At 53.0% G+C, this 57,671-nt stretch carries 50 protein-coding genes and 1 riboswitch (2 of these 51 only partly in view); of the genes, 27 read left to right on the forward strand and 23 right to left on the reverse strand.

Translation table 11 applies throughout. The features are described from left to right. Both polA and EI42_RS02100 read right to left on the reverse strand, forming a co-directional pair. On the reverse strand, nt 1-2,317 hold the 5' portion of the coding sequence (gene polA, locus EI42_RS02095) for a DNA polymerase I (protein WP_111318335.1). Its footprint begins 767 nt before the window's first position; 2,317 of the gene's 3,084 nt are visible here — the first part of the coding sequence; the start codon lies at nt 2,315-2,317; its stop codon lies beyond the left edge, outside the window. A 157-nt stretch (nt 2,318-2,474) separates the two neighbouring features. Beyond that, entirely contained in the window at nt 2,475-3,806 is a 1,332-nt protein-coding gene (locus EI42_RS02100) for a metallophosphoesterase family protein (RefSeq protein WP_111318337.1), read from the reverse strand. Nucleotides 3,807-4,311: 505 nt separating this feature from the next. Here EI42_RS02100 and EI42_RS02105 point away from each other — a divergent pair. Further along, nucleotides 4,312-4,515, forward strand: a complete 204-nt coding sequence (locus EI42_RS02105) for a helix-turn-helix domain-containing protein (protein WP_111318339.1) — start codon at nt 4,312-4,314, stop codon at nt 4,513-4,515. Nucleotides 4,516-4,849: 334 nt separating this feature from the next. Beyond that, nucleotides 4,850-5,818: an NAD-dependent epimerase/dehydratase family protein gene (locus tag EI42_RS02110; protein WP_111318341.1), complete on the forward strand. Its 969-nt coding sequence runs from the start codon at nt 4,850-4,852 to the stop codon at nt 5,816-5,818. A 113-nt stretch (nt 5,819-5,931) separates the two neighbouring features. On the opposite strand, the gene EI42_RS02115 is transcribed toward EI42_RS02110, so the two are convergent. The 4 genes from EI42_RS02115 to EI42_RS02130 form a co-directional block, all read right to left on the reverse strand. After that, a complete protein-coding gene (locus EI42_RS02115; RefSeq protein ID WP_111318343.1) occupies nt 5,932-7,731 on the reverse strand; it encodes a serine/threonine protein kinase in 1,800 nt (599 codons plus the stop codon). Between the two features lie 176 nt (nt 7,732-7,907). Then, complete coding sequence (locus EI42_RS02120) at nt 7,908-10,406, reverse strand: mannose-1-phosphate guanyltransferase (protein WP_111318345.1); 2,499 nt, start codon at nt 10,404-10,406, stop codon at nt 7,908-7,910. A 187-nt stretch (nt 10,407-10,593) separates the two neighbouring features. Beyond that, on the reverse strand, nt 10,594-10,776 hold the full coding sequence (locus tag EI42_RS02125) for a hypothetical protein (RefSeq protein ID WP_111318347.1): 183 nt from the start codon (nt 10,774-10,776) through the stop codon (nt 10,594-10,596). 441 nt (nt 10,777-11,217) lie between these two features. After that, nucleotides 11,218-11,457, reverse strand: a complete 240-nt coding sequence (locus EI42_RS02130) for a DUF433 domain-containing protein (protein ID WP_111318349.1) — start codon at nt 11,455-11,457, stop codon at nt 11,218-11,220. A gap of 588 nt (nt 11,458-12,045) precedes the next feature. On the opposite strand from EI42_RS02130, the gene EI42_RS02135 reads away from it, so the two are divergent. From EI42_RS02135 to EI42_RS02170, 9 genes are all read left to right on the forward strand, one after another. Beyond that, nucleotides 12,046-12,960 (forward strand): biotin--[acetyl-CoA-carboxylase] ligase, encoded by a 915-nt coding sequence (locus EI42_RS02135; protein ID WP_111318351.1) that lies wholly within the window; start codon nt 12,046-12,048, stop codon nt 12,958-12,960. Between the two features lie 62 nt (nt 12,961-13,022). After that, the gene (greA, locus tag EI42_RS02140; protein WP_111318353.1) at nt 13,023-13,487 is read left to right on the forward strand and encodes a transcription elongation factor GreA; all 465 of its coding nucleotides are present in this window, start codon (nt 13,023-13,025) and stop codon (nt 13,485-13,487) included. 294 nt (nt 13,488-13,781) lie between these two features. Next, nucleotides 13,782-15,257, forward strand: coding sequence for a lysine--tRNA ligase (gene lysS, locus EI42_RS02145; RefSeq protein ID WP_170142288.1), 1,476 nt, complete (start codon nt 13,782-13,784; stop codon nt 15,255-15,257). Nucleotides 15,258-15,392: 135 nt separating this feature from the next. Next, nucleotides 15,393-16,151 (forward strand): ComF family protein, encoded by a 759-nt coding sequence (locus EI42_RS02150; RefSeq protein ID WP_170142289.1) that lies wholly within the window; start codon nt 15,393-15,395, stop codon nt 16,149-16,151. 148 nt (nt 16,152-16,299) lie between these two features. After that, a complete protein-coding gene (ftsH, locus tag EI42_RS02155; RefSeq protein ID WP_111318357.1) occupies nt 16,300-18,264 on the forward strand; it encodes an ATP-dependent zinc metalloprotease FtsH in 1,965 nt (654 codons plus the stop codon). Nucleotides 18,265-18,353: 89 nt separating this feature from the next. Next, nucleotides 18,354-18,500 carry a hypothetical protein gene (locus tag EI42_RS33050; protein ID WP_211325993.1) on the forward strand — a complete coding sequence of 49 codons (147 nt, stop codon included), beginning with the start codon at nt 18,354-18,356 and terminating at the stop codon, nt 18,498-18,500. Further along, on the forward strand, nt 18,478-19,692 hold the full coding sequence (gene argJ, locus EI42_RS02160; protein ID WP_111318359.1) for a bifunctional glutamate N-acetyltransferase/amino-acid acetyltransferase ArgJ: 1,215 nt from the start codon (nt 18,478-18,480) through the stop codon (nt 19,690-19,692). The genes EI42_RS33050 and argJ overlap by 23 nt, the downstream gene beginning before the upstream one ends. Before the next feature lie 37 nt (nt 19,693-19,729). Continuing rightward, nucleotides 19,730-20,938, forward strand: a complete 1,209-nt coding sequence (locus EI42_RS02165; protein WP_111318361.1) for an acetylornithine transaminase — start codon at nt 19,730-19,732, stop codon at nt 20,936-20,938. Between the two features lie 102 nt (nt 20,939-21,040). Beyond that, on the forward strand, nt 21,041-21,439 hold the full coding sequence (locus EI42_RS02170; RefSeq protein WP_111318363.1) for a thiol-disulfide oxidoreductase DCC family protein: 399 nt from the start codon (nt 21,041-21,043) through the stop codon (nt 21,437-21,439). On the opposite strand, the gene EI42_RS02175 is transcribed toward EI42_RS02170, so the two are convergent. Further along, the gene (locus EI42_RS02175) at nt 21,409-22,356 is read right to left on the reverse strand and encodes a zinc-dependent alcohol dehydrogenase (RefSeq protein ID WP_111318365.1); all 948 of its coding nucleotides are present in this window, start codon (nt 22,354-22,356) and stop codon (nt 21,409-21,411) included. The two genes, EI42_RS02170 and EI42_RS02175, sit on opposite strands and share 31 nt — an antisense overlap. A 158-nt stretch (nt 22,357-22,514) precedes the next feature. On the opposite strand from EI42_RS02175, the gene EI42_RS02180 reads away from it, so the two are divergent. The 5 genes from EI42_RS02180 to EI42_RS02195 all read left to right on the forward strand — a co-directional run bounded on the left by EI42_RS02180 (nt 22,515) and on the right by EI42_RS02195 (nt 25,776). Next, nucleotides 22,515-23,792 (forward strand): glycosyltransferase, encoded by a 1,278-nt coding sequence (locus tag EI42_RS02180; RefSeq protein ID WP_170142290.1) that lies wholly within the window; start codon nt 22,515-22,517, stop codon nt 23,790-23,792. A gap of 108 nt (nt 23,793-23,900) precedes the next feature. Further along, nucleotides 23,901-24,533: a TetR/AcrR family transcriptional regulator gene (locus tag EI42_RS02185; RefSeq protein ID WP_111318369.1), complete on the forward strand. Its 633-nt coding sequence runs from the start codon at nt 23,901-23,903 to the stop codon at nt 24,531-24,533. 63 nt (nt 24,534-24,596) lie between these two features. Then, entirely contained in the window at nt 24,597-25,052 is a 456-nt protein-coding gene (locus EI42_RS02190) for a DoxX family protein (RefSeq protein ID WP_111318371.1), read from the forward strand. 138 nt (nt 25,053-25,190) lie between these two features. Then, the gene (locus tag EI42_RS32250) at nt 25,191-25,346 is read left to right on the forward strand and encodes a hypothetical protein (RefSeq protein WP_170142291.1); all 156 of its coding nucleotides are present in this window, start codon (nt 25,191-25,193) and stop codon (nt 25,344-25,346) included. A gap of 226 nt (nt 25,347-25,572) precedes the next feature. After that, nucleotides 25,573-25,776, forward strand: a complete 204-nt coding sequence (locus tag EI42_RS02195; RefSeq protein ID WP_111318373.1) for a hypothetical protein — start codon at nt 25,573-25,575, stop codon at nt 25,774-25,776. 51 nt (nt 25,777-25,827) lie between these two features. Here the strand turns inward: EI42_RS02195 and alaS are convergent, their stop codons facing one another. From alaS to holB, 5 genes are all read right to left on the reverse strand, one after another. Continuing rightward, complete coding sequence (gene alaS / locus EI42_RS02200; RefSeq protein ID WP_170142292.1) at nt 25,828-27,144, reverse strand: alanine--tRNA ligase; 1,317 nt, start codon at nt 27,142-27,144, stop codon at nt 25,828-25,830. Nucleotides 27,145-27,697: 553 nt separating this feature from the next. Further along, complete coding sequence (locus EI42_RS02205) at nt 27,698-28,621, reverse strand: hypothetical protein (RefSeq protein WP_111318377.1); 924 nt, start codon at nt 28,619-28,621, stop codon at nt 27,698-27,700. A 93-nt stretch (nt 28,622-28,714) separates the two neighbouring features. Beyond that, nucleotides 28,715-29,707 carry an NAD-dependent epimerase/dehydratase family protein gene (locus EI42_RS02210; RefSeq protein ID WP_111318379.1) on the reverse strand — a complete coding sequence of 331 codons (993 nt, stop codon included), beginning with the start codon at nt 29,705-29,707 and terminating at the stop codon, nt 28,715-28,717. A gap of 151 nt (nt 29,708-29,858) precedes the next feature. Next, on the reverse strand, nt 29,859-30,656 hold the full coding sequence (locus tag EI42_RS02215; protein ID WP_111318381.1) for an enoyl-CoA hydratase/isomerase family protein: 798 nt from the start codon (nt 30,654-30,656) through the stop codon (nt 29,859-29,861). Nucleotides 30,657-30,684: 28 nt separating this feature from the next. Next, nucleotides 30,685-31,719, reverse strand: coding sequence for a DNA polymerase III subunit delta' (gene holB, locus EI42_RS02220; protein WP_111318383.1), 1,035 nt, complete (start codon nt 31,717-31,719; stop codon nt 30,685-30,687). A 518-nt stretch (nt 31,720-32,237) separates the two neighbouring features. Here holB and EI42_RS02225 point away from each other — a divergent pair. Then, nucleotides 32,238-33,071, forward strand: coding sequence for an RNA polymerase sigma factor (locus EI42_RS02225; protein ID WP_111318385.1), 834 nt, complete (start codon nt 32,238-32,240; stop codon nt 33,069-33,071). Beyond that, entirely contained in the window at nt 33,068-34,975 is a 1,908-nt protein-coding gene (locus EI42_RS02230) for an anti-sigma factor family protein (protein ID WP_111318387.1), read from the forward strand. The genes EI42_RS02225 and EI42_RS02230 overlap by 4 nt, the downstream gene beginning before the upstream one ends. Before the next feature lie 52 nt (nt 34,976-35,027). On the opposite strand, the gene EI42_RS02235 is transcribed toward EI42_RS02230, so the two are convergent. The 7 genes from EI42_RS02235 to mtnA form a co-directional block, all read right to left on the reverse strand. Beyond that, nucleotides 35,028-36,176: an acyl-CoA dehydrogenase family protein gene (locus EI42_RS02235; RefSeq protein ID WP_111318389.1), complete on the reverse strand. Its 1,149-nt coding sequence runs from the start codon at nt 36,174-36,176 to the stop codon at nt 35,028-35,030. A 387-nt stretch (nt 36,177-36,563) separates the two neighbouring features. Beyond that, complete coding sequence (locus tag EI42_RS33055) at nt 36,564-36,830, reverse strand: hypothetical protein (protein WP_211325994.1); 267 nt, start codon at nt 36,828-36,830, stop codon at nt 36,564-36,566. Between the two features lie 534 nt (nt 36,831-37,364). Beyond that, nucleotides 37,365-38,591: a methionine adenosyltransferase gene (gene metK / locus EI42_RS02245; protein WP_111318393.1), complete on the reverse strand. Its 1,227-nt coding sequence runs from the start codon at nt 38,589-38,591 to the stop codon at nt 37,365-37,367. 192 nt (nt 38,592-38,783) lie between these two features. Further along, nucleotides 38,784-38,899, reverse strand: a riboswitch (SAM riboswitch). A 500-nt stretch (nt 38,900-39,399) separates the two neighbouring features. Continuing rightward, nucleotides 39,400-40,668, reverse strand: coding sequence for an adenosylhomocysteinase (gene ahcY, locus EI42_RS02250; RefSeq protein WP_111318395.1), 1,269 nt, complete (start codon nt 40,666-40,668; stop codon nt 39,400-39,402). A gap of 181 nt (nt 40,669-40,849) precedes the next feature. Then, nucleotides 40,850-41,821 (reverse strand): PfkB family carbohydrate kinase, encoded by a 972-nt coding sequence (locus EI42_RS02255; RefSeq protein ID WP_111318397.1) that lies wholly within the window; start codon nt 41,819-41,821, stop codon nt 40,850-40,852. A gap of 73 nt (nt 41,822-41,894) precedes the next feature. Further along, nucleotides 41,895-42,527: an HD domain-containing protein gene (locus tag EI42_RS02260; protein ID WP_111318399.1), complete on the reverse strand. Its 633-nt coding sequence runs from the start codon at nt 42,525-42,527 to the stop codon at nt 41,895-41,897. A gap of 33 nt (nt 42,528-42,560) precedes the next feature. Then, nucleotides 42,561-43,658: an S-methyl-5-thioribose-1-phosphate isomerase gene (gene mtnA, locus EI42_RS02265; RefSeq protein WP_111318401.1), complete on the reverse strand. Its 1,098-nt coding sequence runs from the start codon at nt 43,656-43,658 to the stop codon at nt 42,561-42,563. A 414-nt stretch (nt 43,659-44,072) separates the two neighbouring features. On the opposite strand from mtnA, the gene EI42_RS02270 reads away from it, so the two are divergent. The 6 genes from EI42_RS02270 to EI42_RS02295 all read left to right on the forward strand — a co-directional run bounded on the left by EI42_RS02270 (nt 44,073) and on the right by EI42_RS02295 (nt 51,808). Further along, nucleotides 44,073-44,609 (forward strand): RNA polymerase sigma factor, encoded by a 537-nt coding sequence (locus tag EI42_RS02270; RefSeq protein WP_111318403.1) that lies wholly within the window; start codon nt 44,073-44,075, stop codon nt 44,607-44,609. After that, nucleotides 44,606-44,878 (forward strand): anti-sigma factor family protein, encoded by a 273-nt coding sequence (locus EI42_RS02275; protein ID WP_111318404.1) that lies wholly within the window; start codon nt 44,606-44,608, stop codon nt 44,876-44,878. Before EI42_RS02270 ends, EI42_RS02275 begins: the two co-directional genes overlap by 4 nt. Before the next feature lie 467 nt (nt 44,879-45,345). After that, entirely contained in the window at nt 45,346-47,838 is a 2,493-nt protein-coding gene (locus tag EI42_RS02280; RefSeq protein ID WP_111318406.1) for a sensor histidine kinase, read from the forward strand. 43 nt (nt 47,839-47,881) lie between these two features. After that, entirely contained in the window at nt 47,882-48,253 is a 372-nt protein-coding gene (locus EI42_RS02285) for a response regulator (RefSeq protein WP_111318408.1), read from the forward strand. Nucleotides 48,254-48,442: 189 nt separating this feature from the next. Continuing rightward, nucleotides 48,443-49,951: a leucyl aminopeptidase gene (locus tag EI42_RS02290; RefSeq protein WP_111318410.1), complete on the forward strand. Its 1,509-nt coding sequence runs from the start codon at nt 48,443-48,445 to the stop codon at nt 49,949-49,951. A 474-nt stretch (nt 49,952-50,425) separates the two neighbouring features. Continuing rightward, nucleotides 50,426-51,808: an Nramp family divalent metal transporter gene (locus tag EI42_RS02295; RefSeq protein WP_111318412.1), complete on the forward strand. Its 1,383-nt coding sequence runs from the start codon at nt 50,426-50,428 to the stop codon at nt 51,806-51,808. Nucleotides 51,809-51,855: 47 nt separating this feature from the next. Here the strand turns inward: EI42_RS02295 and EI42_RS02300 are convergent, their stop codons facing one another. From EI42_RS02300 to EI42_RS02310, 3 genes are all read right to left on the reverse strand, one after another. Continuing rightward, entirely contained in the window at nt 51,856-53,082 is a 1,227-nt protein-coding gene (locus EI42_RS02300; RefSeq protein ID WP_170142294.1) for an MFS transporter, read from the reverse strand. A gap of 331 nt (nt 53,083-53,413) precedes the next feature. Continuing rightward, on the reverse strand, nt 53,414-54,097 hold the full coding sequence (locus EI42_RS02305) for a TIGR00266 family protein (RefSeq protein WP_111318416.1): 684 nt from the start codon (nt 54,095-54,097) through the stop codon (nt 53,414-53,416). A gap of 408 nt (nt 54,098-54,505) precedes the next feature. Then, complete coding sequence (locus tag EI42_RS02310; protein WP_111318418.1) at nt 54,506-55,246, reverse strand: class I SAM-dependent methyltransferase; 741 nt, start codon at nt 55,244-55,246, stop codon at nt 54,506-54,508. Nucleotides 55,247-55,360: 114 nt separating this feature from the next. Between EI42_RS02310 and moaD the strand changes: the two genes are divergently transcribed. From moaD to mntA, 3 genes are all read left to right on the forward strand, one after another. Further along, nucleotides 55,361-55,627, forward strand: a complete 267-nt coding sequence (gene moaD / locus EI42_RS02315; protein ID WP_111318420.1) for a molybdopterin converting factor subunit 1 — start codon at nt 55,361-55,363, stop codon at nt 55,625-55,627. Next, the gene (locus EI42_RS02320) at nt 55,624-56,037 is read left to right on the forward strand and encodes a molybdenum cofactor biosynthesis protein MoaE (RefSeq protein ID WP_111318422.1); all 414 of its coding nucleotides are present in this window, start codon (nt 55,624-55,626) and stop codon (nt 56,035-56,037) included. Before moaD ends, EI42_RS02320 begins: the two co-directional genes overlap by 4 nt. Nucleotides 56,038-56,219: 182 nt before the next feature. Next, complete coding sequence (mntA, locus tag EI42_RS02325) at nt 56,220-57,059, forward strand: type VII toxin-antitoxin system MntA family adenylyltransferase antitoxin (protein WP_111318424.1); 840 nt, start codon at nt 56,220-56,222, stop codon at nt 57,057-57,059. 76 nt (nt 57,060-57,135) lie between these two features. Here mntA and EI42_RS02330 read toward each other — a convergent pair whose 3' ends face one another. After that, nucleotides 57,136-57,671, reverse strand: the 3' end of a protein-coding gene (locus tag EI42_RS02330) for a tetratricopeptide repeat protein (RefSeq protein WP_111318426.1). It continues 880 nt past the right edge of the window; only the last 536 of its 1,416 coding nucleotides appear in the window; the start codon falls outside the window, past its right edge; its stop codon occupies nt 57,136-57,138.

Below are 57,671 nucleotides of genomic sequence, written 5' to 3' on the forward strand. Positions count from 1 at the left end.
GCAAATTCGGATTGCTGGACGAGAGACGCCCGCTGGACGCAATCGTCTGGTTAAACGAGGTATAGACGCGCCCGGTCGTCTTATCCATCAGATTCAGCAGTCCATCAACATAGGTTGACTTCAGCTTGCTCAACTGCCGATAGGCCAGCAGATAATCAATGATGGGATGTTTTCCCTGCAAGCTCTCAATCACGTCAGCGCTCACCGAATATCCCGTTTTTGTCTTGCGCCCGGCTGGAAGCTTCAGTTCAGTAAACAGCACCTCACCCAGTTGTCGAGTTGAATTGATATTAAAGGTGTGACCGACCGCGTCATAGATCGCCTGCTCACAATCGTGTATCTGCTCGTTCAGCTTCTCGCCAAAGACATGCAGAAAGTTTTCATCCAGCGCCACGCCATAGAGCTCCATCTGCATCAGTACCGAGATCAGTGGTAACTCGACGCGCTGATAGAGCGTCATCAGACCATTACGCTCAAGATCTTCCTGTAACGGTCCGGCCAGGCGCAGCGTCATATCGGCGTCTGCTCCTGCATAGTCAGCGGCCTTACGGATGGGCACACGATCCATCGTAATTGCTTTGCTGCCCGTCCCGATCAGTTCGCTGATCGGTGTCATCAGATGCCCGAGCCGCTGAAATACCTGATCCTTCAAGCCCAGAGCCCGCCTGCCCGGCTCAATCAGATAGGCAGCGACCATCGTATCGAATGCCAGTCCGCGGACCTCAATTCCATGCAGCGACAGCACAGCCATATCATACTTCGCGTTATGCATGATTTTCTGGACAGCGGTATCCTCAAAGACAGGGCGCAGTGTTTCCAGCACATACTCAAGCGGAAGCTGCTGGCCTGGTTCCTGATTATCAATGGTGTGCGTATGACCAACCGGGATATAGTACGCCTCACCCGGAGCCATTGCCAGCGAGATACCCACCAGTTTCGCTTTACGCTGATCCTCAGAGGTAGTCTCGGTATCAAGGGCAAAGCGACCAGCAGAAGCAAGACTTTGCACCAGCACGTTTAGTGCTTCCTTCGTATCGACGATCATGGTACTGGTCTGCATTGTCGCATTTTCTGGCAGGAATAGAGGGGTTTCCATAGCCTGCGAGGTTGGTAAGCGCAATCGGCGCGTCGTCTCTACTCGCGGCTCTTCCTCGCCAAACAGACTGAGTTGTGTTGGCCGCTCGATCTCTTCGACATCGTTTGCGGCTGGTGTTGCGATGTTTTCAGCCTCGGGATGAGAGAGCAGAAGCGGAACAGTTGTCCCATCCGGTGGTGGCGGAGGCGTGAGAATCGGCACCACACCCACAGGAGGTGCATAGTGGAGTTTTTCCGCTTCCACAGCCTGCGCGTTCGCAACGGTTGCCTCATCGGATAGCTCGTCAAGGCTCTGTGCCCCGATCTCGTCCGGCTTAAAGGTAATTCCCAGTTGCCGGAACAGGGCAAACGCACGCTCAACCTGCGACCGAAACTCAAGCTGACGAAATAGCGTCAGGATCCTTTCGCTATCCACATGCTGTAAGCGGCAATCCTCAAGCTTGAGTTGAATGGGAACATCCAGCACTATAGTTGCCAGATATTTACTCTCTTTTGCCATCTCTGAGCCTTCACGCAACAGCTTCTGCTCTTTCGGCTTGAGCTCTGACAGGTGGCTCAGGATATTTTCCAGTGTTCCATACTGCTCGATCAAGCGGGTAGCCGTCTTCTCACCGATGCCGGCCACGCCCGGAATGTTGTCCGATTTATCGCCCACCAGTCCCTTGAAATCAGGCAAGCGCTCCGGCGGGAAACCGTAACGGGTCTTAACCTCTGCGGTATTATAGTCAACCACCTCGGAGATACCACGCTTGGCAACCTTGACACGCACATGATCATTGACCAGTTGCAGCGTATCCATATCACCGGTATAGATAATCGTATCAACGCCCTGCTGTGTGGCCTGCACAGCCAGTGTGCCAAGCACATCATCAGCCTCGAAGCCATCCTTCTCGTAGATCTGGATGCCAAATGCCGACACCACCTCACGAATACGGCCAAATTGTGGCTTCATATTCTCGGGAAGGGTCGGGCGATGCGCTTTATAGGGCGCATAATGCTCATGGCGAAACGTGGGCACCGGGCGGTCAAACGTGACGGCGATATAGTCAGGACGCTCCTCTAAAAGCGCCTTCATTAACATAGATGTAAAGCCAAAGGTCGCATTGACCGGCTCTCCGCTGCTGGTAGATAAGTCCTCTGGAACGGCATGAAAGGCACGATGGATAATTGCGTGTCCATCGACCAGTACAAGCTTTTTTCGTTTATTCTCTGATGCAGCCATAAAGAAACCCCTCAACTCTTCTTATTCCCAGGAATTCTTTTTGCGCGGTATAGAAACGGCAATGCTCCCGGCAAAATAGCACAAACGGATTCATACATCACTCTTGTCAGCAGACATTGTACTGTTTTCTGCGTCTCAGGGAAAGCCCTTGTTGCGATCATTCAAGCACCTCATAGCGATTATGTTCCATATCCCAGGCATAGAGGTACGCCTGCGACGGTGTTCCTGGATCGGTCGCTACCAGCACAAACGAGAACAACGTCAGATCGCGTAAAGGAATGCGTCGCCAGTCGGTTTGGCGAAGCCATGCAATCAGTTCCGGCGTTATCTCTTCGGGCGAGGGCATCGCATAGCGATCAACCCAGGTGCCGGTATTCAGATAGGTCTGAGTGTCGCTTAATCGCTCACTGCGCCAGCTATGGGTATGGCCTGCAATCGCATAGCGTAGCTCTGGCCGGGAACGCAGCCCCTCATGCATCCCCTGCGAGACCGCCGCGCTGGTCTCATCACGAGAAGAGGTAAAGAGGCGGGCGAGCGCCTGTTCTACCGGCAGAGACAGCGCCTCACGAACCTGCATGTATTCCAGCATTTCAGCCTGCGAAACTCGCTGCTCCTCTCTCTGTGCCCCCATCTCACTACGGAAGGCCAGAAATTCAAAAATAACCGCGTCAAAGAGCTTTTGTGGGTCAGGACTAGCCTCCATCGTCATAGACCGTTCTGGCGCAAAGAGACGCACAGTGCGCTGGACCATATCATGCAATAGCTCAGGATCAATGAGGCAGAGGAGCGCAATTTCACGAATATTGCTGATTGGAGGCTCAAGATGCTCGATATAGGGATGTTTGAGCGCGATATACCGCAGCACCTGTTGATGAAAGATCGTACCTGGAGGCAATTCCAGGTGTGCCGGGAATGGCGCACGGAGCCGTCCTGCATCGTCCCAGAGCTCAGGGGGGCAGTTCCAGGCATCAAATGCATGACCATGTTCAATCACCACATCAGGAGCAGGGGAATAGAAGCGATCGGGCACAAAGCGCACACGCTCATCGCTGGGCTTCCCTGTAATCGCCTCACAGATGCGCCGCTGCACTTCAGGAAAACAGAGCTCGATGTCATGATTTCCAGCGAGGAACGTCAGACTGTGATGCGAGAAAGCAAGGAACCGCCGCAGTTCCGTAAAGAATGATGGATGTGCGTTTCTTATTTTTTCCAGCTTTTGCTGTGCAAAAGTTGCATCCGTACTACGTATAGTAGAGTAAGGAGAAGTTGGAGTATCCGCCGATAAGGAAGGAGAAACCATCAGAAAATCAAAACAGTCACCGTTGATGATAAGTTCCAATGAGGCAGTGTCCTCAAGAATGGAGGGCTCAGCCGCAAACGCGCTCAGAAAACGCATAAAGGCTTCCTGCTGGCGCTGTCCAAACCCATCGAGAGGAAAGGTGTTATCCGCAAGGTGAAGGTCACTTATGATGAGCTTATAGTGTGTCATGAAGAATCCTTTCTGTAAGTCGCATAGTCGATCTGAAAACCTGTTTCGCAGCAGACCGTATGGGCAAGCTTGAAATACAGGAGCAAGACACCGCACAAGAATACTATTCCCTCCCTGGCGAGATGAATAGTGAATCGCGTCTGACGCCGATCAGACCGCAAAAGAGCAGGCGCGAAAACAACACGAAGCCCGGGTAAGGCCTTTTGCGGGTGACAAGTCTATTACTACAGTGTTTGCACCGACATGTATAGTATAGTTAACTGGCAACCAAAGTTGTATGTAGTTTCGTTGCATCGCCAGTTACCCAACGGGACAGACGGACAACTCAGGACGGTAGAATAGCCTGTGCCTTTACTGTCAGACTAACGTCAACCGAATGTCCAGAAGGCATTTACGTATCAGTCTCCTCAATAGGAGATTGAAAAACAGCGATATATCTCTGTTGATCAAGAAGTCGTCCAATTTAGTGCACATGAGCACCAATCGGTGCAGGAGTGGTAGAAGCATGGTAGAAGAGACCCATGATGAACTGTTAACTGTTCGGGAAGTAGCACGTCGTCTGCGCGTGGATGATACGACCGTACGACGCTGGATCAAGAGTGGCGCGCTTGAGGCGATCACGCTCCCCCACCGGGGCAAACGTCAGGCGTATCGTATCAAGAAGTCAACGCTCGATAAGCTGCTGAGTGGAGGCACACCGCCAGCATAAGAACAGTTCAGACGCAACTCACACGGCATAATGGGGTATCTGTTCTGGTACCCCATTTCTTTTTGCTGCAGAGCAGCGAGCATTTCGAGCCTCAGTAAGTAAAAAGTCAGTATAATAGACAGTAGAATATTTTTGCTCTTTTCCCAAAAATCTACTCAATTCATTTTAAGAATATGGATCTACCCATGTCTATACATAATGGGGGTACACTAGAAACAAAGGGGAGCAAAAAAAGCAGAACAACATGTGACGTTTCGCAACACAAACCCATACACACAATCCGGTATCGGACAAAGGCCAGTCCCTAGAAGAACGAAGGAGAGAAGGAAGTTCTATGAAAATAGCACTCTTGGGAGGAGCAGGCTTTATCGGCACCCATCTCACACAAGCGTATCTGGAAGCAAACCACGATGTTGTGGTCATCGACAATCTCAGTCATAGCACTCAGCACACTATCGACCCACGCGCCCGGTTTTATCACATCGATATCCGTAGCCCAAAGTTGCACACGATTCTGAGCAACGAACGCCCGGATATCGTCAGCTACCACGTGGCGTATACTACAGACGAACTGCCACAGGATCACCTGCTACTGGACGCCGACACCAGCATTCGGGGTCTGTTGAACGTCCTTGAGAGCTGTGCTGATGCTGCAATTAAGAAGTTTATTTTCGCTTCCGGTGGAAATACGCTCTACGGCACCGTTGATCCCTCCCAGCTTCCACTCAAAGAAGAGACTCCTCTTCAGCCCAAACAACCCGTCGATATCAGCCGTATGACAGGCGAATGGTATGTGCGCTATTATGCCAGACAATATGGCTTTCAACATACGATCCTGCGCTATGCCAATGTGTATGGAGAACAGGCAACCAACCACCCCCTGAGCTACTGTATGGCGATGCTGCTGGAACAGCGAGCCCCCATCATTCGCGGCTCCGGCGATAGCATGCACGACCATATTTATATTGATGACGTGGTTCGGGCAAACCTGCTCGCCCTCGTTCGCGGCGACAACCAGACCTTCCATATCAGTAGCGGCGAAGGCTACACCATCAAACACCTGTATCGCCTGATGGCGCAGGCGCTTGGCAGTACCATTGAGCCGGTCACGCTTTCTGGCTCACTCGCCGAGACCGAGCAGATCGTCCTTGATAACAGTCTGGCCCGTAGCATGCTTGGATGGTACCCTGAAGTGTCACTGTATGAGGGCATTCAGCGCATGCTTCAACGTCTCGACGGGCACCCGCACACCACACAAAGCCAGCAGAAACCCACACTTACCCATATCCCCTCGCTGGTGTAAAGCGGCCAGAAGGCGCTCGCAAACCAGCAGATATACTCATTTGCGATAGCGCCTAAACACCGTGGCTACCCTTTGGGACCCCTCGCCAGTATGCGGGGGGTTCTTATTATCCCCTAAATCCTGAAATTCTCAATCTGGTAGACCTTATTACTACCAAAGGAAAAACAAGTATCCTCAAAATGAACCTGATAGACTGTGTTCTTCTCAGACCCCAGTTTCACAGAAGCCCAGCGCTCCATCGTCTGATCTCCATTCAACAAGATGGCCTCAGTAAACGGCCCGGACGAACTATATGACTTACCACTTTCATCAGTTAAATAGAGTTTGTACGCTCGCATATACTCACAAGCCTGATGAGAACCATTAGTGATCGTGAAATGCCAGGTAGAAGTACGCTCCTCGTCATTTACGGTAATCGAGTCCAAAACGATATCAAGCGCGTTGTAATCGCAGCTCAAGGCACAGGTAAAGCGGAACTTCTTGATATCAGCGACATTGTATATAATAATCTGGCCGCCCGTTGGTGTGACTTCGGGAGTCGTTGTTACCGTTGCCGCAGCACTGCCAGAAGTTTCATTGGTTGGTGAAGGCGTCGCGGTCGGGGCCGTGACGATCGGTTGGGTACTCTGGGGTTGAGTCGGCTGCGTGTTGGCGGCCCGATCCTTGCTTAACGCGACGATCTGGTTGTTCATCTGCCAGAGCAGATAGCCACCGCCGCCAAGCGTGCCAAGCAGTAGCAGAATCAAGATAACGATAGTCAGGATCAGCCCGGCACGAGACTTCTGCTTCGGAGCTGGAGGAGCCGAAGCTGCAGCCGGAGGCACCGGATAATAGCCCGAGAGCTGACTTCCAGAAGGCGTGGGAGTCATCAGCGGTCGCGAGGTTGGAATCTGCGATAGATTGGGGTTGGTCATCACATGCGACGCACCAGATGTCACCCCCACTGGTGGCTGCTCAGGCGAGGAAGGCGTAAATTGCGCCCGGGCGGTTGGGATCTGCGACTCGCTTAACTGCGGCGTCTTGTTCGCATCCTGGGGCATATGGGTTGTCTCGCCGCTCACATCCTTCGGCGGCGGAGGCAATGGAGCCGATTGGCTCTCCTGATAGGCCTTCTCAAAAGCGCTTACAAAGGCCTGGATGCTTGGATAACGATCCTCAGGCTTCTTGCTCAGCGCCTTCAGCACGACGGCCTCGATCTGTGGCGTGATTTCGGGCACCTTCTCCCGTATCGAGGGTGGGGCAGTAAAGAGATGCTGACTCCCGATCTCAGCAAAAGAGCCGGTAAAGGGGCGCTGTCCCACCAGCCACTCATAGACCACAATCGCAAGCGCATATTGATCGCTGGCAGCTACAGCTTTCCCCTGAATCTGTTCCGGGGCCATATAGGCAACTGTGCCGCCAACCTCCTGCTTGCCCTGATAGCGCGAGCTCTGAGTTGCGACCGCGATCCCGAAATCTCCCAACAAAATAGAGCCATCTGCACCTATCAACATATTTTCGGGTTTGATATCGCGGTGAATAAGCTTGCGCTCATGTGCGTATTGAAGTGCCGGACCAAGCTGCCGGAGATACGAGAGGACCTCTGTTGGAGAGAGGCGCGTTCCATGGGGATGACGTTGCCGCAGGGTCCCATTCGGGGCATAGGTCATCACCAGATAGGGATATTTACTCTCGGTATCAATACCGAAATCCAGCACTTTGACGATATGCGGGTGAGAGAGGTTCGCGACCGTGCGCGCCTCATTCAAGAAAGGCTGAACCTGCTCACTTGCCAGGCGCGTCTGAAGCATCTTGATCGCCGCCTGCGTATTCAGATAACTATGTTCTCCTAAATACACATCGGCGAAGCCACCACTTCCAAGCATACGAATAATCTTATAATTTCCGATCTGCTTTCCAATAAACGCGTTCATCCTTTGCTCCTACAAACGAAGCTAATCGATACGTCCTCTTTCGCTATTGTAAAGCAGGGCCTCTCATATTACAAGTTTATTTTTCTCTTCCGTTATAAACACAGAAATTCATTTCTACTCAAACCAAAAGAAGAAGGGCTCTTCCTGTACAGGAAGAGCCCTTCTGCAAAAGATGTCTACTGTTGCAGGCCACTTACCACACGTGCATATTTTTCCGCAAGTGCTTGAGCCTGCTCATTTGACGTAGACTCGGCCACAACATGGAACAGCGGATTATCGGCGTCGGGCAACACCAGAACCCACTCACTGCCCAGATCGATCTTAATGCCGTCAATCGGCTTGGCACGCCGCTCACGATACTGCTCGCTGAGGATGCGCATCACCTTCCCTTTGTGCTCCCAGGGGCAGGTCACGCGGGTCATGCTCATATAGTATGCCGGAAGATCGTCGACCACCTCAGATAGCCGCATTTCAAAGGTTGCCAGCAGTTCCAGTAGCTTCGCGATCGCCAGCATGCTATCAAAAGCAGGTTGCAGCGACGGGAAGACAAAACCACCGCGTCCATCGCCAACCAGCACCACACCTTCACGCATGGCTGCCGTCATCAGCGCATGTGGCAGAACCTTCGTATGCTGAATATAGCCATCATAGCGCTTCGCGATGTGCTGCAAGACACTGGGAGCTGTTACCGGAGCGGCCACTGTGCCCCCGCGATTCTCGCGCAAGAACAGGCTGGTCATTACCGCCAGCAGCTTCATCCCGTCCAGAATACGCCCGCGATCGTCAACAATCCAGATGCGCTCACCGCCCGGGTCAATCCGAATGCCCATATCCATATTCAGAGCAGAGGTCACAGCCGCGAGGCGCTGCATTGCCCGTCCCTCATCGTCGGGCGAGCTTGGTGCCCCTTCGTCCCGACTGGTATTGAGCACAATGACCTCGCAGCCCAGATCATCAAAAATCTGAGGCAACATCAGGATCGTGCTGCTATGGGCATAATCAACGACGAGCTGGTACTTGCGCTCACGAATCACTTCGTGCTTGATGGTACGATTAAAGCCCTGCATATAGCGGCCACACACATCGGAATCGCTGAGCACATTAATCGCGCCGATCTCATCCATATAGACGCGGCGATAATCTTCACGGAAAAAGAGGTTCTCAATCTTCCGCTCGGTCGTCTTGTTAATATCAAGGCCGTTATGGTCGAAAATCTTGATATCGACGACTCTGGGATCATAGGGAGACACGCGTACATGCACACCACCGACCGCATCTGTATTGCGAATAAAGTAGCGTGCCACAGGAATCGGCACCTGATTGATATCCCAGACATTGACTCCGGCAGAAGGCAGGCCCGCATTAATACCACGCTTAATCATGCGTGACGTGCGGTGTTCATCGCGGTTCAGGCAGACAGTCGCCCCGCGCGCCAGAATCGCGCCATAGGCAGCCCCGATCTTGGTGGCGAACTCGGGTGTGATATCCACATTCACCAGCCCGGTCACACCGTGACGGCTGAAGAGGCTGCGCCGTCCCTGTGATCCCCAGATAATACTGGTATTGACAACGGCCCCGGCCTCAATTTCCTTATCGGGCCAGATCTTGACGTTAGGCTGAATGATCGCGCCATCCTGGATCGTGGAATTATCACCAATGACTGAGCCCTCAAACATCACCGCCTTTCCCTTGACGCTGGTTGAGGTGCCGACGATCGCACCGCGCAGCTCTGCTCGCTCGCCAATATAGGAGTTATTCCAGACAATACTGCGATCAATCTGCGCTCGCTCGTCAATAATGGCGTAGCCACCGATGATGCTCGGGCCATGAATAATCGCGCCCTGTCTCACCTTACAGTCATGTGCAAGATAGACGGGGCCATACAACTGAGCTGAGCCATCGATCTCGACGCCCTCTTCACACCAGATATTGTTGCCGATATTTTTCGCCGGAATCTCAATATCCACGCGTCCCTGTAGAGCGTCAGCATTGGCACGCATATACTCACTTAAATTGCCAACATCACACCAGTACCCCTTTGGCGCAATATAGCCATATATCGGGTCACCCTGCTTCAACATCATCGGGAAGAGTTCCTGACTGAAGTCGAAGGGCTTGTCTTTCTCAAAGTAGGTAAAAATCTTCGGATCCAGCACGTAAATGCCGGTATTGATGGTATCACTGAAAACTTCGCCCCAGCTTGGCTTCTCAAGGAACTGGGTGATATGCCCATCCTCATTGGTGATAATAACTCCATATTCCAGAGGATTATGCACATGCGCCAGCAAAAGCGTTGCCAGGGACTTCTTTTCGTTGTGATACTTGATTAAATCGGTAAGGTCATAATCGGTCAGAGCATCACCACTGATCACCAGAAATGGCTCTGTCAGATGCTCTTCCGCATTTTTGACACTGCCGGCGGTCCCCAGTGGCACATCTTCCCGCGAGTAGGTGATATGCATGCCAAACTGAGAGCCATTGCCAAAGTAATCTTCAATGCTGCTCGCCAGATACTGAACGGTAACTACCACTTCAGTAATTCCGTGTCGTTTCAGCAGATTCAGAATATGTTCCATAACCGGCTTGCCGGCAATGGGGACCATCGGTTTAGGGCGCCGAATCGTTAAGGGGCGTAGCCGTGAGCCTTCACCTCCGGCCATAACAACTGCCTTCATGAGAGCCTCCCTTATCCCAGCTAACTTCCTGAGAGCCAAACTTCACACACTCAACACCGTCAAAAGAAGCACGTAAAGCAAGGAATGAGTAAAATAGATGAAGGACGGCGTAGCTACAGCCACGCCGTCCGAACAACTCCGCTAACATTATTGTACAACAAGAGAAAAACGCGTCGCAAGGCATTTACTACCAGTCACTCAACCTTCCCTGTTCTACCAACCAGCGCACAAAAAGATGACGATAGGTAATTTCAGACGCTTTTTTCTCTTCGTACTCTTCCTGTAATTTGATGAGCTTACGAGCCTCCTCTAAGGAGAATCCCTCGTCAAGGAGGGCATCAATAAGCAAATCCACATACTGGTGTTGCATATACTTGTCCCCCTTACGCATCTAGCTACACATCGTGACGTAGGCCACCATACTCAGAGAGATCCAGGTAAGAACAAAACCAGAGCAATCGTGGATACCACAAGAGGAGACCACCACGGGCAATAAACGATGAGAACAGGTAGAAAAAGGGCATCCCAACAACAAGACAAGAACAGCACAAAGCCCGATGGGTCTGCCTTCTTCCCGCATGCCAAAGACCGAAGATCGCACACAAAGTCCTTGCAAAGCGGGCCAGACTCTTTTTTCAGACAGAGAAAACGTGGAGCATGAACAACGGCCAGATAGATAATGCTATCTGTACCCCTTACCGTCATCACTACTACACAGTATAGCGTATTAACGGGGAATTTGCCACACTGATAGCACTCTTGATTACAAGCCGATTCACGGCAATCAGATGGTTAAAAACGCCGCTGCACACTACCCACCTCGCATATAACGCTTTATTTCTTCTTCATTGTCGTAATAGTAGCTAATCGCGTCATACACCTGAGCGAGAGTGAGATGCTGTTCAGCCGCTATCACTTCGGGGTCAAGGCCGCTCTGGAACAGAAGCATGACATGCCGAACTCCGGTTCGCGTCCCGGCAATAATTGGCTCACCATCATAAATGGTTGAATCACGAATAATATGCGGATGTGCTGTTTGTTCAATACCCATAGCCCCTCCCTTTACACAATATATACCTCTATCAATTATCATATTCTATTTCTATAAATCGAATCAATGCCACGCTGGCAGGGAATAAAAACCTCCCCTATAAACCTCTACCAGACAAGGGGCTGCTTTCACAAAAAATTCACAGTAGACTCAACCACACCAGATAGCGTTATAAGCCAAAGGAGCTGCCTATCACGTTTCTGCGCATGAGTGAGTTTTCAGAAAAAGCTTGACAACTCTTAAAATCCTCTGGTACAATACCTCTCAACGAGCGCAAAGCTGTGTATACATCGCCCTTTTCTCTGCTGACACAGCGGAGGATCTTTTGCACGTATAATGCATGATGGAAGCGGTTGGAAAGCCGTTTTTCTATATGCTGATTGCAATGCCTGACGGGGGGGGTGATAGGCGTTCTGTACGAGTCGCGCCAGACCTCAACCCGGGGCACGCTTCCTAGAACAGAGTGATACACAGTTTTTTCTATTTATCAAACAAGGCACCTCATTAGTGTATCTCGAAGCAAAATCAACGTCTTAATCACGGACTCATACCAGTATTTCTTTTCAGGGTAGATAGAAGCGGAAGAATTTGAAAACAGAGAATACCACTGATACAAACCAATTCGACGTTGACGTTTTACAGAAAGAGCTTTCCCTTCTGGGGACACAGTTTTTTGGGCTTGGCCGACGAACTGTTTTTCTACCGGTCGTCGAGTCAACAAACATCCTGGCGATGCAATGTGCTCTGAAAGGAGCAGATGAAGGGACGGTGATTCTAACCGATAGCCAGACTGCCGGTAAAGGGAGACTGGGAAGACGTTGGATCGATGTGCGCGGGAAGAATGTGCTCTCGTCAACAATCGTAACACCACACTTTCCGCCTTATCTCCTGATTATGCTTGCATCTCTGGCAGTTGTCGATGCAATCGCCGAATGCTGTGGACTAGAAGCTTCGATCAAATGGCCCAATGATATTCTCATCGGCAGCCGGAAAGTTGCTGGTATACTCATTGAGACCAGCCATGACCTATCCGGTCGGATGGTTGCAGTGATGGGCATCGGGATAAACGTCAATGGTCGTATTGAACATATGCCGCTTCCACAACACACTGAAGGCAGTGTGCGGGATAGCGAACAAACACCTGCGCAGGCCGCGCCGCAACAGCGGGCAACCACGCTAGAGACGGAGTGCGAACATCCCGTACAACGGGAAATTCTGCTCGCGCACCTCCTCTATCATCTGGAACGCGTCTATCTGGCGCTCCAGCAGGAGGCGCAAGAAGGGGTGGCCGCCACAAACGGCGATACACAGGCCCGGCAGGTCCTGAACAATTGGCGTCAACGCCTTTCAACCCTGGGGCGTTCTATCAAAGTACATCAGGGAAATACCCTGATCGAAGGGGTCGCGGAAGACGTTGGCGAGAGCGGAGAACTGATCTTACGCTCTTCTACAGGTAAGCGCGTCATTATCACCTGGGGGGACGTTGGGTATCCCTCGGAGTAGTTGACGTTGTAGAGGTACTATCGTTGGAGAACGAACTCCAACCAGAATGAGGGGAACAGAAGATGGAGACACAGGATGTATTCCTAACTTCAGACGGCTTACAGCGTGCTATGAGTCAGCTTGAATTTCTGCGCACAGTGCGGCGCGCAGAGGTGGCGCAGTACCTCCATGATGCTAAAGAGTCCGGCGATGTCATAGACAACCCTGCCTATGACGACGCAAAGGACCAACAGGCTAAACTTGAGTCTCGCATTATGGAGCTCGAACAGCTTATCGCACGTGCCAAGCTGATCGACCATCGACAAACTGACGAAGTTTCCCTGGGCTCGATTGTCCATCTTCGTACTAGCGATGATCGTGAAGTAACCTATACTATTGTTGGTGCTTTTGAAGCCAGCCCGAGCGCCGGTCGCATCTCAAACGAATCCCCGGTAGGTCGTGCACTCCTCGGCCACAAAGCCGGAGATCATATTATGGTCTCCACCCCGGGCGGCGTGAAAGAGTACACCATTATAAGCATCGAATAAGCTCCTCCCGCGCCGCTCCTTTCCTCTCAAACGAGGATACGGTTGCAATCCCAGAAAAACTGAGTCCTCCCGGGTTGGCTATTCCCATTTCACAGCCCAACACCTGGAGGGCTCCTTTTTTTCTTCCCCCTACACGATAGCAAAATGTGATAGCAGGGCACGCTGTCACTACCCAGTAACGCCAAACAATGTTACAATGGACAGAACATGGAGCCTGGTATACCGGTTATCCGTGTCTTTGTCATGCCTGCGGTATACTATGGCACAAAACATCGAAGGGAAAACAAAAACGATATGCCAGAGGAAAGGGAGATACGAATACAGCGCCTCCATGCGTTGCGAGATCAGGGCATAGAACCCTATCCTACAACGGTTGAGCGTTCTCATACAATTGCAGACGTCCAGCAGCACTTTGACGAGTTCGTTGGACCAGAAGGCAATTTTACACTTGTTGGCCGAGTTCGCCTGCTCCGTGTGATGGGGAAAGCCACCTTCGCTACCATTGAGGACGGCACCGGAAGAATTCAGGTCTTCTTCCGCATTAATGATATTGGTGAGGAGAACTATCGCCAGATCAAACTACTTGATGTCGGAGACTTCATCGAGGCCAATGGCTATCTCTTTGTCACCAAAACCGGTGAGCATACGCTGCATGTCCGCAAATGGCGCATTATCTCGAAGGGCCTGCGTCCGCTCCCCGAAAAATTCCACGGGCTTGAAGATATCGAGACCCGCCAGCGGAAACGCTATCTTGACCTGATCGCTAATGGCGAAGAGGTAAAACAGGTATTTGCTACCCGCAGCCGTACGATCAGCGCAATTCGCCGCTTCCTGGATGATCACGGCTACCTGGAGTTTGAGACCCCGATCCTTCAGCCGCTCTATGGTGGCGCGACCGCACGCCCGTTCATTACACACCATAACGCGCTTGATCGCGATCTGTATCTGCGCATCGCAGTTGAGCTTTATCTGAAACGCCTGATCGTTGGCGGCTTCGAGCGCGTCTATGAGCTTGGCCGCAACTTCCGCAATGAGGGCATTGACCGCAGTCATAACCCCGAGTTCACGATGCTTGAGTTCTATCAGGCATATGCAGACTACAACGATATGATGAAGCTGACCGAGGAAATGATTGCCTACGTTGCCCGGCAAGTCAAGGGTAAGCCCGTCGTCACCTATCAGGGGGTCGAAATCGATCTCACGCCTCCCTGGCCGCGCATCCCGCTCCTGGAAGCCATCAAGCAGTATACCGGCATCGACGTGGATCAGTACCCCGATAAAGAGAGCCTCGGCGCGGCAATGCGTGAGCAGGGCTATGAGGTTGATCCTAATCTTGAGCGCGGTCGCCTGATCGATGACTTGAAAGGGGCTATGTTCCGCAAGGGTATTCCCGAGTTGAAGCAGGCCATGTTCCTGATCGACTACCCGCTTGACCTCTCACCGCTGACTAAGAAGCATCGCAGCAAGCCCGGCCTGGTTGAGCGCTTCCAGCCGTTTATTGGTGGCCTTGAGGTCGGAAACGCCTTCACCGAACTCAATGATCCCCTGGATCAGCGCGCCCGCTTTGAGGATCAGATGCGTCAGCGCGCGCAGGGCGACGAGGAAGCACAGATACTTGACGAAGACTTCCTTGAAGCGCTGGAAATCGGGATGCCTCCTACCGGTGGCGTCGGTATCGGCATCGATCGCCTCACAATGGTGATGGCCGATCAGGAGTCCATTCGCGACGTGATCCTGTTCCCGGCTATGCGCAAAACCACCGAAGAATAAATACTGATACATCCCATTCCCCCGGCCTTCTGGTCGGGGGCGCTTTTTCTTTTCAGCCGGCCTTTGTTCTCACCCGTATACTATATAGAAATGAATAGATCAAGAAGGCTTCGGAAAAAGGAAAAGCAGTATTGTATGAACGTATCACCATTACATTGGCTCTACCGAGGGACCTTGAACCTGCTTTTTCCCCCACAGTGTGCAGGTTGCGCTCTCAGTGGAACCGTGCTCTGTAGCCGCTGCATGCAAAGCATCCAGCCGCTGACTCCGCCCTACTGTCCACGCTGCCTGACACTCCTTGCGACACCCGAGGCCTGTTGTCGCCCCTGCACAGAACGCATCTCAGCACTTCGAGGACTGCGCGCTGTCGGGAGCTATACAGGCGTTCTGCTTGCCAGCATTCACGCCTTGAAATATCAGGGTGTCATCGAGCTGGCTGACCCGCTCGGAAAGCTGCTCGCTCAAACCTACCAGCGCCACCATTTGCAAGCAGACATCGTGCTCCCGGTTCCGCTACACCCCGAGCGCCAGCGCCAGCGCGGCTTCAATCAGGCAACGCTTCTTGCACGCGCCTGCGCCAGGCAGCTTGGCATTCCCTGGGATGAGCGGCTGCTGATCCGACGTCGGGCCACATCCTCGCAGGTCGGCCTGACCGCCAGCGAGCGGCGTGCCAATGTAGCGGCTGCCTTCAGCCTTCCTTCTTCGACACGCCGGATCAGAGAGCGAACCATCCTTCTGATCGACGATGTCAGTACGACCGGCGCGACATTGGAAGCCTGTGCACGCCCCTTGTTGGACGCTGGCGCTCAGGCGGTCTGGGGCCTGGTTCTGGCTAAAAGGAATTTCGCACATGAAAGGTCAAGAAATGCAAGCCGTTCTCTTTCATTTCGCTAAATACACAACAGCAAAGAGTCCCTCACCTGATATGCTATAATAGAGCACACAATAATTGATATGAGACAATCAGGAAACTATATGGAGAGGAAAAAGAGCAGCACAAAGCCGCTTTTTGTGCATGCTATCCGTAGAGAGAGGAGCCACAATGCTAAATAGCGGAAAATGGCTTAGAGCAAGCGTTATCTGGCTCCTGGTCATCGCAATCGTCGTTTTTGCGGTCGTCTTCTTTTTTCGCCCACAAACGAATGTCAAAACTGTCAACGTCTCGACACTGTTGCAGCACGTAAAGGAAGACATTCGCCAGGGTAAACAGGACATTTTGAGTGTCAGCAATGACTCACTCACGCTGACACGCGGCAAAGAGGCAAACGCAGCAAAAGAAACCGCAACCGTCAATCCAGGGTTCATGGTCACCCAGGTACTCAAGGATAATGGCATCGACTACGTCAACACCAGTAACCTGACCCTGCAATATGAAGCGCCCAACCAGTTTGGAACGCTGCTCAGTTCTATTGGTGGGATACTCACCTTTCTGCTGTTTCTCGGCCTGCTGTTTATCATTCTGCGACAGGCGCAGGGAGCGAACAATCAGGCGCTCTCGTTTGGCAAGAGCCGCGCCCGCCTGTTTATGGGCAATAAGTCAACGGTGACCTTTGCCGATGTTGCTGGGGTAGAGGAGGCGAAACAGGAGCTACAGGAGATCGTCGAATTTTTGAAATATCCCGAAAAGTTTGTCGCTCTGGGTGCACGCATTCCGAAGGGCCTGCTCCTCGTCGGACCTCCCGGGACCGGAAAGACGCTGGTAGCCCGCGCCGTCGCCGGAGAAGCAGGCGTCCCCTTCTTCAGCATCAGCGGCTCCGAGTTTGTAGAAATGTTTGTCGGCGTTGGAGCCAGTCGCGTGCGTGATCTCTTCGATCAGGCCAAACGCAACAGCCCCTGTATTGTCTTCGTTGATGAAATCGATGCGGTCGGACGCCAGCGCGGCGCTGGTCTGGGCGGCTCCCATGATGAGCGTGAGCAAACCCTGAATCAGATTCTGGTTGAGATGGATGGCTTCGACTCAAACACCAATGTGATTGTGATCGCCGCAACCAACCGCCCCGACGTCCTTGATCCCGCGCTCCTGCGCCCCGGACGCTTTGACCGCCAGGTGGTACTGGATCGCCCTGACATCCGAGGCCGCGTCGCTATTCTTCAAGTCCATGCGCGAGGAAAGCCGCTGGCGGATAATATCTCGCTGGAAACGCTTGCCAAGCAAACCCCGGGCTTCTCCGGTGCTGATCTGGCAAACCTGTTAAATGAGGCTGCGATTCTGGCGGCACGCCGCAATCAACGCCTGATCACAATCAGCGAGCTGGAAGAGGCCATTGACCGCGTGGTCGCTGGACCAGCACGCAAAAGCCGAATTATCAGTGAGCGAGAGAAGGCAATCACCGCCTATCATGAGGTCGGTCATGCGCTGGTCGCTCGTATGCTCCCCAACTGTGACCCCGTGCATAAGGTCTCCATTGTGGCCCGAGGACAGGCCGGAGGCTTTACGATGCTCCTCCCTACTGAGGACCGCTACTTATGGAGTAAGTCCCAGTTTGAAGATATGCTGGCCTACGCACTGGGTGGACATGTGGCCGAGCTCATTATCTTTGGTGAGGTAACAACCGGAGCCTCCAACGATATTGAGCGTATCACAAAAACCGCACGCGCGATGGTCACCGAATATGGCATGAGCAAGCGCCTTGGCCCGATCGCCTTCGGCCATAAAGAAGAGCTGGTCTTTCTGGGACGCGACCTCGGCGAGCAGCGCAACTATAGCGAACAGACCGCCCGCGAGGTTGATGAGGAAGTGCAAAGGATTGTGCAGGAAGCATTCGACCGCGCGTATAACATCTTGCAACAGAATAAAACCCGGCTTGTGCTCATCAGCGAACGCCTGATTACAGAAGAGACCCTGGAAGGGCCTGCCTTTGAGGCACTCTTTAATCAACCCTTAAACGAAGAGCAAGAAGATCAGGACACACACGATACCGCTCACGTATCTCCTGTTCTCAAAAGCGCTACACAGACACAGTATCCCCCTTTACCCTCTCTCTATCGAGAAGAGGCAGAAGGCTAAGAAGTACAGCGGGCGGCATTCGCACCGCCCGTTCGTTTTTCCTCATCTCGGGGCTTGTAGGAACCGAGCGCAGCATTGTACAATGAGATATGGTACAAGTTCCTGACTCCGCACACCTCTATCCAGTGACACGAGCCCAACCGGAACTGATAAATATGGGCTTTGTTGTGCTGAGTTTTGGAGCTTTTTTCAATCAGGAGGAGATAACGGTCTGTGGCAGCAGAACTATTTCGTGAAATCGATCAGTGCGTGACGGCTCCCCGGGGCTTTCGCGCAGGAACCACAGCGTGTGGAATCAAATCCGATGCCGGAATCAAAGATCTGGCAATTCTGGTCTCAGATGTTCCCTGTGTGGCAGCCGGTACCTTTACCACCAGCGCCACCAAAGCCGCGCCAGTCATGGTCTGTCAGGAGCGGCTTAAAGCAGGAAAAGCACAGGCAGTCATTGTGAATAGCGGGAATGCCAATTGTGCCACCGGAGCACAGGGCCTTCAGAACGCCTATCGCATGACTGAGCTGGTCGCCGAACAGTTCGGGCTGGACAAAGATCTTGTGCTCTGCTCCTCAACAGGCATCATCGGACGTCAACTGCCAATGGAGAAGATTGAGGCAGGCGTTCGGAACATCGAGTTAAGCAGCGCAAACGGGAACGATTTTTCGGTTGCTATTATGACAACCGATACGCGCCCCAAGCGTATCGCCCTTGAATTCGAGATCGATGACCGAACGGTACGACTGGGAGGTGTCACCAAAGGCTCGGGTATGATTTACCCGAATATGGCAACCATGTTGTGCTATCTGACAACCGATGCCGCTGTAGAGCAGGAATGGCTTCAGCACGAGCTTCGCGCCGCTGTAGCCGATACATTCAATATGATCTCCGTTGATGGTGATATGTCCACCAACGACACCTGCTTGATCTTTGCCAACGGCCTCGCCGGGAACAATCCTCTGAATGCACGGCACCCGCAGGCGGAGACGTTCCGACAGGCACTCAATTCTATGTTGCGCTATCTGGCTCGTGAGATGGCTCGCGATGGCGAAGGGGCTACGAAATTGATGACGGTCAATGTTCGTGGCGCACGCAGCAAAGCCGACGCCGTCAAAGCGGCGCGCAGCATCACCCTCTCGCCACTCTGGCAATGCGCCGTAGCGGGCAGTGATCCTAACTGGGGACGCATTACAGCAGCACTTGGCGCCAGCGGCTGTGAGCTTGACCAGAATACGTACGATATATATATCGGCGATGTTCAGCTTCTCAAGGCAGGTCTGCCGCTTAACTACGATCAGGCACAGGCAAAGGCTGCAATGCTCGGCGATGAGGTCACGATCACGATTGATCTTCATCTGGGCGAAGGCACTGCAACCGCCTGGGGCTGTGACCTGACACATGGCTACATCGACGAGAACACGTTATACACACGGTAAGGTTCCCATTTTTTTCAGTGAGTAGGAGAAAAAAAGCATGACAACAACGGGGTTGGAAAAACGCGACTGGGCTGCACTTGAGCAGAAATACTATCAGGGTACCTTCAAGCGACAACCCATCACACTGGTGCGCGGTGAAGGAGTACGTGTCTGGGACACAGACGGAAAAAGCTATATTGACTTTGTGGCCGGAATCGCAGTCAACGTCCTGGGCCACTGTCACCCGGCAATCGTTCAGGCTGTACAGGAGCAGGTCACGCAGCTCATCCACGTCTCAAATCTCTTCTACAATGTCCGTCAGATCGAGCTGGCCGAGCAACTGGCGGAGCAGAGCGGCGGTATGCGCTCCTTCTTCTCTAACAGCGGAGCAGAGGCGAACGAAGGTGCGATCAAATTGGCCCGCAAATATGGTCGCCTGCACCGAAACGGCGCATATGAGATTATCAGTATGAAGCGCAGTTTCCACGGACGCACACTTGCCACTACAGCCGCCACCGGTCAGGACTCCTATCAGGCCACCTGGCAACCTCTTCCTGATGGCTTCCAGCAGGTTCCTTTCAACGATCTGGACGCCGTAAAAGCTGCCACAAGCGATAAAACAGCCGCCATTCTGGTCGAAGCCGTGCAGGGCGAAGGCGGTATCTGGCCCGCCTCACAGGAATTTATGCAGGGCTTGCGCCAGTGGTGTGACGAGAAAAACCTTGTCCTGATCTGTGATGAGGTTCAGGCCGGCATGGGGCGCACCGGCACCTTCTTTAGCTGGCAACACTACGGCATCACTCCTGATATTGTGACAATGGCAAAAGGCCTCGCTGGCGGTATCCCCATCGGCGCAATGCTCACAGGTCCACGCACTGACCTCTTCCAGCCCGGTGATCACGGGACAACCTTTGGCGGCAACCCGGTCGCTTGTGCCGCTGGTGTCGCTACCGTGAAGACCATCATGGAGGAGCACCTGCTTGAGAACGCAACTAAAATGGGCGAATACTGGAACACCAAGCTTGAAGAGCTCTGCGCCAAATATGATATTATTGATAGCCCGCGTGGCATCGGTCTGATGCGTGCCGTTCATGTGAAAAACGATCTGGCTGGAACACTGGTTGAGAAGGCGTTGAAAAACGGGCTGCTGCTTAATGCCCTGGGTGGCGATACACTGCGCATGATTCCGCCCTTGATCCTGACACCAGCCGATATTGATGAGGCCGCGCAGATTCTGGATCGCACCCTTGAGGAAGTGACCCGCTAAACATCTGTCTCCTTCGGAGGGTACGCCTGTACCCTCCCCTGTTTGTCACTCCATCCTGGTACTCCACGTGTTTCTAAGAAAACTGTTCTGAAAGGACACGTTATGGATCAGCACACGCCGACACTCACCATCATCTTTGATGGAAGCTGTGGTTTTTGCACTGCGACCACTCTCATTCTGCGTTCCCTTGATTGGCGCAAACGTATCCGCCTTGTGCCGTTTCAGCAGCCCGGCATCCCCGAACAGTACGGCCTGACGCTACAACAATGCGAAACTTCTGTCTGGGCAATCCCGCTCAGTGGGCGCAAGTATTCGGGGGCCAGAGCAATCAGCGCCGCGCTTGACGCCATCACAGTCGTGCCCATCTTCAGCCTGCTCTACCTCTTCCCGCTGATTGGTCCGCTGGAAGAGAAACTCTACCACTGGGTCGCCCGCAATCGCCACCACTTTCCGGGCGTCAAGCCCTACTGTCAACGCCCCGAAGCACGCTGCGGCTCATAGGATACCAGCACCTTAACCGGTCTCATCTCCCCCTGCACCAGCCGCTCAAAGACATCCGGAAGCTCCTGCGCGGAAACCCGCCACTCAAAAAGTGCCTCCAACCCGCTCTGACCTGCAACCTGAAAGAACCAGGCCGCATGCTCCTGATAGTTCCAGCCGTCGCTTGAAGCAAAAAGGGAGAGTTCTTTTTCATGAAAGGCAGGTGTGAGCTGTAAAGGCTCATAGTTTCCGTCTGCCAGCACACACAGGCGTCCCTCCGGCTTCAAATTCCACTGCAATAGTGCAAAGGCGGCGTTTCGACTGGTACACTCAAAGCTCACCGTGTACGTTTCGCTGCTCTCCGGGAGTTCGTTTGGCAACAGCACCCGTCGCGCACCAAGCTTACGAGCCAGCTCATGACGCTGCGGCTCCATTTCAACAACATCCACATGCAGGACACCATATGCCCGCAAGATAAAGAGCGTCATCAGGCCAATTGCTCCGGCCGCGCTCACCAGTACCGCTTCTTCCGGACGCGGCATCACCTTACGCACGCCTTTAGCACAATCACAGGTCAGGATAGTGAGCAGCGCCAGTTCATCCGAGATCTCATCAGGAACACGAATCACCTTTGACTCAGGGATCACGGCATGCGTACGATGTCCATAAAAGCAGACGACTTGCACTCCCGGATGCACGCGCTTCACCTCTGAGCCGCGGGCCAGCACCGTTCCCACGTTCTCGTAACCCGTCATCACAGGGTATTTTGGGAGCGAACTGCTGCGAGCCGTCCCGCTATAGCGTGGCAGCTCACTTCCAATACTGCTCTCTCCCGTCGTCGTCTGAACCAGTACCTCATGCACCCCGAGCTCTGGAAGCTCCTCTGCTATCCATTCCACCTTTTTTGGCGCAAGCACATACAGGCTTCTGGCTTGCATGCGTTGTTCCCTCCCATCTTTTTCCCATACTCTACCATAACCAGCGCGCGATTCACCACGGTTGAGTAACAAAAATGCAGGGTATCCCGTGTCTAACTCAAATAAATCATGCAAATTTCAATTCTGACAGCATTTTTTTCTTACAGGAGACCGCAAGCATGGAGAATGCACCGCTTTTAGATCGCTATGTAGAATTGATCGGTGAAACATTCCTGGAAAATATCTATAAGAAAGCACGATCTGTGGAAGGGATACGAGTCCTGCATATCAATACTACTCACCGAGGCGGCGGCGTTGCTGAGCTACTTGGAGCTCTGACGCCTATCACCGATAATCTCAATATTCAGCATAAGCGCAAGGTTATTCAGCTCGATCCCGACTCGAATCACTTCACAACACGTATTGTTGATATGCTACAGGGCGGTATCGCCGGAACCATTCCCGAAAAGGAGAAGCAGAACTTTCTGCGCTGGCTACAGCAGGCCCTTCCACAGCAGCCAACCGAAGAGGAAAATGCTGATATCTACTTTATCCATGATTTTCAGTTGATCCCGCTGGCCCGACTTTTCCCCTGGCTTCAACCCACCATCTGGTTCTGTCATATCGATACAGATAAGCCGAATCCTGATGCAGTAGACTATATTATGGAATATCAGCGTGATTATCAGCTTTGTGTCTTTAATAATCCGTTTACCGTGTTTAAACAACATCTGGGAGACCGCGCCCAGGTGCTGACCCTCGGCATTGATCCATTTACTGAGAAAAACGCAGCGCTCTCGGCAGATGTCGGCGAAGAATGCCTGATTCGCTGTGGCATCGACCCGAAACGTCCGCTCATTACTCAGGTTGCCCGCTTCGATCGCTGGAAAAACCCGTGGCAAGCCATCGACATCTATCGCCGGGTGAAACGCGAAGAGCCTGAGGTTCAGCTTGCCCTGGTGGGCGCAATGGAGGCAGCAGACGATATCAACGCTCTGAACATTCTGCACGATGTCCAGAAGTATGCGCAGGGGGACCCGGATATTCACCTGCTTTCCGATCCAAAAGTAGTCCGGCATAGAGAGGTAAATGCGCTCCAACGCTATTCCAGTGTGATTTTACAGCGCTCGACAAAAGAGGGCTTCGGTCTGACAATTACTGAGGCGATGTGGAAATATCAGCCAGTGATAGGCACCACAGCCACAGGGCCACGTACTCAGATCATTCATGGCACCAACGGCTATATCAGCGATGAAACTGAAGAGGCCACCGAATATACGCTGCATTTGCTCCGTGATCGAGACAAATGGGAGGAAATGGGACAGCAGGCACACGAGCATGTCCGGCAGCATTATCTGATTCCCACCATGCTGATCCACTACCTGAGCTTGCTGGAAAGCGTATCAGGCCGCACACCAAGCCAGACCGATAATCCCGGAGCAATCCCCGCGGATTAGATCGCTGCTCGCGCTGTCTCAAACGAGATAGCGCTTTCCTTGACAGCTCTGGTTATCTGTGTTTATAATAGTAACGCTGTTAACCTAACAAAGCGAAGGGATCAAGCTATGACCAGAGATGAGCGAGTTCGCGAGGCCATCAAGCAGCGCAAACGACACGAAAAAGAAGAGCTCCGGCAAACGATTGTGAAAGCTGCTGGAGAGCTCTTTCTTGAAGAGGGATACAATCGCTTCTCGCTTCGCAAGGTCGCGGAACGGATCGGTTATTCAGCCACAACGATTTATCACTACTTCAAGGACAAAGACGACCTCTTGTTCACAATTGTCGATTACGGCTTCGAGCGTTTCGCCTACCAGCTTCAGCAGGCTGTGGCGACAGCCACATCAGCCCGCGAACGGCTCGCAGCTCTCTGCCGGGCCTATGTCTCCTTCGGATTGGAGAACCCGATCTACTATCAATTGATGTTTCTGCAACGCTCAGATTTTCTGCTGCAACAAAGAGAAGGTGAAGAGCAGCCTCGCTATGCCTCGTTTCATATCCTGCGTGATACAATCCAGCAAGGAATCAACGAGGGCGTGCTTCGTCCCGGCAATATTGAGGTCTACAGCCAGACGCTCTGGGCGCACGTACATGGCATCGTGTCACTTGCGATCAGCATGCCAGTACTTGACCGTGAGATGCTTCAGCAGATGACCGAATTGACCAGCAGAATGGTCTTTGAGGGCTTGAGCAGCGAATAATTTTCTTTTTTTACCTGCTTAATTAACACCGTTAACCTATATAACAGCAAAAAGGAGAATACTATGTTTTTTCTTGAACTGGTTCTGATTGGTACAACGCTGCTCTGTCGTGGGCTCGGTCTGCTAGGACTGACCTTCTTCACAGCGTGGCAGAACTGCACAAGTGTCGCGTTTGCGCTGATGCTTGTCATGACCGCCACCACTCACTTTACCGCAACCAGGTATGAGCTTACCAGGATGGTCCCCTCGTTTTTGCCCTTTCCTCAGGCTCTGGTGACGCTTACAGGAATCTTTGAATTCCTGGGGGCATTCGGTCTCCTGTTTCCGTTGACGCGAAATATCACGGGCTGGTGTCTGATCCTGTTACTGCTGGTGATGTTTCCCGCAAATGTCAAAGCCGCCCGTGAGCAACTACCGTTACGGGGAAAGACAGCAACGCCTCTCTGGCTCCGGATACCAATGCAGCTTCTCATTATTGGTTACGCACTCATTGCTGCATTGCCCGTTTTCAATCCATAACCCTGTCAGCAAGCTGAGGTATTCTATAAGAGCTTATTGTTCTATTCAGCAAAGAACTGGTAACAGTGGACTTTTATAAATAGAAGACTTATTCGGAGTAATAGACCTGAGTCCCCAGATAATACGCAATGACGCAGCATGAGGGATTATTCCCCTGGACAACGCGGGAAGCAGGGGTATCGCTACTATACCCCGCTTCATCTGGCAATACTCTGGCTGGCTCATCTGCTGGTTGGCCCGTTTACCGGGTTAGCGCTCGTCAGCTCATACAGGCAGCTAGTCAAGGAAATCTGATAGTAATAACCGCCTTGATCGATGGTGCTACGCCCGGCTTTATCACGAAGTGGCAGTAAATTGAAGAGATGCAGCATCTGCTCCATCAGGCCTCCGAGACCCTCGCAGACGAAAAAGCGGCAGCGGCTCCACATGCATGAAGCCGCGATGCAGGTCGATGCCCAGCCCTCGACTCGTCGTTTCTGGGAGGAGCAAGGCCAGCTTCCCCCAAACGCGACCCCCGAGAATGGCTACCGTATACAAGGCAGAACAACGGCCCACTATTCAGGTAGTCGTACGGCTGCGTAAAGCCGACTATCATGAGACAGCGCTTCAAATGACCCTGATCCGACTTGAGCAGGGATCGCCAGAACAAGCCGTGCTTGCCGCGGAAAAGCGCCACCAGGAGCTGACCGAAAGCAACCGCCGCTATCAGGGCTTATCTCCATGAATACCGCGGTGTTCAGATTGCCAGCGATCCCTGCTATGATGCACCAGAAAGTTAGCTCCCACTTCTTATAATCGCGCGTCGGGAGCGTTCCTGTTGCTCCTGACGGCAGCGCTCATACCCCTGCATATCCACCTTCAACCCGGAACGACTCAGAACCCTCTGCGTCAGGTCGGGCGGAAACCCATAGGTATCATGCAAGCGGAAAACCTCTGCACCGCTTAGCGTGTGCTCACCGCGCTCGTGCAGGCTGTTCATAACGTCTTCCAGATAACGTACGCCCTTTTCCAGCGTCCGAAGGAAGCGCGTTTCCTCATCGGTCGTCCAGTCCAGAATCTCCTGAGAGTGCTCGATAAGCTCCGGGAAGATTGATCCCATCGTTTCAATGACGGTCAGCACCAGCTCACCCAGAAACGAACGCGGTAGCCCCAGTTCACGCCCGATATAGATTGCACGCCGTATCAGCCGCCGCAGCACATAGCCATGTCGGGTATTGCTCGGGCGCACGCCATCCGCGATCAGAAACGCAATCGAGCGGCAATGATCCATGATGGTATGATAGTATGCCTGCCGTTCCCGATACTGTTCAGGACTCGTATCACGGATCAGGCGCTGAAGCAGCGGTTGAAACAGATCTGTTTGATAGTCATTTCCGACACCCTGAAGCACGGAGCAGAGGCGCTCAAGGCCCATTCCGGTATCAACCGAGGGACGATCCAGCGGATGCAGCATCCCTTGTTCATCGCGATAATACTGAACAAACACCAGATTCCAGAGCTCCATATAGGTATCATCCTCAGAGTTCACCCCTTCTGGTCGCTGCATGGACAGATCATCCCCATGATAATAGTGGATCTCTGAAGATGGACCACAGGGGCCCGTCTCCCCCATCATCCAGAAGTTCTCCTTATCGCCAAAGCGCAGAATCCGTGACGGCTCCACCCCAATCTCACGCCAGAGCTGCTCCGCCTCATCGTCACCAGTGTGGACCGTGATCCAGAGCCGCTCAACGGGGATGCAATAAACCTCGGTCAGCAGCTCCCACGCATACTGAATCGCCTCTCGCTTGAAGTACTCTCCAAACGAGAAGTTCCCGAGCATCTCAAAAAAGGTATGATGACGGGGTGAGGGCCCGACCTCTTCCAGGTCGTTATGTTTGCCCGACACCCGCAGGCACTTCTGCGAAGAGCAGACAAGCCGATCCAGCTTATCCGGCCCTCCCAGAAAACGATCTTTAAACGGCACCATTCCCGCATTAACAAACAGAAGTGAGGGGTCTTGTTTCGGCACCAGAGAAGCACTCGGGCGACGGGTATGGCCTTTGCACTGAAAAAATTCCAGGAACGTCTGGCGAATCTCGTTACTTTGCATTATAGCTTTCCTTTCTAACAAACGTAGATCATGACATGAATACAACAGCACTTTTAGCTTTCCGCCTTCTCTCGCCCGGGACGTTCTCTGAGCAATCAAAAAGCCCATCCTGAGCAACTATCTGCTCAGGACGGGCTGTCTTCTTCTACTTCATCAACAGTACCCGCGGTACCACCTGAATTGGTCATCTCTCTGCCATTGAAGGTGTAATACAGAGAAACTTCCCTCTCACCAGGCACGGAACATACGCGTCAGCTTCAAGAGTGCTGAGAACAGCATACATTCGATGCCCTGCCCCGTGGTAACGGAGGGCAACCGGCAAGGATTACAAGGCGAAAAGCGTTCATCCTGCGTCGCGACCGGCTAGCGGTCTGAGGGGGGCACAGCATGCGCTTATGGGAAATGCCGGTCTTCCACCATCACCGACTCGCTGGCGTGCTCCATAGCACACATACTTTCGTCCCTCGCGGCGACTTCATCTCAATTTCGTTTTTACAAAGGGTTAATCAAGATATAATCAAGTATAATGTATCCTTACGCCAAAGTCAACCAGCTATTTCAGCACATACCCGTACACCTCATAGCCGCGTCCAAAGCGCCCTTCTTGTGGTAAATCGGTAATCCAATCCCACTTGCGCTCTTCCACCACCTCGAAGTTCTCCCGCACCAGATCGAAGAAGCGACGCGGCACCAGAGGCAGATAGCGACGATGTTTGGCATCATGGTCTGTGCCATGCACCATAAAGGCAAATCCACGAACATCGGAGAGCAGTACCACCACGCCGCCCTTATCCAGTAACGAGCGCAAAAAGTGCAGGTGCGATGTCACCAGGCGCAGACGGAAATCCTGAGCGGCCTGCTGATAACGAGCATGTCGTTCCTGTTCACCAAGCAACTGAGGGGCAACACTCTGAATCTGGTCCAGAATGTCCAGCAGAGGATAGCTGAAGAGCTGTGATAGCACCAGCGAGCTGACAACCAGCCCATAATCACCAACCCCGAGATCACCGATCTCTGGCGGATCAGGAACCGGGCACCGCTCAAGGCAGTCTGCCGCAAGTGAAAAGAGCGTATCAGCGCCTCGCTTCGCGGCCTCATCCCAACGCTGCACACGCATAATTCGTTGTAGATTGAAGCTCACCAGCCCGCTGACATCACACTCGACCAGCCGCATACGTCGGCGCAGCGTGACAGCAGTCAACTGCTCATCGCAGGCGCGGCGCATTCCGGCATAATCAAGATCGGCCAGAACTACCTCTTCTGAGCCGCGACATAGCTCAACCAGAGGAACTTCTGTACAGGTTCCCGCACCCAGAACGACCGTCGCTTGAGAGGTACTTCGCGGGCGCAGATGCAGCCCCTGTTTCATCAGTTCAACGCAGTTTTCCAGATGGTGCGGCGAATGAGCCTGTAACCACTCTCGCCGCGCCATTCCCTGTGTCTGGGCATTGTTAAAAGAAAGTTTATCTATACGCACTGTGTATCCTCAGATAGCAATCATCAGGTTTCCCTCTATTATACTATAAGAAGACCCACTCACAGGGCGTATCTAACAATGGATATCTGGCAATCAGGCGTTGGCGGTATGCCAGGCCTGAAGCACTGCCTGCTCCTGTTCCGGCTTCAACGAGCGTACTTTCTCGGGGTCGGCGGGATACTCCTTCGCCCAGGCCAACGTATCACGCACCGTTTCCTCAAGCGGTCGAAAGCGCAAACCGGCATCCAGTGCCCGCTGAATATTCACTTGCTGGAACCAGTTGCCGGCATCGCCAGGAATCCAGAGCGGCAAACCAACCCACGGCAGCACCTCATGCTGTTCCAGAAACTCTTCGCTGACCGGGGTAAAGCGGGCATCGCTTCCCGTCACAGCCTTGCAGGTCTCTACCACCGTTTGCAGCGTCAGAGCATAATCGGGGCCAGTCGCGTTATAGGTCCCGGCTTTTCCCTGCTCCACCAGATCCAGCGTCCAGGCCGCGAGGTCACGTACGTCGATTATCTGCACTGCCTGCTGCTTGGCAGGAACCAACACCTCACCACCCTGTGCAATGCGTACCGGCCAGTACGTAAAGCGGTTGGAGGGATCCCAGGGACCAACGATCAGCCCGGGACGGATAATCGCCGCGCGTCCGGGGAAAGCCTCCTCAACAACCTGCTCACAGAGTGCTTTCAAGGGGCCATAGGTCTCTTCAGTTATCTCTGTAGTATCCTTGTCTTTGAGTTGCGCCACCGGGTACGTTTCATCGGCATTCGGACCGACAAATTCTTCATACACACTGATCGATGAAATAAAGGCATAATGCTTGACCGACGAGGCCAGTGCTTCCACCGTCTTCCGTACAACACCCGGAACATAGCCGCTTGGATCAATCACCGCGTCCCACGCGCGTCCCTCTAACAGGTGCAGATCAGTAGCGCGATCACCATGAATCTGCTCCACCTGCGAGAACAGCTCTGGATTCGTTTTACCTCGATTGAACAGCGTCACCTCGTGACCACGCCGCAATGCGATATCGACAACATGCCGTCCCAGAAACTTCGTACCACCGAGAATCAGAAGCCGCATAATTCATTCCTCTTTCTTAGCTGGCGAGTCAGCGGTTTTTTTCTAGCATACAGGAGACAAAGGCATCGGGAGAAGAGAAAAACAATGCTGATAGCATACATCCGACGAGAACAATGCTATCAGCATAGATTCCAATATTACAATGAAACGCTTAGCGCCCGCTGAAACGGGGAGGACGCTTCTGCAAAAAGGCCGCAACACCCTCTTGATGATCCTCTGTTGTAAGCGCCTGGTCCTGAAGCTTGCTTTCGAGACGCAGCGATTCCGCAAGCTCGGTGTCCAGTGAGGCAAACATCAGCTCTTTGATCAGCGCATATGTGCGCGTTGGGCCAGCAGCCAGCCGTTGAGCGAGCTTTCTGGTTTCAGTCTCAAAATCAGCCAGGGGGACACAGCGATTGACCAGCCCGATCCGTTCGGCTTCGTGGGCATCGAGCTCATCGGCCAGCATCGCTAGCTCAAGTGCACGCCCCAGACCAACCAGCCGCGGAAGGAAATAGCTGCCACCACCATCAGGAACAAGGCCAATGCGAGAAAAGGCTTCCAGAAAACGGGCATCATCGGCAGCAATGCGGAGATCACAGGCCAGCGCAATATTGCAGGAAATACCGGCCGCCACGCCATGAATAGCCGCCAGCGTCGGTTTGGGCATCGTATGAAGCGCCTGTACCAGTCGGTGATAGAGGTCCAGGTGCTCACCGACCGAGATCTGCTTACCGCGACTATACTCCCATGCGAACCGGGTCAGATCCTGACCAGAACCAAATGCGCGACCGGCTCCCCTCAGCACCACACAGCGGATCGCATTGTCACGCGCCGCCTCCTCAGTTACCGCAACCAGTTCCTCTAACATCAGATCATTGATAGCGTTCAACACTTCGGGACGATTCATCGTGATCACAAGCACCTGTCCGTCGCGTTCCAGCAGCAGGTGCTGAAAAGGGGTACTCATGGTTATAAACTCCTATTCCTTCAGGAGCCTACACATTGAATGCAGGCAGATCCAGCATCAATACTTCCAGGGCAATGCGCGGGTTTACGTTCTGCTCAATGGCCTCACGGGCCTTCAAAATGTTCTTGATCGTCTGTTCCGCTACCGTTGAGGGCAGCTTTGCGGCCTGTTTCATCAACAGATCTCGCATATCAGCATTGACAATAAGATCAACGCAATTATTACTTGCAAGCAAGAGATCACGCCACCAGAGCAGCCAGAGTTCCAGCAGGTCGCCAAGCTCACCGATGCGGTCAGCAGCAGTTATCTTCTGAGCATAGTCAAAGCGCTCAACACGAGAGAGGGTAGGCAACATAGCAAGCTGTTCCAGATGCTCACGCCGCTCATCCAGCATCTCATCATCCTCAATTGCCTGTATCGCCCACCCCATCCGGCCAGCGGCCAGCGCGGAGACCAATTCGGCATGTTCGGCTTCAACCTGCCAGCCCTCGATTAAAGCCTGCTTGATCTGTGTAGCGGTGAGCAACTGCAACGAGAGCATCTGTACACGGGAAAGGATGGTCGGCAGCAACAGTCCGGGCTCGGGAACCGTCAGGATCAGCACCACATCGGGCTCTGGCTCCTCAAGCGTCTTGAGCAGGCAGTTCGCCGCCTGAAGGTTCATATATTGTGCGTCGGGAATAATGAAGATATTGCGTCGTCCCTCCATTGTGCGCCGAGCCGAGCGGTTCTGTAGCTCACGAATCTGCTCAATCAGAATAAACTGCTTATCGGGCGCTTTCTCAATAATGTGGACGTCGGGATGATTGCCATGCAGTACCTTCCGGCAGGCGAGGCAGGTATTGCAGGGATCCTGAGGCGAGACTGCTGGATCAGGCCCTCCAGTGCACAGGAGCGTCTGCGCCAGTCGCCGGGCGAGAAGCGTTTTGCCGATACGCGGGGGGCCTACGAGTAAATAGGCATGACGTATCTGCTGTGCCGCCAGAGCCCGCCGTAAAATATCAATCGCATGTTCGTGGCCGACAATATTCCAGCCACGTGCTGATATCTCATGAGTACTCATGAATTCATGGTAACAGAAAGTTCCGGCCAGAGCAAGAATACTCGCACCGTCCGGGTAGAAGTCCTATCGGCCCATGCTCAGAAGATCGGTATGCTATACTATTATTTATGAGCATCTGTTTCAGTTATATCCGCGCTTTACGATGTAAAGTCTGTCAGCGTGTTGGCAACCCGGATCACGATGGGCCTGCTTGCCTCCGGCCAGCGCGGAGCACAAGAAGCGGGTAGTACGTCGTTTTTCCAGACGAAAGGTGCAGTAATGCAGGGGCTCCTGGCTCAAAGTTCCTACTTTTGCTCCACCCGGCAGCAAGAAGAGTAGAATGGAGGGGAAAAGGAGAGGGGAAAATCAATCGGGCCACTGCATACACACCAGACCACAGCCTGATGGTTCCTGTTTATTAGCTCACAGCAAAACAATCGAATCATATGTTATCCTGCTAAATATATCAAAAAAAGTCCCGAGGAACCTCTAGAAAAAACTTGACTTATTCTGTTTGCTTATTAAGGTTGATGTAACCAATGGATATCGCCATCCGTTTGTACAATACAAATAGCAGTCTACGCTCTCCCCGAGAGGAAGAGCGTCCAGGCCAATCGGGTCTCTCTTTCCCTGTACAGGAGGAAGGGATAGAAGAGGAAGCAGAGGACGTTCGCGAGCGTGCGGAAGAGCTCGAAGGCGCTGAGGAAAAGTCACCTGCAACGCACAACACGGAGCAGGCTGAAAAGATCAGCATCGAAGACTTTGAGAACATCTTCCTGCGTTATCAAGGACCAATCACCAACTTTATCTATCATCTGGTAGGGAATAGAGAGCAAGCCTATGACCTGGCACAAGATGTCTTCGTAAAAGCATATAGAGCGCTCTTAGGCGGAACCGTCGTTCAGCCCGGCGCACTTTCGGCGTGGCTGTACCGCATTGCGGCCAACACCACGACAGATACATTGCGCCGTCGCCGCCTGATTTCCTGGCTGCCGTTATCGCTCTTTAATGAGGATCGCGGCATCGGGGCGGGAATGGTTGGCGAGACAGGAAGTACGACCAGCGATGGGCACTCAAACGAGGAAAGCGTACCGGAAGTTCGGTCCGGTGCGGTCAGTACCAGCTATGAACCTCATAACTATGATGGAGCCCGTTTTGAAAGTCGCGTTGCGGACCGCGAGATAGTGGAGCGCGTCTTTCAACAGCTACCACCTAAGTACGCCTCCTGTTTATGGTTGTATGAAAACGACGGCCTTTCTTGTGCAGAGATTGCGGAAGTGCTCAATATCAGCGCCTCGGCTGTGAAGATGCGTCTGATGCGAGCACGAGAACGATTTATCGCATTGTACAAAAAAGAGGTCGGTGAAGATTGAACTGTAGTCAAGTGCGAGAGCTACTCGCCATTTATCGGGACCACAAAAAGGAAAAGGCAGATCTTGCTGAACTTGAGGCTCATCTGGCTCGGTGTTCAGCATGTCGCCGCGCGCAAAACGAATACAGGTTGATCGGGGAGGGCATTCGCTCACTTCCAACCATCGAACCCTCACCAGAGGCGCACCGCCGTCTGATGCAAGCCCTGGCTGCGGAACACACTCGCTTCATTCAGCGGAATGCGTCAACAGAGATATCGACACCGACGCCTGAATTTTTGAAACCTTATCTCAAGGAGCAGCAGGCTACAGGACGTCGTGCGGATGCTCTTACGGCCTTTTCAACCGCAGAGACAGGCCCGATCCCGGTACTTCATCCACAGCATCGCCGTCCGCGCCCGCTACGGATGAACCAGTTCGCGGTGATTGGACTGGCGGCGGCATTCCTGCTCTTTATTATGGTTGGCGGCCTGACTTCTCTGGCATTGATGTCCCAATCAAATACCAATCAACCTGTCACGATTAAAGGTGGAGGACCAATTACCAATTCGGTTCATGAGCGCCCACAAATAGCTGTTACCAACTATACCACGCAAACAGACTATACCCATGTAGCCAGCGCAATTAGCACCCGGGACTCTATCTATTACACGGCATATAAAGAGGGTGAAAAGGGAGAACTGTTCTGGACACTTCAACAACTGGACACCAGGAAACAGCAGAGCACTCCGCTGCTCAACAAGGACTCGTCCAGTTCGCTCTATCTGTTACAGTACGGCAATAACTGGCTGGTATGGTTTCAGTACGATCCTCCAAAGGACGACCCAAAAAAGGCATCCAAGCAGAATGAGAGCGAGACCAAACGAACATGGAGCATCCAGGCGCTCTATCTGGGAAGCCCCGGGAGAGAGCAGCCACTGACCTTATTCAAGGGCACATTCAACCCGAAGGCCGCTCCTGAGTGGGTTCACAGTCCTGTTCAGGGAACTGCGTTCTATCAGAATCATTTCCTGTTCGCGTGGATAGATGAACACGGCACCTCATTCCTGACCCAATACACACTGGAAGCAGGCAAGAAGCCCGTTTCTTACGAACTGGCTCAAGGAGAAGATCAGCATATCCTGACCTCTCCCACCGCAACCAGTGATGGTTCAAGCATCTATTGGGGTGAGGAATGGCTGGATCAGAACAACATCTTCCATGGCAATGTCTGGCAGCAACAGGTTCTGCAAGAGAACCAGAACCCGAGTAGCCACAGAATGCCGAACAGCAAAGTAGAGAAATCGCTGTTCCGTGATGATGAGGTTTCTTTCCATCCACAGGTGGTCGGGAACACACTCTTTGTTCTGAGCACGAAAGTCAACGAGAACGAGCAACCCGGGCCAAAGGCGACATCAACAGCGAACGCCGCCCCATCGGCAACCAAAACGGCACAAAGCACCGCTACACCAACAGGCACAGCAACGCCCGAGGTGACAAGCACACCGACTGCCACACCGCAGCCGGATAGCATTATCCCGTCAGCTGCTGAGGCGCTCGATCTGGCCCAACCGGATAGCTTGCTGACTGGCGTCCTGCTTGCCTACGCGCTGCACGATAACAGCCAGCATCTCTTCAAACTGGAAGACAACGTAAAAACAGCACTTGCTCCACAGGGCGGTGATCGCTTCCTCGTCTGGGAACGCTCGGACAAGAGCTTCAGCATGTACGATGTGACAGCGGGCAATCTGGTCACGGTCGGGAACGCGGTACCCAACAACGCCGCCTTCCTGCGGGTCAACGGTGACACTGCTGTCTGGATGGTCAACCAGCCCAATACAGCAGAGAATGGCGCTTCGCAGCAGCCAAACAAGATCACCTTTAATACCTTCAGTTGGCCGAAGCAAACGGACAATCGACAGCAGTAAAACAAAAAAGACAAGGGGGCAGTTTAAAACCGCTCCCTTGTCCTTTCTGTTTCTAGCAGCCAAGCTGTCTGGCAATGATCATGCGCTGCACCTCGCTGGTCCCCTCACCAATCTCGTTGATCTTCACACTGCGCCAGTAACGCGCCACCGGGAACTCTTCCATAAAGCCGTAGCCCCCATGAATCTGTACAGCCTGATCGGCGGCTCGTTTAGCGGTTTCGGAGGCAAAGAGTTTTGCCATCGACGCCTCTTTACGGAATGGCTTGCCCTGCATATGCAGCCACGCCGCCTTATAGTACATCAACCGTGCCAGCTCTATCTCAGTCTCCATATCAGCCAGCTTAAACTGAATAGCCTGAAACGAACTGATCGGTTTACCGAACTGCTTTCGCTGTTTTGCATAGCTCAATGCCTCGTCCAGACAGGCCTGAGCCAGCCCGACCGAGAGTGCAGCAATCGCCACGCGTCCCCCATCCAGAATCGTCATAAACTGCCTGAAGCCGTCGCCACGCTGCCCTAAAATATTCTCTTCAGGGACCTCACAATCTTCAAAGGTCAGTGGGCGGGTATCGGAGGCCTTCCAGCCCATCTTTTTATAGCTGTTACCAATGATATACCCGGGCGTTCCCTTCGGGACAATCAGGTTTGTAATCTCCGGGCGTCCGTCGGGGCGCTCGCCAGTGACCGCAGTGATCGTGACTCCGCCGCTCATCTCAGTCCCGGCATTGGTAATAAAGGCCTTTGAGCCATTGATGCGCCAGCGCCCATTTTCCAGCACGGCACGCGTTCGGGTGCCGCTCGAATCGGAACCGGCTTCCGGCTCTGTTAAACCAAATGCCCAGAGCTGTTCCCCGGTTGCCAGCACAGGTAGATACCGCTCCTTTTGCTCTTGCGATCCAAAGAGGTAAAACGGCATAGCGCCAAGCGACGTATGCGCTTCCATCGTGATTCCAATGGCTACATCACCACGAGAAATCTCTTCAATGGCAAGACAATATGAGAGGAAATCAGCACCAGCGCCACCGTACTCTTCAGGAAAAGGCAGGCCCAATAAGCCCAGTTCACCCATTTTGCGAACCAATTCATAGGGGAACTGACCGGTTTCATCCAGCCGCGCTGCTACCGGCTTAATCTCCTGTTCCGCAAACTCCCGACATGTATTACGTATGGCTAGTTGCTCGTCGTTGAGGCTAAAGTCCATAACGTTTCCCTTTCTACTGCGCGTACTTCGGGTACGCAGGAATGAACTTACTGGACATTATTATATCGTGACACTCCCGCCTAAAGGTTGGCAGGTTTCTGAGCAGCATCCACCGGATGGGCAGTCTCCGAAGAGACCGGCTCTGGAAGCCGTGCTTGACCAGTTTCTTTACTCAGACAACAGGGGGGGCGTGTCGGCCCGACTACTCCTCCTGGAGATGCCAGGGGGAGATACGTGAAGGAACGAGGAAACTTCACATGCTCTCCATAAGCGAGTAGATGTATATTGACTGCCTCGACCAGGTCACGGTGTCCCATAAATCCACAGACCCGGCCTGCCCATGTTCTTCCTGTGAACTTGTGCTTCTACCCACAAACCGGACACCGGCTACTGCTTCCTCGTTCGGAGCCGGTGAAGCTCAGGATGTGAGCCGCTTTGTAGGCTCTGTACCGACTGGCTATGCAGCGCGAATCGATCTCTGGTCTCCTGCTGTAATTCATTGCGTCCCGACCATTTGGCATGCGTAGCCCGAGCTTCTTTATGCATCTCAGCACACACGTTCCACACTGATGCAGCCTCCATCTGTGCCGCGTGCAAACGAAGGAAGAGAGACCGGGGCAAGTGATTCAGTTGGCAGATTTTCACCGTGCTCATACGTATCATGCTAGCATGAATACCAATGATTTGCAAATGGGTAAAACAAGGTATACTCACTTCTCAATCGCCTATCACCTCGTGTAGATACCAACATATCTCCGTCGCATTTTGATGTGCGAGACGCAAAGGAGGGGCAAACGCTTAGCTACGGTATGTGGTGAACGGCAGCGAGTACCATGACTTGCACTGGAGACAGATAAAGATCACTTCATGTGCTTGCAAGCGCGCCGTCACACTTTAGTCCTGCGCTCATAATGAACCTGCTCAAAGGATACGCCTCGCGTTTTTTTTGAGCAAGAAGCTTCTTCATCTCAAGAAGGTATGTGGAAAGGAGCACCTGTAGAGGAGCAGTTCCTTCAGGGAACAACAGGGCGGTCTCAGCGGAAGTGATCAAGCGCAATACTGAAGCGTGCCAGAAGCGAGTGAGGTGCAGACCCCTGCTGCTCCAGTCTAAACAAGGCCGTACGCGACATACAAAAAGAGCTATGGTGCTTCTCCCATAGCTCTTCATAAAAACCAGTGTTCTCGGCTCTAGAGGCTCTCCAGCGCCGCGCCTGCGCCCTTGCGCAGCATTGGTACTTTATCCAGCGCCTCCCAGGGCAGCTCAATATCAGTGCGACCAAAGTGGCCGAAGGCAGCCGTGGGGCGATAAATCGGACGGCGCAGGTTGAGATCCTGAATAATCGCCGCGGGACGCAGGTCAAAGTGCTCGTTAATCAGGCGCACGATCTCCTCATCGGAAACCTTCCCGGTACCATAGGTATCAACGAACAGCGAGAGCGGACGCGCAACACCGATCGCGTAAGAAACCTGAAGCTCGATACGATCGGCCAGACCAGCCGCAACCACGTTCTTCGCGATGTAGCGAGCAGCATATGCGGCCGAGCGGTCCACTTTCGTGGGATCTTTACCACTGAACGCACCGCCGCCATGACGAGCCATGCCGCCATAGGTATCAACAATAATCTTGCGACCGGTCAGGCCGGCATCGCCCATCGGACCTCCTACCACGAAGCGTCCGGTCGGATTGACAAAAATCTTCGTCTCGTTGTCAAGCAGCTCCTCGGGGATCACCGGGCGGATCACATGCTGAATCACATCCTGGCGGATCTGCTCCTGATCCACATAGTCGGCGTGCTGAGTTGAGATCACAATGGTGTCGACACGAACAGGACGGCCATACTCATACTGTACCGTTACCTGGCTCTTGCCATCAGGGCGCAGATATGCCATCGAGCCCTCACCGCGCCAGGAATCACGACGAACCTGAGACAGGCGACGAGTGAGCTTATGGGCCAGGCTGATAGGCATAGGCATGTACTCAGGGGTTTCGTTACAGGCAAAACCGATCATCATACCCTGGTCACCAGCGCCGACACGCTCCAACTCATCATCAGTCAGACGAGCCTCCCGCGACTCCAACGAGGAGCTTACACCCATATCAATATCAGGCGACTGCTGACCGATTGCGGTCACCACCCCACAGGTACGATAGTCAAAACCATATTCAGCATTGATATAGCCGATTTGCTCGATTGTTTGACGAACAAGCGCGGGCATATCAACCCAGGCAGAAGTAGAAATCTCACCGGCAACAAGGATCAGGCCGGTTGTTGTCGCGGCTTCACAAGCAACACGGGCATACGGATCCTGCGTCAGAATAGCGTCAAGAATCGCATCCGAGATCTGGTCACACATCTTATCCGGGTGTCCCTCGGTGACCGATTCACTGGTAAAGAATGTTTTCGGATTCTGCATAAAACTTTGCAATTTGCAGACACCATCCTCTCTCTATAAATGATAGAACTCAAACACCGCAGACTACTCTCGCGAGGCGATACGGGAAGATGTGCACATGTGCGCTGTAGAAAAGACAAGAAAGATACACAGAGTCGGTTTGAAGGCACAAAAAAACCCCTGCTTTTCAGGGGCCTGGCGTTTAGCACATTCCCCTCATCTTGCGATAGCTGCTATCGCCGGAATTGGCACCCTTCCTGTCATAGACAAAACACAGACGGGTTGCCGGGCTTCATCGGGCCGTTTCCCTCCACCTCTCTTGATGAGAGCGATCTCATAGGATGTTTTATTGTTTATGTACTGTCACTCTGAACAATATCTTAAAGTGATGACCAATGGGTTTATCGGTCATCCGTTCGCACGGTCCAGCCGTACAGGGCAAATTGCGGTGCCCACTACTCTTCGCCGCACTTGCAAACGATCGGAGCTACATGACGCATCGTTCACCTCGCTGAAAGGCTTCACTTTCAAAGAAGTGGCTTGCGAGAAGGTGTGAACAAAAGGCAGATTGCTGTTCCTCCTCTCCCCCCGTAGGGAGAACCCCTGTCAAAGGGACCATCTGACATCATGTGTCATTGCTTCTTAGAAACGTTTACAACACGTATATCGTACCTATTTTACGGCAAAAAACCTGCCATTGTCAATGCTCTTCTGTCAGAGCCACACGGAAGGACCGCCCTATAGCCACCAGAACAGGAATACTTCAACAACCACAGAGAGCCCCCGGTCCACGGCCAGAGGCTCCCCGAATCCCATTGCGGACCAGCGACTAGGTGCCAGACTCCCAGGAGTTCAGGTACTGTTCCTGCTCAGGAGTCAGCTTGTCGAAGCTGATGCCCATCGCGGTAAGTTTCAAGCGGGCAATTTCCTGATCGATCTCGGTGGGGATGGTATAGACTTTCGGCTGCAACTCGTTTGCATGCTTCAGCATATACTCGCTACCGAGCGCCTGGTTTGCGAAGCTCATATCCATCACGCTGGCGGGATGACCTTCCGCAGCGGACAGATTGACAAGGCGACCTTCAGCCAGCAAGTGGATGCGGCGACCATCGGCATAGGTGTACTCATCAACAAAATCGCGCACGCGCCGCTTACCGGTCGCCATCTTTTCCAGCGCCGGAATGTTGATCTCGTCATTGAAGTGACCGGAGTTCGCGATAATCGCTCCATCCTTCATACGCTCCAGATGCGGCACATCGATCACATTGATGTCGCCGGTCACGGTGATGAAAACATCACCAAGAGCGGCAGCCTCAACACCAGGCATCACGCGGAAGCCATCCATCACGGCCTCAAGTGCGCGCACCGGATCAACTTCACAGACAATCACATTCGCACCCATGCCACGAGCGCGGGAAGCGACGCCACGACCGCACCAGCCATAGCCGATCACCACAACATTACGTCCGGCAAGCAGCAGATTGGTTGCACGGATAATGCCGTCCAACGTGCTCTGACCGGTACCATAGCGGTTGTCAAAGAGATGCTTTGTATCAGAGTCATTGACCGCCAGCACAGGGAACTTCAGAACACCGTTTTTCTCCATGCTCTTGAGGCGAATGACACCGGTTGTCGTCTCTTCCATGCCTGCAATGATATCGGGCACCTGCGCGGTGCGCTCTTTGTGGAGCGTCGAGACGAGGTCACAACCATCATCCATTGTCATATTTGGCTTATGATCAAGCACAGCATAAATGTGCTGATAGTACACCTTCTCATCTTCGCCCTTAATGGCAAAGGTTGGAATCCCGTACTCGCTCACCAGAGCAGCAGCCACATCATCCTGTGTTGACAGGGGATTTGAGGCACAGAGAACGAGGTCAGCGCCACCCGCCTTCAGCGTGATCGCAAGGTTGGCGGTCTCGGTCGTAATATGCAAGCAGCCAGACATACGCACACCTTTGAGCGGCTGTTCCTTCTCGAAGCGCTCACGGATCAGGCGCAGAACGGGCATATCCTTCGCGGCCCACTCGATACGGTCACGTCCGCGGGCTGCAAGGGCAAGGTCCTTCACATCACCTTTGGTCGAAATAGACATAGAAATGCTATTCCTCTTCTTTCTTTCTTTCTTTCAATCCACTACAGGCATTTCATTTCCTGAAAACGCCACAGCATTTTCAGAGAACAACAAGCGTCCAAACTGCCGTAGCAAAGAGTTGACGAACACGCAGGTTCGCCTTCTCAAACACATTTTTCTGAACACACCATCGACTATTGTACTACAAAACTTGCTCTTTGGTATCCTGCAAAGATGAGACCGGTTTCCAGGATGGGTCAAAATGCGAGAAGAGCACAAGTTCCTTGTACCGCAGCTCCACGTCGCTCATAGTCACGTTTCGCAGACCATCGATACTGAAATCGGAGCAGACAAAGGAGCCGATGATATTTCCATGCACCACAGCTCGCTTGAGATCGTCAATTGTATAGGTTCCATCCGCACCGGGCTGTACCGACGAGAGGTAGCCCAGGAAGCCACCTGCGAACGAATCTCCTGCGCCGGTTGGGTCAATCACTTCTTCCAGCGGATAGGCCGGAGCACTGAAATAGGTGCCATCTGCGCCGAACAACAGAGCCCCATAGCTGCCTAGCTTGACCACAATATACTTCAGGCCAAGCCCAAAAAGCTGCCGCACCCCGGCAAGCACGCTCGGCTGATCCGTGTAGTGGCGCACCTCTTCCTCGCTCATCAGCAAAACATCGGAGCGCTTCATCACCTCAGTCAACTGGGAACGTGTTGTATTGATCCAGAGCTCCATTGTATCAAGCACGGTCAGGCGGGGAGAAGGAACCTGTTCGAGTACCTCTAGCTGAAGTTCCGGGTGAATGTTTGCCAGGAAAAGCAGGGGGGATTGTCGATACTCCTCGGGGACAATGGGGTGAAAATCGCCAAAGACGCCGAGCTCTGTTTCCAGCGTATCGCGGAGGTTCATATCCATATGGTAGCGCCCGCGCCAGAAGAAGTTTTGCCCTTCTTTGATCTCGACCCCTTTCAGATCAACACCTCGCTGTTCCCAGAACGTGAGATGCTCCTGCGGGAAATCCTTGCCGACGACCCCGACCATATTGACCTTCGTATACAGGGAAGCAGCGGTAACAAAGTATGATGCCGCACCACCAAGCACCCTCTCGACCCGGGTAAAGGGGGTCTCAATCGAATCGAGAGCGATTGACCCAACAACAAGAATAGACACTGCTAACGACCTCCATAAAGGACACAAAATGTTCGGACAGGTTTTGTCCGATAAAGTAGCAAAATGAAAACGATCAGACAGGAGTGGCATCACTCAGATGCTCAATCACGCCGTCCAGGAATGCAAGTGTACGATTAAATTTATCTCGTGCCAGCTCGCGAGCTGGCTGAGTATGCAAAGACTGATACAGTTCAATAAAGCGCTCTTCGATGTGGCGTAGCACCGCGGCCAGCAAGTCACTGTTAGCGGCGCGATGTGGGTAGCGCTCACCCAGTTCAATCAAAGAAGTCACCACGGCAAGGCCGCTCAAGCGACCGAGCTTATCGGCATCATAGAGAATCAGACCCTCTATGGGCACTGACTCGCGCTCTCCCTCAGGAACACTGGTCGTATGGATCAGAATAATCTGTTCAACGAGCTCGACCAGTTCTGATGGCGCTTTCTGTTGCTTCAAAAACTCAACCGCCATCTCGGCTGACTTGCGGTGATGGTCTTTAAAACCAGAGGAAACAACCGCAATATCATGCAGATAGGCGGCAAGAACCAGGGCCTCCGTATTGATAGCAGGCGCAGCCTCTTCTTCAGCCTCTATTTGCAGGGCAAGCATTTTACAATTCGCGACGACCGCGCTGGCATAACGGAACCCCTCATTCCCAAGCACTTCTTGTGCATACTGGGATACAGCGTGCAGAATATCGGTATCCATTGTACCCGTGCAACCTTCCAAGCAAGATGAGTGTTAATCGTCAGCACAGATCTGACGAAGCGAATCGGCAAAAGGAGGGTAAGCAATGCCGCGTTCCGTAATCAAAGCCGTAATCAGGTGATTGGGCGTTACATCGAAGGCGGGATTGGCAACCTGAACACCGGCAGGAGCAATCGAGACCCCACGAATTGTTGTTACCTCAGCAGGATTACGCTGCTCAATCGGAATATGTGCGCCAGATGCAAGTGACAGATCAATTGTCGAGCGAGGAACCGCAACGTAAAAGGGAATCTGATGAGCCCGCGCCAGAACAGCCAGCCCATAGGTGCCGATTTTGTTCGCAACGTCGCCGTTGGCGGTAACGCGATCAGCCCCCACAAACACCGCTTTGATGTTTCCCTGAGCCATAAAATACGCAGCCATGTTATCGGTAATCAGAGTCAGAGGAACACCTTCCTGTGAAAGCTCCCAGGCCGTTAAGCGCGCTCCCTGAAGAACCGGGCGCGTTTCATCCACATAGACATGAATCCGCTTTCCCTGGCGATGAGCGATATAGAGCGGAGCCAGAGCAGTTCCCCATCCCATCGTTGCCAGCATCCCGGTGTTGCAATGCGTCAGCACATGATCGCCGTCCTGAAGCAATTCGGCTCCAAGCTCACCCATGCGCAGACATGCCTGTGCATCCTCATCCACGATCGCCTGCGCCTCAGCCTGAAGCTGCTGCACCAGATAGGACGGCGCGACTTCCTCTTTTGCAAGCCTCTCTGCACAGCGTTGCATCCGCTCGATGGCCCAGAAGAGATTCACAGCCGTCGGGCGAGTACCACGCATTAGTTCGGCAACTTTGAGAAAATGAGCATAAGCGGCAGCACAGGTCAGCCCCTCACCCTGCTCACGCAGCAGCCGCGCAAGCGCCAGACAGAGCCCAAAGGCAGCGGTTGCCCCGATAGCAGGAGCACCACGCACTTTCAGCGAGCGAATCGCATCAGCTACCTCTTGCTCATGCCGCAATCGAAGATGGACGACCTCAGCGGGAAGTTGCGTCTGATCAAGCAGGCAAACAGCGGCCCCTTCGCCATCGTCCTCCCACCAGACTGCGTGTACCCGTTGTTGCCGAAGAAGAGAAGACATGAAGCAAAGTCCTCCTTATTCTTTGCATACGAGAAAAATCGAAAAACCTCCCTTAATGTAACGAGGAGGAGAGTATGATGAGGGTTTCTTCCCCCCAATAGTACTAGGCTATAGACGAAAAATAGCAGAAAAACCCTTAAAGTATGTTACCATGATAGACGAAACGACGCGCAACTGCAAGTAACTGTCACAGATGTAGGCCTGCTGCACCGCAGGATTTCCACATCCTGGCGCTCTGGTGACAAACGCCTGTACATGTTACCGGAAACGCCTCTGTCCGTTCCACTAGACAGAAGGATAAGGTCATGCTATCCCACCGGAAAGCCGGTTCTCGGCTCCCTCCGTGCATGGGGCATTATCACTTGCGAGGAACGGACAAGCTGATAATAGTAGCCATCGAAGGGATAATAGCGCATGACCCGCGTGGACACAAAGGAATGTACGTGGTCCTTTGAACAGATTTATGACGAATATAAAACTGCTATTTACAATTACGTCTATCATCTGGTAGGCGACCGTGAACAGGCAGACGACCTGACTCAGGATACATTCCTGAAGGCTTTTCGCGCTCTGCCCAAAATGGACTCAAACCTCAAGCTCTCTGCCTGGCTGTACCGCATTGCTACCAATACAGCCTATGATGCGCTCAGGCGGAAGAAACTTATCGCCTGGCTTCCCTGGCAAGATCTTGACCATGAGCCCGCCGACGCTGAAAACGCCGATCCGCAGGAAGTATACGGAACCACCGAGCTTGTCAGAGCTGCTCTCAAGCGCATGCCTCAACAATATCGTGCCGCGCTTCTGCTCTATACTCAGGAAGGCTTCACGTATAGCGAAATTGCTCAGACCCTCAATATTGCGGAAAGCGGTGTGAAGATGTATTTGTCCAGAGCACGTCAGTCGTTTCGTGAACACTATCGAGCATTAGAGCAAGGAGGAGCCAGGCGATGAACTGCGAGCAAGTCAGGGATTTGCTTAGCGCATACCTTGACGGCATGCTCGCAGGCGATGAGCGTTCCTCGGTCGCCTCCCATCTGGTCGATTGTCCGGATTGCCGCAGTATCCTGATTGATTATTACCGTTTTGATACTCTCCTCACTTTGATGCCTCGAATCAAACCTACCCCCTCGCTCTCACACAACCTCTTTTCCTCCCGGGAATACTACGAGCTTCTGCGCTGCCTGGAACAGGAATCCTTTCTTAACTCCCATCATCTCTAATCCTCCTTTTATCGCTCCTGCCAGACTTTACACTATAAATCGTGCAGTTCATGTACGGATAGTCCAGGTGAGGTGCAGCGCACCCAATAGGAGGAAAGAGCTATTTTTTAGCGTTTTCTCGTAAAAACGAGAAATTCCCCCCCTGAAAGTGATAACAAATCACTCACTTATGCGTTATAATACATAGGTCCAGGATGGAGGGCGGGATATACGCGAGCAAGCAATTCCACCTCGACGAGCGGCTTGTAACGTATATCTACTTTTCCGTGTAACCTTTTCCCCATGGGGTTTACACGCGCACCTTCTGGAACTTCGCGTAGTACTTCATGTCACTATGCGTGGTGAGGGGCGGACGAGCTGGCACCCCGTCCGCCCCTTACTTTTACCCGGATGCAACCCCCGCCCATTCATGCTATCATAAGATCCGTAAGCATCAGTTTGTGAGAGGATAGCATCAGTAGAAGCGCATGCGGTTCATTGCCAGATCTCTTGGAGGAAAATTAATTACTATCGCAACCCTGATACTCCTGTCGTGCCTGCTTCTCTTCTCAATTGTGACCTGGCTTCTCACCGAGGTCTACACAGAGCAGAGCGCCAGAAACGGAGTACAGGGGCATCTCACGCTGCTCACTCGTGCCTATCAAGGGCAGATCGCAACGCTGCTTCAAGAGCTTGATAAGCTCGCCAAAAACCCGCAGCTTCCCCCTCTGCTCAACGGACGCAATACCCAGAATCAGCTTCAGGAACTCTTAAGCAGCCATATGTCACGCCTGCGCCTCTCAACCATCTCCATTCTGACTCGTGACCAACAGCAGAAAACGCAGCTCGGTGAGGCGGCTCTGCAACAGAATCTTCCCCCGCTGGATCCAGCACTCACCGGCGAGCCGATCATTGCCGTTCAGAAGGCGACAGAAAGCGATAGCGAGCAGAATTGGGTCCTGACGATCGTTCAGCCTATCGGGAGCGGGAAGGGACAATCGCTGCTGATCGCCACACAACGCATTGATAACTATTTCGTGGCCGGTCTGACACAACGCGCCGGTACAAACGCGGCTCTGTGTATCGAAGGTGAGGTGCGCGGCATCGCGGGCGTCACCGAGCAGCAAATTGGCGTTAATGAGGCCACCTGTCAGGCCAAACAGTTTCAGATTCTAGAAGGCAAACAACGCTTCCTGACCCTCAGCGATCAGATCCAGCTCCCCGGGCTGATCTCCCCTGATATCGTCCTGGTCGCGATCGACAGCTATCCGGGCGTCGACTATAGCAGCCCGCAAATCCTGTTAATCTTTGGCGGCTCCGGCCTCTGTATCTTCGCTCTCGGTCTGCTGGCCTATATGTCTACCACACGCATGCTCTTAATTCAACCACTTCGCCAGCTTCAGGCCAACCTCAGCACCAGCTTAACACCTGCACAGGAGCCGGAAACAAGCGAGCTGGATGATGATCTCAATATGCTGGAACAGCGTATCGCAGTACTCAATGAGTCGCGTGAGAAGGAGAATCAGGCGATGACCGAGCAGATGCGCAACCTGCTAACTCTGAGCGATGGGCTGATCTCTACCCTGAACCTTGAGCACCTGCTTGGTGAGATCGTGACCCGCCTGGGAACGATTATGAAGGTCAAACATGTCTCACTGCATCTCTATGGGCGCGAAATGCTGCAACCCTGGGCAGTAGCACAGTGGGAATTGCCAAAAAGCAAGCAGGTCACTACCTCAGGCCTCTCCTATACGCCACCAGTGCCCTCTCACGAGGAAGAAAAGGGCAAAGTAAGCGTCTATGCCGATCCAGGCGGAGATATTACCCTGGCCGCGACAACCAAAATGGCCGCGCTCCCCAACCTGCGCCAGAGCCCTGCCCCACAAAGCAGCACATCTGTTGGAATCGCGGACGCGAGTTCACGTATCCCTCGTTCGGCTCTGCGCGAACTAGATATGAAGCTGGCACAAATGGTTATCCAGAAAAAGAAGATCGCCTACGCCGAAAATATCGACCAGATCTATGAGGAAAAACAAGAAGTCTGGGCCAGGCTGGCACTTGAGGCGGGTTACCACTCCGTTGTGGCCGTCCCTCTCCTGCTGCAAGAGCAGGCCATAGGCGCCTTTATTCTCTATGCCGATCAGCCTAACCAGATCAGCGGACGTGATACGTTCCTGTTGAGTACGGCTGCCATTCAGGCCTCAATGGCTATTCAAAACGCGATCCTCTTCGCCGAGGTCAAAGAGAAAAACGCCGAACTAGAACGGGCTAATCAGCTCAAATCACAGTTTCTGGCGAATGTCACGCATGAGCTCCGCACGCCGCTGCATAGCATTATCAGTTATGGGGCCCTGATCCTCGAGGGCTTTGTGGATGGCGAGCTCACCACGGAACAGGAAGAGCATATTCAGTTTATCGTGAAGCGTGCCGAAGACCTCTCACACCTTGTCGATGATATGCTTGATCTCTCCAAAATCGAGGCAGACCGGATCGAGGTCAACCCTGAAGCGCTCAATCTGGAACGGTGCTTGCAGGATGTTGTCAACCAGCTCAAACCAATGGCAAACAATAAAAATCTGGCCCTGACGCTGGAAGGCGCTCACGACCTGCCACCGGTACTGGCCGATGAGCACCGCTTACGGCAGGTCGCTATCAATCTGATATCAAATGCGCTCAAGTTTACGGAAACAGGTGGTGTGACTATCCGTTGTCACTGCATGAGCAACAACGAGAGAGTTCGCGTCCTGGTCAGTGATACCGGTATTGGCATTTCTCCTGCCGCGTTGCATTATATCTTTGAGGCCTTTCGTCAAGCTGATGGCAGCACCACGCGTAAGTTTGGCGGTACCGGCCTCGGCCTGACAATCGCGAAAAAGTTGATCGAGTTACAGGGGGGAGAAATGACGGTCGAGAGTATTCCGGGGCAGGGCTCAACCTTCTCCTTTACCCTCCCGATCGCCCCGCTTCATCAAGGAATGTAAATACGCACTCAGTGATGGAAGAGGAGAAAAGAGTAACAAAGGTATGAACAATCAACGTACCATCTTAATTGTTGAGAACGAGGTGTCAAATCGTATCCTGATCGAGCGTGTGCTTTCAACGCGTGGCTATCGCTGCTTGAGCGCGACGCATGGCCGTGAGGCGCTCGATATTCTGGACCGCGAACAGGTCGATCTGATTCTGACAGATCTCTCGATGCCCGTTCTGGACGGCTACCGTACTACACAACTCATTCGCGCTCGTCCGGGCATGGAAACAGTGCCGATCATCGCTGTTACCGCCTATGCGCTGCATGATGAGGGCGAGGCCGCTCGCCAGATCGGCTGTACAGAATATCTGACCAAGCCATTTAAGCCGCGGCAGTTGCTTGAATTGGTTGAACGGCTTTTGCCCTGATTATCCAGCACAGCACCTTATTCAGGTAGAACAGGCGACAAAGTGTTGAGATGATGTGCGATACTAACATATAGGCGCTTCCAATCCAGCTTCATACAAGGAGACGGCTAAGCGCCCTTATTTCTTCAACACCAGAACAGGTTCTCTCTTCCGCCAGAAGAGGGAACAGGAGTACAAAGGGTAGATCGTATGGATATTCGTCTTACAACAACCTCAATCCAAGAAGTATCGTGTGATGCTCTGGTTCTGGCTGCTACTGCCGAGAGCCAGCAAAAGAGCGTCACGCTCGCAACTGTTGCCCGTTCTATTGATGAGCAACTCGGCGGAGCGATCAGCGAAAGCTGTGCCGCCGGAGAGTTCAAAGCCGGACTCGGTGAGCTGCTGACCTTCCACCCACTTGGGAAGCTGCCAGCACGTCGTGTCATTGTTGTAGGTCTGGGATCTGACAAGAAGGTAAACGCGCAGTCGTTCCGCCGCGCAAGCGCCACCGTGACTCGTCACTTGCAAAATACTGGTGCACAGAACGTCGCCTTCGCGTTCGACTGGGCAGCATCCAGCGTTGACACCTCGCTTGCCCTTCAGGCCACAACCGAGGGCGCAGTGCTTGGCGCGTATACCTTCCGTAAGTATCAGACACAGGATAAGAGCCGTGAAGTCGCCTCGTTAACCATTGTCAGCAACGACCCCGCCGCACAGCAGGCCATCGACAAAGGTCGAGCGCTGGCAGAAGCCGCAAACTTTGCACGCGACCTGATTAACGAGCCTTCTTGCGTCCTGACTCCACGCGAGCTGGCGAACCGCGCCGTCTCAATGGCGAAGAAGTACGGCATTCTGTACGAGGTTTTCGACAAAGAGAAGATTCAAGAGTTGCAAATGGGCGGTCTGCTTGGAGTCTCTCAGGGCAGCGCCGAACCCCCACGCTTCATCATCTTGCGCTATAACGGAGCCGAGGATAAGAACGCGAAACATCTTGCGCTTGTCGGCAAGGGCATCACCTTTGATACAGGCGGCATCTCCCTCAAGCCCGCGGCTGGTATGGAGAGCATGAAGGGCGACATGGGCGGAGCGGCTGCTGTACTTGGCGCAATGCAGGCAATTGCGTCACTCAAGCCAAAGATCAATGTAACGGCCTATGTTCCAACCTGCGAAAATATGCCCAGCGGCAGCTCGTACAAACCAGGCGATATTTTGCGCATTATGAACGGCAAAACCATAGAGATCGTCAATACTGACGCTGAAGGGCGCCTGATCCTGGCCGACGCGCTCTCCTATGCATGCAAAGAGGGCCAAAAGACGATTATTGACCTGGCAACTCTGACCGGCGCAATGGTTGTCGCGCTTGGAACCGTCTATACAGGCGTCTTCAGCAACAGCGAGGAGCTGACACAGCGGATCATTGATGCGGGCAAGCTCTCGGGCGAGAAATACTGGCCGATGCCAATGGATGAGGAGTACGGCGAACAGATCAAAAGCGAGATCGCCGACATCAAGCAGACCGGTGGCCGCCATGCAGGCTCCATCACTGCCGCCAAGATCCTTGAAAACTTCGTGGACGACGCGCAGTGGGCACACCTTGACATTGCAGGCACCAGCGCTGTCGATACCGGCAAGCCCTATCAGGAAGTCGGGGGGACAGGCGTTGGTGTGCGTACGCTGGCCGAACTGGCTCTGCGCATCGCACAGGAAGCACATCAATAAGCTGAACCATTCAGGCGGGCTCTGGACACCTCAGGGCCCGCTTTTTTCCTTCAGTGGTCTACTTTTCTATCATACAAGAAAAACACGGGTATTTGCCCTTTTTTAGCCGGAAAAATCAGATAATATGTGTCAGCCGAAATCCGATAATTCAAAGTTAGAAACACTATTCAGCATTTGCCCTCCCTGAAAGGTCTGACGCTCTTGAACGTGTTCTTCTGTCAGAGCAGCAAGCAACGTAGCGGATTACAAAGACCAAACGTGTTTTCAACAGGGCTTGCCTCTCAAAAAGACGCAACAATACACAAGTGCTAGTAAAGAAATATTCTCTCTCGAGAAAAAGTCTCCCCAGAACCGCTTGAGCTTTTTTTAGGTTTATGTTATAGTAAATTTTAGAGAGCTAAAAATTTATATTTATCACTCAAAATTATCGCTCCACGGAGCACAATAGAACGTATGAGAGGAGCACGAAAATACATGGCGCAAGAAACGGTGAACACATCCGTATCAAGCCCGTTGCCGGAAGAGCAGGGATGGAAAAGGAGTGCAGGTCTCCCATCACTACCAGAAGTGCACGCGACAATAAAGGTTCCCCAGAAGAAGGGCTTCTGGAGAACCTTGCTGGCCTACCTGGGACCCGGCCTGATGGTTGCAGTAGGGTATATGGACCCGGGGAACTGGGCCACAGATCTGGCCGGAGGCGCCCAGTTCGGCTATTTACTCATCTCAGTCATTTTGATCTCAAACCTGATGGCGATCTTGCTTCAGCATCTTGCCCTTAAGCTCGGCATTGTGACCGGGAGGGATCTAGCACAGGCCTGCCGCGATCACTATTCTCGACCAGTAACCTTTGTGCTCTGGCTCCTTTGTGAGATTGCGATTGCAGCCTGTGACCTTGCGGAAGTCATTGGTTCCGCTATAGCCTTAAATTTGCTGTTCGGTATCCCATTGATTATCGGAGTCATTATTACAGCGCTCGATGTCTTTCTTGTTCTCTTTTTACAGCACAAGGGCTTCCGGCTCATTGAGGCAATTGTAGGCGCTCTGATTCTTGCCATCGCCTTCTGTTTCGGCTATGAACTGATCGCTTCACGACCCGATATCCTGCCGATCGTGGGCAATCTGGTCCCGCGTCCAGAAGTCGTGACCAATCCGCAGGCGCTCTACATCGCGATCGGTATTCTGGGCGCAACCGTGATGCCGCACAATCTCTACCTGCATTCCAGTGTTGTGCAGACCCGCGCCTTCAAACGTGACGACGAAGGGAAAGCGCAGGCCGTTACATTCGCAACGATCGATTCTACCGTCTCACTGCTATTCGCCTTTGTGATTAACGCGTCTATCCTGATTGTGGCGGCTGCGACCTTCCATGGCACTCAGTACGCCAACGTGGCCGATATCGAGGACGCCTATAAGCTGCTCACGCCAGTACTGGGTGCACCGATTGCCAGCACTGCCTTCGCGATCGCACTGCTGGCTTCCGGGCAGAACTCAACGCTCACAGGAACACTGGCCGGTCAGATTGTGATGGAGGGCTTCCTGAATATTCGCCTGAAGCCCTGGTTACGTCGCCTGATTACCCGTGTAATTGCCATTGTGCCCGCAGTGATCGTCACGGCGCTCTACGGTGAGCGAGGAACTGGCGAGCTGCTGGTGCTGAGTCAGGTAATCCTGTCGTTTCAGTTGAGCTTTGCGGTCTTCCCACTGGTTCAGTTCACAAGCGAAAAGACCAAAATGGGACGCTTTGTCAATCCGCTCTGGCTCAAGCTCCTTTCCTGGTTCGTCGCCATTCTGATTGCAATCCTGAACATCTACTTGCTTTTACAGACCCTCTTCCCGGGTCTTGCCTTCGGATCATAAAGCACAAAGAAGCCCTCTGAGAAGAAGTCAGAGGGCTCTTTCTTGCCCTACAGCCTGACCCGACGTACAGGCGAGAACCACAGCCAGCCTCCGAGGACAAGCGCCACAAGCGAGCTAATCAACAGTACCGGGCGCACCCCGACACTCCGGGCAATTCCTCCTGCCAGCACCATTCCCAGAGGAGCGATCCCGTTTTCCAGCAGATGCAGACAGGCATTCACCCGCCCACGGTACTCATCCGCAACCAGTCGCTGACGCAGCGTGATCTCACTGGCACTATAGATCGCGTAGCTAGCATCGCCAACAAGCTGTATCCCGAACAGCAGCACAGACGTAAGCGCCAGGGAGCCAGGGAGCAGCGGGTTCAACAGATTTACCCCGGTATGAATCAGCGCTCCCCAGAGGAGCAAGGACACACTCCTGTAGCGAGCCACCAACCGAGAAAGCAGTATCGACCCAAGTAATGCCCCGGCTCCACCCGCGGAAATAATGATCCCCAGGGCGAGCGAGGACACATGCAACTCATCAATCAGAAAGGGGATATACAGCACAAACGCACTTCCGCAGAAGCTCCGCAGTGTCACATAGCAGGCAAGAGCCCGCAGAGCAGGGAAGCGCCAGATCTCGCGCCAGCCCGCAAACGCATTTCCCGCCCCCTCCTCTCGCGCTTCAGGCTTTGCTTCTGTCCGAATACCAAACAGAATACAGGCCGCCGAAACAAGATAGGAGCACGCGTCAAACAGCATCGCAAAAGGCGCGGTCAGCAGTTGAATCAGAACACCCGCCAGCGATGGGCCTAGAATTTCGGCCAGCGCATCACTCAATGCCAGCTTGCTATTACCCTCCGCCAGTTGCTCTTCAGATACCAGCGAGGGCAAGAATGCCTGATACGCGACCGCAAACAGCACATTCAACACCCCGACCAGCAACACCACCCCGTACAGCAATTCGATACGCAACCAACCAGAGAACGCAGCCAGTGGCACAAGAAACAGAAGCGCCGCCCGACCTGCATCGGCCCAGAGCAATAACGAACGCCTCGACACATGATCAGCCCAGACGCCAGCCAGCGAGCTAAACAATAGCACTGGTAGTGCCTCCAGCGACATCAAGATGCTATATTCAAAGCTCTGGACATGAAGCGCAAATTGCGCCACCAACGCCACACTAAGGGCTGTAATATGTGAGCCAAAAGCAGAGACCGTCTGCCCGGCCCAGAGCCAGGCAAAGGATCGATTCAGCAATCCCTTCCGCAAAAAAGCAGGAAATTTCACTCTACGCTCCTTCAAAATGCGCATAAAAAACGGATCCAGATGAAGGTGAGGGTAGTTGCGCATAGAGCGTCACATAGGGACGGAGGAATACCAAAAATGGGGTAAGTAAAACACTATCGCAAGCGAGGAATAAAGCGATAGGGCTCTTCTCTCAAAAACGGTTTTGAACTGTCAGGTACCCTCAGCGCAACTACGCAAGCTGAGGGGTGCGGATGCTGGTACCCATTGGGGCACCTCCAATTCGTTCAAGCTAGAATGATGCGAGATCATTCTAGATGAGTATATCATAAAAAAGGCGAGCAGGGTAGAGGACACTCTGCTCGCCCACAGCCTAGTTTTCGCGTTTGGGAATTTTCGGAATCAGCCAGTCCAGGAACGCGCTGATCGATCGCGTCTGAATCAGCACACGCCCCGGCCCGGTCAGGTCGACGACCAGACCTTCTCCGCTGAAGAAAGTCGATTTCAGACCACCAACAGGGCGCACATTGAACTGCATGTTCTGCGTAAAGGCGACAATGTGGCCGGTATCAACCGTATAAACCTCACCGGGCTGAAGCACGCGCTCTATAATCGCGCCATAAGCAGACACAACAATCTGGCCATTTCCCGCAGTGCGCAACATAAACAGGCCGCCGCCAGTGCCAAAGAAGCTTCTGGCACCACCCCACGAGGTATCAAACTCTACAGAGAGTTCAGAGGCGACATATGCACCAGATTGCAGGAAATATTGCTCATATTGATGCACATTCAACAGGTACAAGTCTCCGGGCAACGAGGGCGCAACCGTCACCTCTCCCCCCTGAGGGGGCGCAACATAGACATTCTGGAAGAACGACTCCCCCCCAACTACCGACCGCTTCAACGCCTTCCAGACTCCACCACCAGTATTCGTCTGAAGCGTGATTCCATAGGACATGCTGACCATCGCGCCACTCTCCGCACGAATCGGCTCATTCGGCGCAAGTGTCAGCACCCCGAGGGAATATGCCGGGCGTTGCACGATATTCACTTGCATAAAAAACTTTCCTCCTCTGACATGGATTGATCTATTGTAACACAGCTCTCTTCTTTGGCGGCAAACCGAAACGGAAATACTCTACACAATAAAAACGCAGACACAGCCCATTTGTACAATAGCCCTGAGAAGCTCATAGACATAAAAAAAGCAGACCATACTGGCCTGCATGTTGAAAAGGCGGGTCGGTTCATCCTTACAACCGACCCGCCCTCTCAAGAAGATGGGTAACGAGGAGAGGTACAAACATGATCGAGAGAGGCGCGAAGGCAACTTCGATCAATGATACAAGAAAATAATGTCGTGTATTCTATAACCCTCTACTTATGACAACATTTCAGAGGCCTCCTTTATTTCATTACCCCCTATGATAGTTGCATGTATTGTGCATGTTTCTTCCTCTACACGCTACGCTTTATATCCCCCGAATACCGCATGGCCAGCGCGTAACCAGAAGCAGTCAACAGCGGTGAAACCGGCCTCACTGAGCCAGCGGAGCTGGTCGCTTAACAGCGAAGGCTTATCGGTTGAAGCGGGATCCTCATACTCGTAACGGAAGTAATTCCAGCGCTCATCACAGAAACGCTGAAAACCGCTTTCATCTCCATACTGAAGCAAACTCTGCTGCCGCACGATCTCATCATATTCCTGTGCATAGTGTTGTGCAACCAATGGAGTCAGCGGCCTGACGATATCCGCGAGCAACAGCGCACCACCAGGAGAGAGCAGCGAAAACAGGTCTTTGAACAGCGTCGCCTTCTCCTCATCCGTCAGATGGTGAACACACAGCGACGATACCACACAGCGCAACGGCGTTGGCAAGGTCGCCCGCCATGCCAGTTCTTCCATCTGGAATGGGCGTATTTCCAACCTGTCCGCAAAGCGTGCCAGCCGCTGCCGCATCTGCCCCTGCATCGCCTGTGATGGTTCAAGTGCCAGATAGCGGCAGAAAGGGAAACGCTCCAGAATCGCTTCTGCCAGCACGCCAGCTCCTGCCGCCAGTTCAACAACAGTAAAAGACTCATCCTGACGCGCAGGAAGCAGCGAGATCAACGAGGCGAACTGCTCCTCCCGTGCCGGGACAAAAAGATCTGCATATGCAAGGAATATGGCAGAGCTTTCTTCATTCCAGCTCTGGTTCTCGTTCATTCTCTCGTTCTCCTATGATAACGCTTTCAAATACAGGTACTTCTTCTTCAATGTACCCGGAAAGCGCCAAAAGCACAACCCTGAAGGAAGACGATTTGTGTTATACTCTCAAACATGAAGATTCGAATTCGCTATTTTGCGTCACTGCGCGAAGTGACCGGCCAGAATGAAGAAACGCTCACCGTTCCCGAGGGTAGCACCATTGCCAATATTCGCACCCTGCTGCTGGACCATTATCCGCCGTTGCGGCCCATTCTGGAGCGCTGCCTATGCGCGGTCAACCGGGCCTATGTGCAACCTGAGACCGAGCTGCATGAGGGAGATGAGCTTGTCTTTATTCCCCCAATGGGAGGTGGTCAACCCCGGAGGAAACACGTATGAACCCGATTATCCAACTTACACGCGAGCCACTGAAGCGTGATGAACTGGTAGCGGCGGTCAGCGATCCTACCGTTGGCGGGATCGTCGTTTTCGAGGGAGTCGTGCGCAATCACGCCCGTGGCAAACAGGTTCGCTATCTTGAGTATGAGGTCTATGAAGAGATGGCGTACCCACAAATTCAGCAAATTATTCAGGAAGCCAGCAAGCGCTGGGGCGTTGATCGAATCGCGGTAGCGCACCGCTTTGGACGACTGGAAATCGGTGAGGCCAGCGTGATTATCGTTGTTGCCAGTCCCCACCGCGCCGAAGCCTTCGAAGCCTGCCGTTATATCATTGATACGCTCAAGACCACAGTCCCGATCTGGAAAAAGGAGGTAGCGACAGACGGGGAAGCATGGGTAGAGGGGTGAGAGCGCAAGGCTTCCCCCTCTTTCTCCGACAAGCTCTTTTTATGGTACAATGGAAGAAGAAAGCGACTCGTTCTAGTAAAGAATAGAGTAGTCCTCAAGCAATAGAAGGCGAATATTCGGAATAGCTTTGGTAAGACCTAACAACGACCTGGGCAAGCCAGGATATATCTTGGAGGTCGTTGATGAATCTATTCGAGAAGCACACCCAACTCACACAACTGTTCGCACAAAACCCGGTGACTGTTGCATACCTCGCGGGCTCACTCTCCAACCGTGCCCCATTCGGCGATTTCTCCGATGTAGATATTGCTATCCTGTTGATGGAGCAAATTAAAGCCGATCAATTTCTTGAATATCAACTCTACTTCTTCAGCGAACTGGCGAAACGCCTTGAATCGGACAATATCGACGTCCTGATCTTAAATAAGGCCTCGTTACTGCTGAAATCGCATGTCATTAAATACGGGCAGTTGCTCTATAGTCGCGATGAGAAGAAGCGCATCATGTTCGAGACCCGCGCCGTCATGGACTACCTGGACTACCGCAAATACAATGACATCCAGAACCAGGCGCTCGGGCGGCGGCTCAAAGGGCAGCTCCTCTCGCTCAACCGGGAGATTGCACGGCAACAACTCAAAAACCTGCGCGAAGCCACCATAATACTCAGGGAGTTAGGCGAGAAGGAGCGAGACGAGTTTGCGACCAATTATCGCCTGTACGGAGCAGGAGAGCGCTATCTATTGCAAGCGATTGAGGCCTGCTTACAACTGTGCGCAATGCTCATTGCGGCGCTGAGCCTGCGCAAACCCGAGGAACAGCACGACCTGCTCGGCATCATCGCCACAGAGCAGATCATTCCGCGTCCGCTGGCCTATAAGCTTGAACATATTACAAACCAGCGTGACAGCCTGCTCTATGAGCCACATACCATTGATAGACGCGCATTGCACGCCTCATTGCAGCGAACGGCGCACGACCTCGAAACCTTTGCAGATACCATTGAACCAAAACTGGAGGCCTGAGCCAAAAAGAAAAGCTCCCCGGCAGGAAAAGCGCCAGAGGGAGCTTTGTTGTGCTGTAACTCGTTTGTTTTGTCGTCTAGGCGCCGGACGAACCCCGCAACATCTGGACCTGCTCTTCAGCAGCTTTCGCGTCATCCTCGCGACCCATCGCGCGATAGACTTCAACCAGCGTTTCGTAGGCCTCCGTCAGGGATGAATCCAGTGCAATCGCCTGATGGGCATATTCGAGCGCCTCATCAAGACGGCCTGCTTTACGCAGTGAATCAGCGAGGTCGTTATAGTAATCAGCGTTCAGCGGCTCCAACTCAATCGCGTTGAGATAATTTTCAATCGCTTTCTCATTGTCGCCAAGCCCGTCATAGGCAGTAGCAAGCTGATAATAGCCCTCGGCATCGTCCTTAAAGAGTTCCAGCATCTTCTCTGCGGTCTGGCGGGCCTCATCATGGCGCTTTAACGTATTGTACGTCTCGGCCAGTCCGGCCAGTGCGGCAGCATGATCGTCCTCATTCAGCAGTCCCTCGCTGTTCTCCACAAGGTTCTGATAAATGGGGAGGGCCAGTTCATAGCGCCCCGCATCCAGATACGCCTCAGCAAGACTAAAACGTGCGGTTG

It is taken from the genome of Thermosporothrix hazakensis (assembly GCF_003253565.1).
In the GTDB taxonomy this organism is placed as follows: domain Bacteria; phylum Chloroflexota; class Ktedonobacteria; order Ktedonobacterales; family Ktedonobacteraceae; genus Thermosporothrix; species Thermosporothrix hazakensis.

What these genes read in the sequence shown, in the direction of transcription:
- EI42_RS02100 (WP_111318337.1), bottom strand. Translation starts at nt 3,806, where the DNA reads ATGACACACTATAAGCTCATCATAAGTGACCTTCACCTTGCGGATAAC.
- EI42_RS02105 (WP_111318339.1), top strand. Translation starts at nt 4,312, where the DNA reads ATGGTAGAAGAGACCCATGATGAACTGTTAACTGTTCGGGAAGTAGCA.
- EI42_RS02110 (WP_111318341.1), top strand. Translation starts at nt 4,850, where the DNA reads ATGAAAATAGCACTCTTGGGAGGAGCAGGCTTTATCGGCACCCATCTC.
- EI42_RS02115 (WP_111318343.1), bottom strand. Translation starts at nt 7,731, where the DNA reads ATGAACGCGTTTATTGGAAAGCAGATCGGAAATTATAAGATTATTCGT.
- EI42_RS02120 (WP_111318345.1), bottom strand. Translation starts at nt 10,406, where the DNA reads ATGAAGGCAGTTGTTATGGCCGGAGGTGAAGGCTCACGGCTACGCCCC.
- EI42_RS02125 (WP_111318347.1), bottom strand. Translation starts at nt 10,776, where the DNA reads ATGCAACACCAGTATGTGGATTTGCTTATTGATGCCCTCCTTGACGAG.
- EI42_RS02130 (WP_111318349.1), bottom strand. Translation starts at nt 11,457, where the DNA reads ATGGGTATTGAACAAACAGCACATCCGCATATTATTCGTGATTCAACC.
- greA (WP_111318353.1), top strand. Translation starts at nt 13,023, where the DNA reads ATGGAGACACAGGATGTATTCCTAACTTCAGACGGCTTACAGCGTGCT.
- lysS (WP_170142288.1), top strand. Translation starts at nt 13,782, where the DNA reads ATGCCAGAGGAAAGGGAGATACGAATACAGCGCCTCCATGCGTTGCGA.
- EI42_RS02150 (WP_170142289.1), top strand. Translation starts at nt 15,393, where the DNA reads ATGAACGTATCACCATTACATTGGCTCTACCGAGGGACCTTGAACCTG.
- ftsH (WP_111318357.1), top strand. Translation starts at nt 16,300, where the DNA reads ATGCTAAATAGCGGAAAATGGCTTAGAGCAAGCGTTATCTGGCTCCTG.
- EI42_RS33050 (WP_211325993.1), top strand. Translation starts at nt 18,354, where the DNA reads ATGGTACAAGTTCCTGACTCCGCACACCTCTATCCAGTGACACGAGCC.
- EI42_RS02165 (WP_111318361.1), top strand. Translation starts at nt 19,730, where the DNA reads ATGACAACAACGGGGTTGGAAAAACGCGACTGGGCTGCACTTGAGCAG.
- EI42_RS02170 (WP_111318363.1), top strand. Translation starts at nt 21,041, where the DNA reads ATGGATCAGCACACGCCGACACTCACCATCATCTTTGATGGAAGCTGT.
- EI42_RS02175 (WP_111318365.1), bottom strand. Translation starts at nt 22,356, where the DNA reads ATGCAAGCCAGAAGCCTGTATGTGCTTGCGCCAAAAAAGGTGGAATGG.
- EI42_RS02180 (WP_170142290.1), top strand. Translation starts at nt 22,515, where the DNA reads ATGGAGAATGCACCGCTTTTAGATCGCTATGTAGAATTGATCGGTGAA.
- EI42_RS02185 (WP_111318369.1), top strand. Translation starts at nt 23,901, where the DNA reads ATGACCAGAGATGAGCGAGTTCGCGAGGCCATCAAGCAGCGCAAACGA.
- EI42_RS02190 (WP_111318371.1), top strand. Translation starts at nt 24,597, where the DNA reads ATGTTTTTTCTTGAACTGGTTCTGATTGGTACAACGCTGCTCTGTCGT.
- EI42_RS32250 (WP_170142291.1), top strand. Translation starts at nt 25,191, where the DNA reads ATGAGGGATTATTCCCCTGGACAACGCGGGAAGCAGGGGTATCGCTAC.
- EI42_RS02195 (WP_111318373.1), top strand. Translation starts at nt 25,573, where the DNA reads ATGGCTACCGTATACAAGGCAGAACAACGGCCCACTATTCAGGTAGTC.
- alaS (WP_170142292.1), bottom strand. Translation starts at nt 27,144, where the DNA reads ATGCAAAGTAACGAGATTCGCCAGACGTTCCTGGAATTTTTTCAGTGC.
- EI42_RS02210 (WP_111318379.1), bottom strand. Translation starts at nt 29,707, where the DNA reads ATGCGGCTTCTGATTCTCGGTGGTACGAAGTTTCTGGGACGGCATGTT.
- EI42_RS02215 (WP_111318381.1), bottom strand. Translation starts at nt 30,656, where the DNA reads ATGAGTACCCCTTTTCAGCACCTGCTGCTGGAACGCGACGGACAGGTG.
- holB (WP_111318383.1), bottom strand. Translation starts at nt 31,719, where the DNA reads ATGAGTACTCATGAGATATCAGCACGTGGCTGGAATATTGTCGGCCAC.
- EI42_RS02225 (WP_111318385.1), top strand. Translation starts at nt 32,238, where the DNA reads ATGGATATCGCCATCCGTTTGTACAATACAAATAGCAGTCTACGCTCT.
- EI42_RS02235 (WP_111318389.1), bottom strand. Translation starts at nt 36,176, where the DNA reads ATGGACTTTAGCCTCAACGACGAGCAACTAGCCATACGTAATACATGT.
- EI42_RS33055 (WP_211325994.1), bottom strand. Translation starts at nt 36,830, where the DNA reads ATGAGCACGGTGAAAATCTGCCAACTGAATCACTTGCCCCGGTCTCTC.
- metK (WP_111318393.1), bottom strand. Translation starts at nt 38,591, where the DNA reads ATGCAGAATCCGAAAACATTCTTTACCAGTGAATCGGTCACCGAGGGA.
- ahcY (WP_111318395.1), bottom strand. Translation starts at nt 40,668, where the DNA reads ATGTCTATTTCGACCAAAGGTGATGTGAAGGACCTTGCCCTTGCAGCC.
- EI42_RS02260 (WP_111318399.1), bottom strand. Translation starts at nt 42,527, where the DNA reads ATGGATACCGATATTCTGCACGCTGTATCCCAGTATGCACAAGAAGTG.
- mtnA (WP_111318401.1), bottom strand. Translation starts at nt 43,658, where the DNA reads ATGTCTTCTCTTCTTCGGCAACAACGGGTACACGCAGTCTGGTGGGAG.
- EI42_RS02270 (WP_111318403.1), top strand. Translation starts at nt 44,073, where the DNA reads ATGACCCGCGTGGACACAAAGGAATGTACGTGGTCCTTTGAACAGATT.
- EI42_RS02275 (WP_111318404.1), top strand. Translation starts at nt 44,606, where the DNA reads ATGAACTGCGAGCAAGTCAGGGATTTGCTTAGCGCATACCTTGACGGC.
- EI42_RS02280 (WP_111318406.1), top strand. Translation starts at nt 45,346, where the DNA reads ATGCGGTTCATTGCCAGATCTCTTGGAGGAAAATTAATTACTATCGCA.
- EI42_RS02285 (WP_111318408.1), top strand. Translation starts at nt 47,882, where the DNA reads ATGAACAATCAACGTACCATCTTAATTGTTGAGAACGAGGTGTCAAAT.
- EI42_RS02290 (WP_111318410.1), top strand. Translation starts at nt 48,443, where the DNA reads ATGGATATTCGTCTTACAACAACCTCAATCCAAGAAGTATCGTGTGAT.
- EI42_RS02295 (WP_111318412.1), top strand. Translation starts at nt 50,426, where the DNA reads ATGGCGCAAGAAACGGTGAACACATCCGTATCAAGCCCGTTGCCGGAA.
- EI42_RS02305 (WP_111318416.1), bottom strand. Translation starts at nt 54,097, where the DNA reads ATGCAAGTGAATATCGTGCAACGCCCGGCATATTCCCTCGGGGTGCTG.
- EI42_RS02310 (WP_111318418.1), bottom strand. Translation starts at nt 55,246, where the DNA reads ATGAACGAGAACCAGAGCTGGAATGAAGAAAGCTCTGCCATATTCCTT.
- moaD (WP_111318420.1), top strand. Translation starts at nt 55,361, where the DNA reads ATGAAGATTCGAATTCGCTATTTTGCGTCACTGCGCGAAGTGACCGGC.
- EI42_RS02320 (WP_111318422.1), top strand. Translation starts at nt 55,624, where the DNA reads ATGAACCCGATTATCCAACTTACACGCGAGCCACTGAAGCGTGATGAA.
- mntA (WP_111318424.1), top strand. Translation starts at nt 56,220, where the DNA reads ATGAATCTATTCGAGAAGCACACCCAACTCACACAACTGTTCGCACAA.